At 66.3% G+C, this 56,683-nt stretch carries 54 protein-coding genes (1 of these 54 cut by a window edge); 13 read left to right on the top strand and 41 right to left on the bottom strand.

Features of this window, described 5'->3' with window-relative positions:
* From Q0O97_RS05725 to Q0O97_RS05710, 4 genes are all read right to left on the bottom strand, one after another.
* On the bottom strand, nt 1-901 hold the beginning of the coding sequence (locus tag Q0O97_RS05725) for a MupA/Atu3671 family FMN-dependent luciferase-like monooxygenase (protein ID WP_294926112.1). Its footprint begins 3,779 nt before the window's first position; only the first 901 of its 4,680 coding nucleotides appear in the window; its start codon is at nt 899-901; its stop codon lies off the left edge, out of view.
* Complete coding sequence (locus Q0O97_RS05720) at nt 898-1,896, bottom strand: glycosyltransferase family 2 protein (RefSeq protein WP_294926110.1); 999 nt, start codon at nt 1,894-1,896, stop codon at nt 898-900. Before Q0O97_RS05720 ends, Q0O97_RS05725 begins: the two co-directional genes overlap by 4 nt.
* Nucleotides 1,893-8,177: a type I polyketide synthase gene (locus tag Q0O97_RS05715; RefSeq protein ID WP_294926108.1), complete on the bottom strand. Its 6,285-nt coding sequence runs from the start codon at nt 8,175-8,177 to the stop codon at nt 1,893-1,895. Before Q0O97_RS05715 ends, Q0O97_RS05720 begins: the two co-directional genes overlap by 4 nt.
* A gap of 101 nt (nt 8,178-8,278) precedes the next feature.
* On the bottom strand, nt 8,279-9,694 hold the full coding sequence (locus Q0O97_RS05710; RefSeq protein WP_294926106.1) for a hypothetical protein: 1,416 nt from the start codon (nt 9,692-9,694) through the stop codon (nt 8,279-8,281).
* 119 nt (nt 9,695-9,813) lie between these two features.
* On the opposite strand from Q0O97_RS05710, the gene Q0O97_RS05705 reads away from it, so the two are divergent.
* Nucleotides 9,814-10,584, top strand: coding sequence for a WecB/TagA/CpsF family glycosyltransferase (locus Q0O97_RS05705; RefSeq protein ID WP_294926104.1), 771 nt, complete (start codon nt 9,814-9,816; stop codon nt 10,582-10,584).
* On the opposite strand, the gene Q0O97_RS05700 is transcribed toward Q0O97_RS05705, so the two are convergent.
* The gene (locus tag Q0O97_RS05700; RefSeq protein WP_294926102.1) at nt 10,517-11,773 is read right to left on the bottom strand and encodes a glycosyltransferase; all 1,257 of its coding nucleotides are present in this window, start codon (nt 11,771-11,773) and stop codon (nt 10,517-10,519) included. The two genes, Q0O97_RS05705 and Q0O97_RS05700, sit on opposite strands and share 68 nt — an antisense overlap.
* Before the next feature lie 245 nt (nt 11,774-12,018).
* Between Q0O97_RS05700 and mutS the strand changes: the two genes are divergently transcribed.
* Both mutS and Q0O97_RS05690 read left to right on the top strand, forming a co-directional pair.
* On the top strand, nt 12,019-14,667 hold the full coding sequence (gene mutS, locus Q0O97_RS05695) for a DNA mismatch repair protein MutS (protein WP_294926101.1): 2,649 nt from the start codon (nt 12,019-12,021) through the stop codon (nt 14,665-14,667).
* Nucleotides 14,667-15,080 carry an NUDIX hydrolase gene (locus Q0O97_RS05690; RefSeq protein WP_294926100.1) on the top strand — a complete coding sequence of 138 codons (414 nt, stop codon included), beginning with the start codon at nt 14,667-14,669 and terminating at the stop codon, nt 15,078-15,080. The genes mutS and Q0O97_RS05690 overlap by 1 nt, the downstream gene beginning before the upstream one ends.
* Nucleotides 15,081-15,728: 648 nt before the next feature.
* Here Q0O97_RS05690 and Q0O97_RS05685 read toward each other — a convergent pair.
* Both Q0O97_RS05685 and Q0O97_RS05680 read right to left on the bottom strand, forming a co-directional pair.
* The gene (locus Q0O97_RS05685; RefSeq protein WP_294926098.1) at nt 15,729-17,630 is read right to left on the bottom strand and encodes a M10 family metallopeptidase C-terminal domain-containing protein; all 1,902 of its coding nucleotides are present in this window, start codon (nt 17,628-17,630) and stop codon (nt 15,729-15,731) included.
* Nucleotides 17,627-17,956, bottom strand: coding sequence for a hypothetical protein (locus Q0O97_RS05680; protein WP_294926096.1), 330 nt, complete (start codon nt 17,954-17,956; stop codon nt 17,627-17,629). The genes Q0O97_RS05685 and Q0O97_RS05680 overlap by 4 nt, the downstream gene beginning before the upstream one ends.
* Nucleotides 17,957-18,313: 357 nt before the next feature.
* On the opposite strand from Q0O97_RS05680, the gene Q0O97_RS05675 reads away from it, so the two are divergent.
* Together Q0O97_RS05675 and Q0O97_RS05670 are read left to right on the top strand one after the other, a co-directional pair.
* Nucleotides 18,314-18,619 carry an STAS domain-containing protein gene (locus tag Q0O97_RS05675; RefSeq protein WP_294926094.1) on the top strand — a complete coding sequence of 102 codons (306 nt, stop codon included), beginning with the start codon at nt 18,314-18,316 and terminating at the stop codon, nt 18,617-18,619.
* Complete coding sequence (locus tag Q0O97_RS05670; RefSeq protein WP_294926092.1) at nt 18,616-19,125, top strand: ATP-binding protein; 510 nt, start codon at nt 18,616-18,618, stop codon at nt 19,123-19,125. Before Q0O97_RS05675 ends, Q0O97_RS05670 begins: the two co-directional genes overlap by 4 nt.
* Nucleotides 19,126-19,132: 7 nt before the next feature.
* Here Q0O97_RS05670 and hspQ read toward each other — a convergent pair whose 3' ends face one another.
* The 4 genes from hspQ to Q0O97_RS05650 form a co-directional block, all read right to left on the bottom strand.
* Nucleotides 19,133-19,465: a heat shock protein HspQ gene (gene hspQ / locus Q0O97_RS05665; protein ID WP_294926090.1), complete on the bottom strand. Its 333-nt coding sequence runs from the start codon at nt 19,463-19,465 to the stop codon at nt 19,133-19,135.
* A gap of 79 nt (nt 19,466-19,544) precedes the next feature.
* Nucleotides 19,545-20,303: a metallophosphoesterase gene (locus tag Q0O97_RS05660; protein ID WP_294926088.1), complete on the bottom strand. Its 759-nt coding sequence runs from the start codon at nt 20,301-20,303 to the stop codon at nt 19,545-19,547.
* Between the two features lie 47 nt (nt 20,304-20,350).
* On the bottom strand, nt 20,351-21,940 hold the full coding sequence (gene serA, locus Q0O97_RS05655; RefSeq protein ID WP_294926086.1) for a phosphoglycerate dehydrogenase: 1,590 nt from the start codon (nt 21,938-21,940) through the stop codon (nt 20,351-20,353).
* A gap of 154 nt (nt 21,941-22,094) precedes the next feature.
* A complete protein-coding gene (locus Q0O97_RS05650; RefSeq protein ID WP_294926084.1) occupies nt 22,095-23,240 on the bottom strand; it encodes a phosphoserine transaminase in 1,146 nt (381 codons plus the stop codon).
* A 183-nt stretch (nt 23,241-23,423) separates the two neighbouring features.
* Between Q0O97_RS05650 and serB the strand changes: the two genes are divergently transcribed.
* From serB to Q0O97_RS05635, 3 genes are read left to right on the top strand one after another with little or no spacing between them, the layout of a single operon-like run.
* Nucleotides 23,424-24,299, top strand: coding sequence for a phosphoserine phosphatase SerB (serB, locus tag Q0O97_RS05645; protein ID WP_294926082.1), 876 nt, complete (start codon nt 23,424-23,426; stop codon nt 24,297-24,299).
* A 60-nt stretch (nt 24,300-24,359) separates the two neighbouring features.
* On the top strand, nt 24,360-25,052 hold the full coding sequence (locus Q0O97_RS05640; RefSeq protein ID WP_294926080.1) for a CDP-alcohol phosphatidyltransferase family protein: 693 nt from the start codon (nt 24,360-24,362) through the stop codon (nt 25,050-25,052).
* Nucleotides 25,053-25,073: 21 nt separating this feature from the next.
* Nucleotides 25,074-26,537, top strand: a complete 1,464-nt coding sequence (locus Q0O97_RS05635; protein WP_294926078.1) for an ABC transporter substrate-binding protein — start codon at nt 25,074-25,076, stop codon at nt 26,535-26,537.
* Nucleotides 26,538-26,540: 3 nt separating this feature from the next.
* Here Q0O97_RS05635 and Q0O97_RS05630 read toward each other — a convergent pair whose 3' ends face one another.
* The 3 genes from Q0O97_RS05630 to Q0O97_RS05620 all read right to left on the bottom strand — a co-directional run bounded on the left by Q0O97_RS05630 (nt 26,541) and on the right by Q0O97_RS05620 (nt 29,916).
* Nucleotides 26,541-27,482 (bottom strand): lytic transglycosylase domain-containing protein, encoded by a 942-nt coding sequence (locus Q0O97_RS05630; RefSeq protein WP_294926076.1) that lies wholly within the window; start codon nt 27,480-27,482, stop codon nt 26,541-26,543.
* A 111-nt stretch (nt 27,483-27,593) separates the two neighbouring features.
* Nucleotides 27,594-28,376, bottom strand: coding sequence for a L,D-transpeptidase (locus Q0O97_RS05625; RefSeq protein WP_294926074.1), 783 nt, complete (start codon nt 28,374-28,376; stop codon nt 27,594-27,596).
* Nucleotides 28,377-28,611: 235 nt separating this feature from the next.
* A complete protein-coding gene (locus Q0O97_RS05620; protein ID WP_294926072.1) occupies nt 28,612-29,916 on the bottom strand; it encodes a D-amino acid dehydrogenase in 1,305 nt (434 codons plus the stop codon).
* A gap of 263 nt (nt 29,917-30,179) precedes the next feature.
* Between Q0O97_RS05620 and Q0O97_RS05615 the strand changes: the two genes are divergently transcribed.
* The 5 genes from Q0O97_RS05615 (at nt 30,180) to Q0O97_RS05595 (ending at nt 36,287) form a co-directional block, all read left to right on the top strand.
* Entirely contained in the window at nt 30,180-31,808 is a 1,629-nt protein-coding gene (locus Q0O97_RS05615) for an MFS transporter (protein WP_294926070.1), read from the top strand.
* 31 nt (nt 31,809-31,839) lie between these two features.
* Complete coding sequence (locus Q0O97_RS05610) at nt 31,840-32,781, top strand: ABC transporter permease (protein WP_294926068.1); 942 nt, start codon at nt 31,840-31,842, stop codon at nt 32,779-32,781.
* On the top strand, nt 32,778-33,590 hold the full coding sequence (locus Q0O97_RS05605) for an ABC transporter permease (RefSeq protein ID WP_294926066.1): 813 nt from the start codon (nt 32,778-32,780) through the stop codon (nt 33,588-33,590). Before Q0O97_RS05610 ends, Q0O97_RS05605 begins: the two co-directional genes overlap by 4 nt.
* Complete coding sequence (locus Q0O97_RS05600; RefSeq protein ID WP_294926064.1) at nt 33,587-35,140, top strand: ABC transporter ATP-binding protein; 1,554 nt, start codon at nt 33,587-33,589, stop codon at nt 35,138-35,140. The genes Q0O97_RS05605 and Q0O97_RS05600 overlap by 4 nt, the downstream gene beginning before the upstream one ends.
* A gap of 286 nt (nt 35,141-35,426) precedes the next feature.
* The gene (locus Q0O97_RS05595) at nt 35,427-36,287 is read left to right on the top strand and encodes a D-amino-acid transaminase (protein ID WP_294926062.1); all 861 of its coding nucleotides are present in this window, start codon (nt 35,427-35,429) and stop codon (nt 36,285-36,287) included.
* Between the two features lie 54 nt (nt 36,288-36,341).
* Here the strand turns inward: Q0O97_RS05595 and Q0O97_RS05590 are convergent, their stop codons facing one another.
* From Q0O97_RS05590 to rplX, 27 genes are all read right to left on the bottom strand, one after another.
* Nucleotides 36,342-37,241 carry a calcium-binding protein gene (locus Q0O97_RS05590; protein ID WP_294926060.1) on the bottom strand — a complete coding sequence of 300 codons (900 nt, stop codon included), beginning with the start codon at nt 37,239-37,241 and terminating at the stop codon, nt 36,342-36,344.
* Between the two features lie 82 nt (nt 37,242-37,323).
* Nucleotides 37,324-38,088 (bottom strand): amino acid ABC transporter ATP-binding protein, encoded by a 765-nt coding sequence (locus Q0O97_RS05585; protein ID WP_294926058.1) that lies wholly within the window; start codon nt 38,086-38,088, stop codon nt 37,324-37,326.
* A gap of 16 nt (nt 38,089-38,104) precedes the next feature.
* A complete protein-coding gene (locus Q0O97_RS05580; protein WP_294926056.1) occupies nt 38,105-39,565 on the bottom strand; it encodes an amino acid ABC transporter permease in 1,461 nt (486 codons plus the stop codon).
* Nucleotide 39,566: 1 nt separating this feature from the next.
* Entirely contained in the window at nt 39,567-40,820 is a 1,254-nt protein-coding gene (locus Q0O97_RS05575) for an ABC transporter permease subunit (protein ID WP_294926054.1), read from the bottom strand.
* 111 nt (nt 40,821-40,931) lie between these two features.
* Entirely contained in the window at nt 40,932-41,957 is a 1,026-nt protein-coding gene (locus Q0O97_RS05570) for an amino acid ABC transporter substrate-binding protein (RefSeq protein ID WP_294926052.1), read from the bottom strand.
* Between the two features lie 110 nt (nt 41,958-42,067).
* A complete protein-coding gene (locus Q0O97_RS05565; protein WP_294926050.1) occupies nt 42,068-42,793 on the bottom strand; it encodes an ATP12 family protein in 726 nt (241 codons plus the stop codon).
* A complete protein-coding gene (locus Q0O97_RS05560) occupies nt 42,786-43,445 on the bottom strand; it encodes an HAD-IA family hydrolase (protein ID WP_294926048.1) in 660 nt (219 codons plus the stop codon). Before Q0O97_RS05560 ends, Q0O97_RS05565 begins: the two co-directional genes overlap by 8 nt.
* The gene (locus Q0O97_RS05555) at nt 43,445-44,491 is read right to left on the bottom strand and encodes an RluA family pseudouridine synthase (RefSeq protein ID WP_294926046.1); all 1,047 of its coding nucleotides are present in this window, start codon (nt 44,489-44,491) and stop codon (nt 43,445-43,447) included. Before Q0O97_RS05555 ends, Q0O97_RS05560 begins: the two co-directional genes overlap by 1 nt.
* On the bottom strand, nt 44,488-44,859 hold the full coding sequence (gene crcB, locus Q0O97_RS05550) for a fluoride efflux transporter CrcB (RefSeq protein ID WP_294926043.1): 372 nt from the start codon (nt 44,857-44,859) through the stop codon (nt 44,488-44,490). Before crcB ends, Q0O97_RS05555 begins: the two co-directional genes overlap by 4 nt.
* Nucleotides 44,856-46,184 carry a replication-associated recombination protein A gene (locus tag Q0O97_RS05545; protein WP_294926041.1) on the bottom strand — a complete coding sequence of 443 codons (1,329 nt, stop codon included), beginning with the start codon at nt 46,182-46,184 and terminating at the stop codon, nt 44,856-44,858. The genes crcB and Q0O97_RS05545 overlap by 4 nt, the downstream gene beginning before the upstream one ends.
* A 62-nt stretch (nt 46,185-46,246) precedes the next feature.
* A complete protein-coding gene (locus Q0O97_RS05540) occupies nt 46,247-46,837 on the bottom strand; it encodes an acyl-homoserine-lactone synthase (protein ID WP_294926039.1) in 591 nt (196 codons plus the stop codon).
* Nucleotides 46,838-46,894: 57 nt separating this feature from the next.
* Nucleotides 46,895-47,506: an autoinducer binding domain-containing protein gene (locus tag Q0O97_RS05535; protein ID WP_294926037.1), complete on the bottom strand. Its 612-nt coding sequence runs from the start codon at nt 47,504-47,506 to the stop codon at nt 46,895-46,897.
* A 278-nt stretch (nt 47,507-47,784) separates the two neighbouring features.
* Nucleotides 47,785-48,204, bottom strand: coding sequence for a 50S ribosomal protein L17 (gene rplQ / locus Q0O97_RS05530; protein ID WP_294926035.1), 420 nt, complete (start codon nt 48,202-48,204; stop codon nt 47,785-47,787).
* Nucleotides 48,205-48,316: 112 nt separating this feature from the next.
* Nucleotides 48,317-49,333, bottom strand: a complete 1,017-nt coding sequence (locus Q0O97_RS05525) for a DNA-directed RNA polymerase subunit alpha (protein WP_294926033.1) — start codon at nt 49,331-49,333, stop codon at nt 48,317-48,319.
* 115 nt (nt 49,334-49,448) lie between these two features.
* Complete coding sequence (gene rpsK, locus Q0O97_RS05520) at nt 49,449-49,838, bottom strand: 30S ribosomal protein S11 (protein WP_020951858.1); 390 nt, start codon at nt 49,836-49,838, stop codon at nt 49,449-49,451.
* Nucleotides 49,839-49,850: 12 nt separating this feature from the next.
* The gene (rpsM, locus tag Q0O97_RS05515; protein WP_294926029.1) at nt 49,851-50,219 is read right to left on the bottom strand and encodes a 30S ribosomal protein S13; all 369 of its coding nucleotides are present in this window, start codon (nt 50,217-50,219) and stop codon (nt 49,851-49,853) included.
* A gap of 154 nt (nt 50,220-50,373) precedes the next feature.
* The gene (locus Q0O97_RS05510; RefSeq protein WP_294926027.1) at nt 50,374-51,039 is read right to left on the bottom strand and encodes an adenylate kinase; all 666 of its coding nucleotides are present in this window, start codon (nt 51,037-51,039) and stop codon (nt 50,374-50,376) included.
* A gap of 23 nt (nt 51,040-51,062) precedes the next feature.
* Entirely contained in the window at nt 51,063-52,436 is a 1,374-nt protein-coding gene (secY, locus tag Q0O97_RS05505; protein ID WP_294926026.1) for a preprotein translocase subunit SecY, read from the bottom strand.
* Nucleotides 52,437-52,539: 103 nt separating this feature from the next.
* Nucleotides 52,540-53,028, bottom strand: a complete 489-nt coding sequence (gene rplO / locus Q0O97_RS05500; RefSeq protein WP_294926024.1) for a 50S ribosomal protein L15 — start codon at nt 53,026-53,028, stop codon at nt 52,540-52,542.
* A 254-nt stretch (nt 53,029-53,282) separates the two neighbouring features.
* Entirely contained in the window at nt 53,283-53,471 is a 189-nt protein-coding gene (gene rpmD, locus Q0O97_RS05495) for a 50S ribosomal protein L30 (RefSeq protein WP_294926022.1), read from the bottom strand.
* A gap of 11 nt (nt 53,472-53,482) precedes the next feature.
* The gene (rpsE, locus tag Q0O97_RS05490) at nt 53,483-54,049 is read right to left on the bottom strand and encodes a 30S ribosomal protein S5 (protein WP_294926021.1); all 567 of its coding nucleotides are present in this window, start codon (nt 54,047-54,049) and stop codon (nt 53,483-53,485) included.
* A 129-nt stretch (nt 54,050-54,178) separates the two neighbouring features.
* Nucleotides 54,179-54,538 (bottom strand): 50S ribosomal protein L18, encoded by a 360-nt coding sequence (rplR, locus tag Q0O97_RS05485; protein WP_294926019.1) that lies wholly within the window; start codon nt 54,536-54,538, stop codon nt 54,179-54,181.
* An 11-nt stretch (nt 54,539-54,549) separates the two neighbouring features.
* A complete protein-coding gene (rplF, locus tag Q0O97_RS05480; RefSeq protein WP_294926017.1) occupies nt 54,550-55,083 on the bottom strand; it encodes a 50S ribosomal protein L6 in 534 nt (177 codons plus the stop codon).
* A gap of 10 nt (nt 55,084-55,093) precedes the next feature.
* Entirely contained in the window at nt 55,094-55,492 is a 399-nt protein-coding gene (gene rpsH / locus Q0O97_RS05475; protein ID WP_294926015.1) for a 30S ribosomal protein S8, read from the bottom strand.
* Between the two features lie 9 nt (nt 55,493-55,501).
* The gene (gene rpsN / locus Q0O97_RS05470; RefSeq protein ID WP_294926013.1) at nt 55,502-55,807 is read right to left on the bottom strand and encodes a 30S ribosomal protein S14; all 306 of its coding nucleotides are present in this window, start codon (nt 55,805-55,807) and stop codon (nt 55,502-55,504) included.
* A gap of 18 nt (nt 55,808-55,825) precedes the next feature.
* The gene (gene rplE, locus Q0O97_RS05465; protein WP_294926011.1) at nt 55,826-56,386 is read right to left on the bottom strand and encodes a 50S ribosomal protein L5; all 561 of its coding nucleotides are present in this window, start codon (nt 56,384-56,386) and stop codon (nt 55,826-55,828) included.
* Nucleotides 56,386-56,683 (bottom strand): 50S ribosomal protein L24 (gene rplX, locus Q0O97_RS05460; protein ID WP_294926009.1); only part of this gene is annotated, 298 nt, incomplete at its 5' end. The genes rplE and rplX, both read right to left, overlap by 1 nt.

The following is a 56,683-nucleotide window of genomic DNA, read 5'->3' as shown; positions in this document are numbered from 1 at the left end:
CCATGGCGGTCCGCGTCAGATCGGCGCGTTGATCATCGCTCAGCACCGGCAGCGCACCGCCAAGCCCATCGGTGATCGCCTCGACCGCCAGCCGCACCGCGCCATCGGCGCAGGCGACCGTCACGCTGTCGCCGCCCTTCTGCAACACCTGCCCCGGCTGGCCCGCGCCCTCGGCAAACTCGGCCCGCAGGACGGGCAGGACAGCGCCGCAGGACAGCAGCAGCTTGGGTTCCGCCAGCGGGTTCCAGTAGCCGCCATGATCCAGCCCGCGCACCAGATCCAGGATCCGCCGCACCGGCTGCGCGAAATCCAGGACCGAGGCATTGTCGGGCCGCTTGTCCCGCGCCAGATAGGTCCGCTGCGAAAGGTCCTGCTTCTGGCGGATCGGCGCGCCGTTTTCCAGCATCTGCACGACGTCGGCGAAAGCCTCGGCCCCGCGCGCGAAACAGCGCGCGTTCAGCGTCAGCGCGTTGTCATCCGCCGCGATGGGAAAGTTGCGCTGTGCGAGGATGTCGCCCTCGTCCACGCCGCCCTCGATCATGTGCCAGGTGATGCCGTGATCGCCGGCGCCTTGGATGATCGCCCAGTTCGGCGCGTTCAGCCCGGCCATTCGGGGCAAGGGGCCGTCGTGGAAATTGATCGCGCCAAGACGCCCGCGCGCCAGCACCTCGGGGCGCAGGATCGACAGGTTCGCCACGCTGAACAGCCAGTCCGCCTGCGGCGCATCTGGCGGGGGGGCATCCTGATCCTCGACCCGCAGGCCCGCCTTTTCGGCCCATGCGCGCAGATCGGGGTTGCGCGTGACGATGGCCGCGATGTCATGGCCGCGCGCGATCAGGGTCTCGGCCGCGTGGCGCATCAGGGATTCGTTGCCGATAACGATGGCGGAAAACTGGGTCATGGCTTTACCTTTTCAACATGCTTGGGCCGCGCCTGCGGGCGCAGCGCGTGGCGGGCCAGCCGCCCCATATGGCCCTGCGGCATCTCGGGGTCGCGGCGTTGGATCAGGCAGCGCAGCCGCCACAACCCGCCGCCCGCCAGATGGGCCACGGATGCCAGCAAGGCCCCTGCCCTGCCGTGGTGCTTCTCGAAATAGCGGCGGCGCGAGTCATACCAGTAATCCGGCACGCGGTCCCACCTCTGCATCCCCGTGCTGGCCGAACCGATATGGGCGATCTCGCTTTCCCACACGTAATGGGTTTCCCAACCGGCCTTGGCAGCGCGGCGGCACAGGTCGGTTTCCTCGAAATAGAGAAAGAATCCCTCGTCGAACAGACCCACCTGATCCAGCACATCCATGCGGATCATCATCGACGCGCCCGCCGACCAGTCCACCCGAACCGAGCGATCCGGCTGCGGCAGCGCCACGATCCAGCGCCGCAACAGGCGCGAGACGGGGCCTGTTTTCACCGCCCCCTCGAATTCGCCGAGGATCGAGGGGAAACGGAACGCCGTCTGATGCGGCGCGCCGTCCATGCCGCGAATGCGCGAGCAGGCGATGCCCGTCTGTGGATGGGCGGCCAGATGATCGACCAGCGCCCGGATCGCGCCGGGCTGCGGGATCGCGTCCGAGTTCAGCAGATAGACCAGATCGGCCCGCCGCCCGTCGGGTGTGCCGCGACGGATGCCGAAATTGTTGCCCGCGCCGAAGCCGCCGTTATGGCCCGACCCGACGATGGCCAGCCGGTCGCCGTCCAGCCAGCCGCGCGCCTGCGCCTCGGCCCGCATCCGTTCCAGCGATCCGTCGCCGGAATCGTTATCGACCAGCGTGACGCCGCCCGCGATCCCCTCCATCTCGCGCAGGGCGCCCTCGACGGCCATGATCGACAACTCGGGCGTGCGGAAGTTCAGCACGATGGTGTGCAGGACGGGGGTATGCAGGACGGGGCTATTCATTCCGCAGCCCTTGCCTGTGCATCGCTATTGTCGGCCCCGCGCAGGATGTCGCGCAGGACCGAGGCAAGGCGGCGCACGTTCGGCTCCAGCACCATCGAATCGTGGTCGCCCGGCACCTCGACCACGCGCAGCCCCGGCATCCACGGGGTCCAGCCGTTGTCCTCGAACAGATATTCGCGCCCCGCCGTGACCCATTTCCCGCCCGAGACCTTGAAACGCCGGTCAAGCGGCGGGCGGAACATGGCGACCGGGCCATCCCAAGGGGCCAGCCGGACCTTGGGCAAGGCGCGGTAGAAGGCCGCCTCGATCTCGCGGTCGTGAAAGGCGCTGTCGCTTTCGACCACATTCGCGCGATCCTGCAAAGCCTTGCGGTAATCGCGCTTGGCCCGCAGCCAGTTGCCGACGAAGGCCGGGCCTTGCTCGCGCATTTCCGCCAGGCGGATCAGCAGCCTGTCCTGCCTGCTCAGCGCGGGCCGCATCGGCAGGGGGGTGTCCAGCATGACAAGCTGCGCGACCTCTTCCCCCGCCTCGTGCAACTGCCGCGCCATTTCCAGCGCGATCAGCCCGCCGCCGGAAAAGCCGCCCAGCAGATAGGGGCCATGCGGCTGGACCTGCCGGACCTCGGCCAGATAGTCGCGGGCGGCGTCAGCAAAATCCTCGTGCGGGGGGTCGTCGCCGAACAGGCCCCGCGCCTGAAGCCCGTAGAAGCGGCGGTCCGCGCCAAGGCGCTGCGCAAGCTGGCGCAGGTTCATCACGTTGCCGAACATGCCCGCGACCATGAAGAAGGGCGTCGCCTCGTCCCGCCCGCCCATATCGACGACGAAGCGCCGCGCCGGGGCATCGGCGCTGGAGACCAGCCGCACGGCCTGCGACGCCTCGGCCGCGCCACCGTCGCGGGGACCGATGCGCGCCTCGATCAGCGCGCCAAGCTGGGCGATGGTCGGCGCCTCGAACAGGGTCGAGATGGGCAAATCCAGCCCCATCGCCTTGCGCACGGCGGCAAACATCCTGACCGCGATCAGCGAATGCCCGCCAAGATCGAAGAAGCTGTCCGCCGCGCCGATCTGCGCGATGCCCAGCAGTTCCGACCAGATCCCGGCCAGTTCCGTCTGGATGCCGGGCGCCGGGGCGATGAAGTCGGCGTCAAGGTCGGGCCGCTCGAACCCGCCCTCGGTCGGGGTGACATCCTCGGTCCGGGCGGCCTCGGCCATCAGACCGGGCAGGTCCAGCGAGGACACGAAGACCTGCGCCAGCCCCGTCGCCATCGCGCGTTCCAGCATCGAGGGGCCAAGCGCCGCCGGAATCCCCTGGCTGATGTTGTGATGCAGCCGACGCTCGGCCGGGGTCAGGGGGCGTTCGCCGCCGTGGCGCGGGGCGCCCGCGAAACCGCCTTGCAGGCGGCGGATGGAAAAGCCCTTGATCTCGACCAGCACCTGCCCTTGCGGATCGGTCAGCGTCACGTCGAATTCCGCCATGCCCGAACCCGCCGTATTCGCCCCGGCGTTGCGGATATGGCTGACGACATGGCCGCCAAGCGGGCGGTGGATGGTGATGCGGCCATAGCTCATCGGTGCCCAGAGGTGGTCGGGACGCCAGCCCTCGATCAGTTCCATCGCCCAGCCGGTGGCAATGTCCAAAAGCGCCGGATGCAGAATATAGCCCTGATCCAGATCGGAACGGAAGGCCGCGTCCAGCGCCAGTTCCGCACAACCCTGTGTGCCGTCGATGCGCTGGCGGCGCAGCACCTGCCAGCGCGGGCCAAAGCGCATCTGGCTGTCCTGCGCCGATGGCAGCGCCTTGCCGCCGCCGTCCTGCTGCCATTCGCCAGGCACGGCAAGGGGGAAGCCCGCCGCGCCATCCGCCGGGGCGACAAGGGCAGAGACGTTCGGCGCGCCCTCGGGGTCGTCCAGGATGTCGATGCGCAGCCGCTCGCCCTCGCCCACGACCCGCACGGTGACCAGGGCCACGCCGCCCTCGGCCACCATCACGGGGCGCATGAACTCAAGGTCGTGGATCGCCAGCGGCAGGGGCAGGCCGGATTCCACGGCGGCCTCGGCGATCTGCTCGACCCAGCCGGTTCCGGGCATCAGCGCCTGGCCCTGCGCGGTGCGGTGGCCGCCGATGATCCAGTCGCCGATGCGCAAGAGCTTGCGGAACTGCCGCCCGCCCGGCAAAGGCAGCGCGTCGTCCAGCAGGGGCCGCGCGACGGGCGCCCCTTCGGCCTGCGCCTGCTGGTCCAGACCGGCGGCGCGGGCGGCCATGCCCGCATCGGCCCAGACCCCCCAGTTCACCGCCACCGTGCGCCCGAACCCCTTGGGGGCCGCGCGCGCCACCGCGTTCAGATATTCGTTGGCCGCGACGTAATCGACCTGACCCGCCGCGCCGATGATCGAACTGGTCGAGGAAAACAGCACCGTGGCCTGCGCCGGATGGTCGGCCAGCGCCTCGGCCAGCGCCTGCGTGCCCATCAGCTTGGGCGCCAGCACGTCCCAGGCGTCGTCGTCGGTCTTGGCCGCAATCAGCGCGTCGCGGGTGATCCCGGCGGCATGCAGCACGACATCGACCCCGCCGAAACGCGCGCGCGCCTGATCGACGGCGCGGCGCATGTCCTCGGGGCTGGTGACCTCGGCGCAAATCGGCAGGACCTCGGCCCCAAGCGATTCCAGATCGGTCACGGCGGCGATCACGCGCGGGCTGTCCACGGCGTCGCGGGTGATCAGCGCCAGCTTCGCGCCGCCGCGCCGCGCCAGGTCGCGCGCGATGGTCTGGCCGATGCCCCCGAAGCCGCCGGTGATCAGGCAGACCTGCCCCGGCGCGATCGCAGGCGCATTAAGGTCGGGCAGCGCGACCTGGCGCACCGCCTGTTCCAGCCGCCGCCCGTCGCGCCAGGCGATGGTGGCATCAGTGGCGGGGGCCAGCGATTCCTCGAAAAGCTGCGCGGCAAGGCGGTCCAGCGCGGCATCGGCGCGACGGCCCTGCGGCATGCGGATATCGACCAGCCGCGCGGTCATCCGCGATTCATGGGGCAGCACGCGGACCGGGCCAAGCGCGGTCGCCTTTTCGGGATGGGCGGCGGGTTCGCCCGCGACGCTCAGCGCGTCATTGGTGAAGGCGACCAGATCGGGGGCGGCGTCGGGCAATTCGCTGCCAAGCGCCTGCGCCAGGTGCAGCAGGCTGAAAAAGCCCCGCTCCATCCGCGTGTTGAGCAGGCTTGAACCGGGCCGGATGCGGTCCTGATCCGTGACCGACCACAGATGCAGGATGCGTTCGGGCGCCATGTCCTGCGCGGCAAGGGCGGCCAGCAGCATCTCATACCCCTCGCGGTCGGATTCGGGGGGCAGGGTAAAGCCGCACTCGCCCAGATCGGCAAAGCGGTCGCCGGGCTGGACGGTCGCGACCGGCTGGCCCGCCGCGCGCAGATGCCCGACCAGCCGCTGACCCAGCCCCTCATCATCCAGAAAGACCAGATGGCGGCGGCTGGAATCGGTCACGGGCTGGCCATCCGCCCCGATCTCGACCCCCGAGGCGGCCTGCCGCCACGCCACCCGCCAACCCCAGGCGGCGGGGTCGTCGATGCGCGACAACTCATCCGCGCCCTCGACCATCGCCTGGGGGGTGGCGCGCTCGATGAAATAGCGTTTGCGCTGGAATTGATAGCCCGGCAGCGGCAGGCGGCGGCGCCGGACGCCGCCCCAGATCTGGTCCCAGTCGATCTCGACGCCCGCCGCCCAGACCCGCGCCAGCGCCAGCATGAAATAAACGTCGTCGCCCACCGCATGGTCGCGGTGGCGCAGGGTCGAGACGACCTGATGCGCCCCCACATCCGGGTGCGCCTGCGCCATGACCTTCATCGCGCGGCCCGGCCCGACCTCAAGGAAAACGTGATCGCCCTGACGCGCCAGATGGTCGATGCCGTCGGCGAAGCGCACGGTGCCGCGCAGGTGGCCAACCCAATAATCGGGGTCGGTCGCCTGCGCCTCGGTCAGGGGCAGGCCGGTGCGGTTCGAGATGATCGGGATCTGCGGCGCGTTCAGCGCGATCCGCGCAAGATAGTCGCGGAACCGGCCAAGGATCGGATCCAGCAGCCGCGAATGGGCGGCGATGGCGATGGCGATGCGCTGCACCTCGATCCCGCGCGCGGCCATGCGGGCCGCGAAATCCTCCAGCTTGTCGTTGGGGCCGGACACGACCGAAAGCCCCGGCGCATTGACCGCCGCCAGATCCAGATCACCCAGGTCGCCGGCAAAATCATCGGGGTCCAGTTCGACGCTGACCATGCCGCCCGCAGGCACGCTGTCCATCAACTGCCCACGCAGGTGGACAAGGCCGATGCAGTCCTGAAACGACATCACCCCCGCGATGCAGGCGGCGGTGTTTTCGCCCATCGAATGGCCGATCAGCGCGGCGGGACGCACGCCCCAGCCCATCCACAACTGCGCCAGCGCATATTCAGTGATCATCAGCAAGGGCAGTTGCAGCGAAGGCGTCAGCAACTGCCTGTCCGCCGCCTCGCGATCCGCATCCGCGGGCAGCCAGAGGGCGCGGATGTCCTGCCCGCTCAGCTTCGCCAGATGGGCAAGGCCCCGGTCCATCCAGTCGCGAAAGACCGGCTCGGTCGCGTAAAGGTCGCGCGCCATGCCCGCATATTGCGCACCGCCGCCGGGCAGCATGAAGACCACGCCCGCGCCCTCGCCCACCGGCTGATGGTCGAAGACAAGCTGCGGGTCGGGACTGTCCAGCAGCCGCGCGGCCTGATCGGCGTCGCGGGCCACCAGCACGCGGCGGCGGTCGAAGCGGCGGCGGCCCTGCGTCAACGTCCATGACAGATCGGCCATGTCCACGCCGGGATTGGCCTCAAGCCATTCGGCCAGCGCCGCGCTATTGGCGTCCAGCGCCGCCTTGGTCCGGCCCGAGACGGTGACGATATGGAAGGGCCAGTCCGATTCGGGCAGCGCGGCGGGTGCGGGCGGCTGTTCCAGCACGACATGCGCGTTCGTGCCACCCACACCCAGCGAGTTCACCCCCGCCCGCCGCAGTCCCGGCCAGTCGGTCAGCCGGTCGGCGACCCGGAACGGCCCGCCCGCAAAGTCGATGGCGGGGTTGGGACGCTCATATCCCAGACTGGGCGGGATGCGCCCGTGATGGACGGCCAGCGCGGTCTTGATCAGGCTGGCCCCGCCCGCCGCCGTATCCAGATGGCCGATATTGGTCTTGACCGAGCCGATGTAGCACGGCCCCTTGCGCGCACCGTCCTGCACGCGCGCGAAACCCTGGTTCAGCGCGGCGACCTCGATCGGGTCGCCAAGGGCGGTGCCGGTGCCGTGACATTCGACATAGCCGATGCTGTCCGAACTCACGCCCGACATTGCCAGCGCCTCGGCCACGGCCTGCGCCTGACCTTCGACGCTGGGGGCCAGATAGCCCGCCTTGGCCGCGCCGTCGTTGTTGACCGCGCCGCCCTTGATCACCGCCCAGATATGGTCGCCGTCCGCCAGCGCATCCGACAGCCGCCGCAGCACCACCACCGCCGCGCCGGACCCGAATACCGTGCCCTGCGCGCGATGGTCGAAGGCGTGGCAATGGCCGTCGGGGGAAAGGATCTCGTTTTCCTTGTAGAGATAGCCCAGCCCGTGCGGCATCTCGATGGTGACGCCGCCCGCCAGCGCCATGTCGCAATCGCCCGCCAGCAGCGCCTGGCAGGCCGTATGAATCGCCACCAGCGAGGTCGAACAGGCGGTCTGCACGTTCACGCTTGGCCCGGTCAGGTCAAAGACATGGCTGGCGCGGGTGGACAGGAAATCCTTGTCGTTGCCGGTATGGCGCAGCAGGAAATGCCCCACGCCATCGACCAGATCGCGGTTCGAACAGACGTTCCAGTAGAAATAGCTGCCCATGCCGCAACCGGCCCAGACCCCGATGGGACCGTCGAAGCCTTCGGGCGTATGGGCGGCGTTTTCCAGCGCGTGCCAGCAGGTTTCCAGGAACTTGCGGTGCTGCGGGTCCATGATCGCCGCTTCCTTGGGCGAGAGGCCGAAGAACTCCGCATCGAACCCGTCGTATTCCGCCAGAACCGCCGCCGAGGGGACATAGTTCGGATCGCGCATCCGCGCCCGCGATTCGCCCGCGGCCAGCAGGTCGTCGGGCGACAGGCGGCGGATCGATTCGACGCCCGCGCACAGGTTTTCCCAATATTGCGTGACATCCGCCGCGCCGGGAAGCTGGGCGGCCATGCCCACGATGGCGATATCGGTCGCTTCGGCCTTGGGCAGGTCAAATGTCATAATACGATCCTCGCTAACAAACCGGCGCCTGCCGTGATGCGCCCGGACAATATCAGGCGGCGGCGACTTTTCGCTTATATATTACATCAGGGAACTAGACCCTATAGTATCGCTTTCAATCCTGTCTTTTTAGGCAGCACGCGCGCCACGGCGGCAGGGGTTTGCGCGAAATAACTGCCGTCGCGCATCCGCACGGCGGCCCCCGACACGATCCCGGCCATCAGCCAGGTCAGGGGCGTGATGGTGGCATTGGGCACCAGGTCCAGCATGTTCAGCGACAGCATCAGCGCCATCGCGGCCAGCAGCAGGCCGTCCGGGCCGGTCTCGTCGCGGCCTTTGGGCCAGGCGCGCCACAGCATGATCAGGGGCAACAGCAGCAGGCCGAACGCGGCGGCATAGCCGGTGATGCCATATTGGCCCAGCACCCTGATCCATTCGCCGTCCACGATGGTCAGGTGGCGCCCCGATTCGGGGTCCACGATCAACTGGCGGCCCCAGGCGCCCCAGCCGAACCACGGGCGTTCCAGGGCGCGGTCCAGCAAGATCACCTCGTTGTTCAGGCGGAACTCGAACGACCCGCCCCGCTCGGCCTCGGCGCTGGAGATCAGCCCGGCAAGCTCGTCGATGGGCACCCAGGGCAAGGCCCGCGCCACGGGATAAAGAAAGACCGCAATCCCCACCACCAGCGCGAAAAGCACGATCATGCGCGGCCGCATCAGCCACAGGATCGGCGCGGCGATGAACAGGTGCATCAGCCCGCCCAGCGATTTGCACAGCACAAGGATGACCGTCAGATAGGCGGCGATGCCCCTTGCGCGCGGCGTTCCCTCGACGCGCAGCAGGGCGATGGCGGACAAGAGCGCGGTCAGCGTCAGGAAGGCGACCCACAGCGGATGGGTCAGGAACACGATGGGGCGGAAGCCGCCGTAGCGCATGGTCTGGTCGAAGGCATGCTGGAAAAAGCCATAGATCCAGACGTTGAGCTGCGGGCTGAGCCGGATCTCGATCAGCATCAGCACCGAATAGGCCAGGACCCCCGCGACCAGCGCGCGCGCCATCACCCGCGGCCCGCGCGTATCGGACAACAGCCAGAACCCCAGCAGGAAGGGCATCAGGTAGAAGGTGGTGCCGATCGCCTCGCCCACGCCCTGGATCATGCCGATGCCGGGCCGGACCACGATGCCGTCGAACAGCGCATCGGGGTTGGTGACGGCGGTGGCGATGGGCGTCAGGACCAGCACGACCGTCAGGAAAAGCAGCGCCGGGGGGATGGGCGGCATGGGCGATTCGCCCTCTTTCGGGCCGGTCAGGCAGGCGAAGAGGACCGCCGCCATCGCCGGAAGGGTCTCTTTGCCGATGTCCGGCAGGCCCGGCAGGTCGATGCCCACGACCGGGGGCAGGACCAGATAGCCGCCCAGGACCGACCAGACGGCGGCCTCGGGGCGGGGCATGCGGTTGAACAGGACCGCCACGGCCAGCGGCCAGCACAAGAGCGCGATCAGGGCAAGCGCGGTCATGCCGCCACCCCCTTGCCGCCTTGTCGCCGTCCGGCAGAAACCATGATTCCAGATCCAAGATTGCATTCGGGCCGCAATCGACCCATCCTCGCGCCGGGATAGCCGGGCAGAGGGGCAAGATGCAATTCCGCTTTCCAGACGAGGTTACCGTCGGCATCAACATGAAGGACGCGGTCAGCCTGCTGGACGCCGTCCGCCAGCGCCTTGCGCAAGGCCGGGGCTTCGCCATCGCGACGCTGAACGTCGATCATCTGCAAAGGCTTGGGCAGGACGGCGCCTTCGCCCGCGCCTATGCGGGTCATGACCTGATCTGCGCCGACGGCAATCCGGTGGTGTGGCTGTCGAAGCTGGCCCGCCAGCCGGTGTCGCTGGTGCCCGGATCGGATCTGGTCGTGCCCTTGATGGAACTGGCGGCCTCGGGCGGCTACCCGGTCGCGCTGATCGGCAGCAACGACGATTCGCTGGAAAAGGCGGCGGCGCGGCTGCGCGAACTGGTGCCGGGTTTGCAGGTCGCGCTGACCCATGCGCCGGGTTTCCCCTTCGACCCCCAAGGACCCGAGGCGGATGAGGTGATCGCCGCGATCCGCCGGTCGGGCGCGCGGCTGTGCCTGCTGGCGCTTGGCGCGCCGCGCCAGGAACGATTCGCCATCCGCGCAAGGGACGGGCTGGACGGGGTCGGCTTCGCCTCGATCGGGGCGGGGCTGGACTTTCTGTCCGGCCACCAGAAACGCGCGCCCCGGCTGGTGCGCCGCGTGCGGATGGAATGGTTCTGGCGCATGATGTCCAACCCCCGGCGGTTGGCGGGGCGCTATGCCAGGGGCTTCACGATCCTGCCCGGCCATGCGGTCGAAGCCATTCGCCAGGGACGAAACGCTCGTCGCGGGTCCTGAGGAAAACCTCGCGCAGATGTTCGGCCCGCAGGCGGAACTCGGTTTCGAAATCGTGGCGGCGGGCGTAATCCAGCGCCGACTGCGCGGCCTCGGCAATCCGGTCGCGGTCGCGGTCCAGCAACATGATCCGGTGCGCCATCGCACCGATGTCGCGCTGCGGCACGGTCCAGCCGCCCGCGCTATCGCGGATCAGCGGGGCCAGCATGGCATTGTCGAAGCCCAGGACCGGCAGGCCGCAGCCCATCGCCTCAAGGAAGATGTCCGACGGCTCGGCCAGGGTGCGGCAACTGACCAGCAGGTCGGCGCGCTCGCGCAGCAGGGGAACCAGCGCGCCCGCGAAATCCAGCGGCCCCGCCAGTTCGACGCAATCCTGCAAGCCAAGCTGCGCGACCTGGTGGCGCATCGCGGGCAGCAGCGCGCCGCCGCCCTCGATCACCAGCGTAAAGGACAATCCCGCATCGCGCAGCGCCGCCGCCAGCGGCACCAGCCGCCGCGCGCCCAGGCCCGCCTCCAACCGGCCCGAATGGACCAGCCGCAGCGGCCCGCCCTGCGCCAGCGCCGCCCGCCGCCGTGCCATGCCGGCACCCGTCGCCAGCATCTGCGGCCCCAGGCGATTGTCCAGAAAACGGATCGAATTGCCGTTCAGCCCGCGGTATTCCTGCGACACCGGATAGCCGTTCATCTGCACCCCGTCCGCATCGCGCAGCGCGCGCTTGCGGCGGCGTTCGTCGCGCAGGTTGCTGCCGATTCCCCACAGGCGGCGCAGCAGCCCGCGCGCGCCCATCTGCGCCTGCAACCGGCTGTCCAGCGTCCGGTCCACGCCCAGAACCACGCCCAGCCCCCTGCGCCGCGCCGCATCGACCAGTGGCAGGTGATCGAGCGCATCGGCGGCGGCCATGACGACGCCGGGCTGGGACTCGAGCGCCTCTTCCAGCGGGATGTGGGGCGGCAGCAGGCGCACCGAAAAGGCCAGCCTGTCGGGGTGATAGGAACGGGTCCGGGGCCGTTCGGCGCCGCCCCCGTCGCGCAACACGGCGACCACCGGGCCGGGCCAGTTCTGCGCATGCAAGGTCATGCCCGCCACGAAGCGTTCATCCATCCGCAACATGCCATCGGGCGTGCGCGACGCCTGCAAGGGCGCAAACAACGTCAACAGGGGCTGCGGCCCCGCAACTGCGTCAAAACTCATTACGCCACGTCCTGAAAGGCCCGAAAGGGTCAGGTGGGGAAAGCGGGCAGGCAGCAAGGAATGCGCGCGGGCGAATACCCCTTGCGAGCCGCAGGATAACATATGACACCCCCTGCCTAGCGCGCCCCGGCCCGCCTGTCCAGTTGACCGGATCGGCAAGCGGCACCATGTCGCAAGCGTCAAGGGCGGTTCCAAAGCGGCGCGGCTGCGTCTAGAACAGATCGGCCACAGATCACAGACGCAAGATGCCCGCACAGCCCAGCCCCCAGCCCACCCCGATGATGGCCCAGTTCCTGGCGATCCGCGAAGCGAACCCCGGCGCGCTGCTGTTCTACCGCATGGGCGATTTCTACGAGATGTTCTTTGACGACGCGGTTCAGGCCGCCGCCGCGCTGGACATCGCGCTGACGAAACGCGGCACCCATCAGGGTGAGCCGATCCCGATGTGCGGCGTCCCGGTCCATGCCGCCGAAAGCTACCTGCTGACGCTGATCCGCAAGGGCTTTCGCGTCGCCATCGCCGAACAGATGGAGGACCCCGCCGAAGCAAAGAAGCGCGGATCGAAATCCGTCGTCGCCCGCGACGTGGTGCGGCTGGTCACGCCCGGCACCCTGACCGAGGAATCGCTGCTGGAAGCGCGCCGCCACAACTTCCTTGCCAGCTTCGCCAGCGTGCGCGGCGAATCGGCGCTGGCCTGGGTGGACATCTCGACCGGGGCATTCAGGGTGACGCCCTGCCCGCTGCCGCGCCTCGGGCCGGAACTGGCCCGCCACGCACCCCGCGAACTGCTGGCGGTCGAAGGCTGCGGGCTGGACGAAATGGCCCGCGAAAACGGCGCGGCGCTGACCGAACTGCCCGCAGGCAGCTTCGACAGCACCGCGGGGCAGCGGCGCCTGTGCGGGCTGTTCGGCGTGGAAACGCTGGACGGTTTCGGCAGCTTTTCCCGTGCCGAACTGGCAGCGATGGGGGCGATCGCCGATTACCTGGAACTGACCCAGAAGGGCCGCCTGCCCCTGCTGCGCCACCCCGTGCGCGAGGCCGCCGGCGGCGCGATGCAGATCGACGCCGCCACCCGGCGCAACCTGGAACTGACGCAAGCGCTATCGGGCGGGCGCGACGGCTCGCTGCTGGCCGCGATCGACCGCACGGTGACCGCCGGGGGGGCGCGGCTTCTGGACCGGCGCATCTCTGCGCCCTCGCGCGACCTGGCGGAAATCCACGCCCGCCACGACGCCGTCGCCCTGCTGGCCGATGCGCCCCGCCTGACCGCCGCGCTGCGCGAGGCATTGGCGCGCGTGCCCGACATGGACCGCGCCCTGTCCCGGCTGGCGCTGGATCGCGGCGGACCGCGCGACCTGGCCGCGATCCGCGCGGGGCTGACGCAAGGCGCGGTGATCGCCCGGATGCTGCCTGCGGACTCCGGCCAGCTTCTGTCCGATGCCGCCCGCGACCTGCACGGGCACGAGACGCTGATCGACCTGCTGGACGACGCGCTGGTGGCCGAGCCACCCCTGCTGACCCGCGACGGCGGCTTTACCGCCCCCGGCCATGACGAGGAACTGGACGAGACCCGCCGCCTGCGCGACGAAGGGCGCGGGGTCATTGCCGGGATGCAGGCGGACTATATCCGCGACACCGGCATTTCCTCGTTGAAGATCAAGCACAACAACGTCCTGGGCTACTTCATCGAAACCACCGCCACCCATGCCGAAAGGATGCTGGCGCCGCCCCTGAACGAGCGCTTCATCCACCGCCAGACCACCGCCAACCAGATCCGCTTCACCACCGTCGAGCTGTCGGAACTGGAGACCCGCATCCTCAACGCCCGCGACCGCGCGCTGGAAATCGAGCGCGCCATCTTCGCCAGCCTGACCCGCGAGGTGCTGGAGCGCGCCGGTCCCATCGGTCAAGCCGCCCGCGCGCTGGCCGAGATCGACCTGCAAGCCGCATTCGCCGATCTGGCCACGGGCGAGGGCTGGACCCGCCCGCAGATGGACGGCAGCCGCGCCTTCCAGATCACCGGCGGCCGCCACCCGGTCGTCGAGCGCGCGCTGAAACGCAAGGGCGGCGCCTTCGTCGCCAACGACTGCGCCCTGACCTCGGGCGAAACCCCGGCGATCTGGCTGCTGACCGGGCCGAACATGGCGGGCAAATCGACCTTCCTGCGCCAGAACGCGCTGATCGCCGTGCTGGCGCAGGCGGGCGCCTTCGTGCCCGCGAAATCCGCCCATATCGGCCTCGTCAGCCAGTTGTTCAGCCGCGTCGGCGCGGCGGACGACCTGGCGCGGGGGCGGTCCACCTTCATGGTCGAGATGGTCGAGACCGCCGCGATCCTCAACCAGGCCGATGGACATGCCCTTGTGATCCTTGACGAAATCGGACGCGGCACCGCGACATGGGACGGGCTGTCGATCGCCTGGGCGGTGATGGAACATCTGCACGCCACCAACCGCTGCCGCGCGCTTTTCGCCACCCACTACCATGAAATGACCGCCCTTTCCGCCCGCCTGCCGGGCATCGAGAACGCCACCGTCACTGTCCGCGAATGGGAAGGCGAGGTGATCTTCCTGCACGAGGTCCGCAAGGGCGCGGCGGATCGGTCCTATGGCGTGCAGGTCGCGCGGCTGGCGGGCCTGCCCGGATCGGTCGTCGAGCGCGCGCGAGAGATCCTGCACGCGCTGGAATCGGGCGAACGCGAAGGCGCGGCCCGTCCCGCTGCCCTGCTGGACGACCTGCCGCTGTTTCGCGCGGCACCGCCCGCACCGGCTGCGGCCCTGGCCAGGTCCTCGGCGGTCGAGGATCGGCTGCGCGACATCTCACCCGACAGCCTGTCCCCGCGCGAGGCGCTGTCGCTGCTTTATGAATTGAAGGATTTGCAGCAGGACAGCCGCTGATGACCCCGATCCCCGCCGTTCTGGCCGTCGTGATCCGCGACGGCAAGGCGCTGCTGGTCCAGCGCGCCAACCCGCCCGATGCAGGGTTATGGGGCTTTCCCGGCGGCAAGATCGAGCGGGGCGAGGCCCTAATGGCCGCCGCCGAACGCGAGTTGCGCGAAGAAACCGGCATCCTAGCGACAGCCCGCCATGTGCTGGAAGTGCTGGACGCCCTGGACACCGCGCCCGATGGCAGTTTGCGCCACCATTTCATCCTGATCGCCGTCCTCTGCCACTGGCAGGCGGGCGAGCCATTGGCCAGCGACGACGCGCTGGATGCCCGCTGGATCAGGCTGGACCAGATGGAATCCTCTCTGCCGCTAAGCAGGGACGTGCTGCGCATCGCGCAGCTTGCGGTGCGCGGGGCCGACTGAAAGATATTCGCGAAATACGGCTGATTATCAATAACTTGAGGTTGGCAGGCGACATCCGACACGCAGCCTTTCACCGCCCGGTTCGCCGCCAACCGGGACCTGGGTTCGGCGGTGCTGCCGCTTGTCATGTTCCGGGCGCTCATCCTCTCTTCCCGCGGCAACCGATCCGCAGAGTCACAGCCAGAGTTGCCAAGCGACCCCAGGAATGCCCAAAAGCAATGACCCGCATCATCTTTGCGATTCAGGGGCGTGGCGGGCCGCAAGATATTTCCAGCAAGAGCGGATGCCGGACCGTGAAAAACGGCGGAAATACAACGCTCCAACGCCCGAGCGAAAGACTGCAAGGCAGCGGGCCGGGCATGTCCGTCGGCGACTGCGCATCCCGTCCCGCCGGCTGGACAATCCGGCAGACGCCGATCCCGAAAGGCAACCAAAGCCGACCCGCACGCGGCCAAGGCAGCCCCCATGAGCAACGCCGCCTTGCGCGCGGCACAGCCGTGCCCAAAGCCGCGAGGCAGGGCAGCACCTCTGGCCCAACCGCGAAAAGAAAAACGTCGCCTCGACGAGGTTCCCTTGCGGACGGCCTTCGCCTGCCGGGATCGAGGGGTTTCCAGGGCAGCTTGCCCAAAACCCGCCACGGCAAATTCGTCAGAAGAACTGCAAATCATTCGACAGCGCCGCGATATTGGAAAATCCCGCCAGTTTCAGGCTGTTGCCATCGCCGAAGTCGAACAGGATCGAGCCGTCCTTGACCAGGGCATAGCTCAGCGCCTTGTCCACGGATTGAGCAAAGGACAGGTGCGCACCGCCCCAAAGGTCGCGCGCCAGCAGGATGGTGTCGATATCGTCCTGAAAATCCTCGATCACGTCATGGCCGAATTCAAAGAGGAAGGTATCGGCATCCGGTCCTCCGCGCAGGGTATCGTCGCCTGCCCCGCCCCGCAGCGTGTCGTTGCCGCGCCCGCCGGCCAGAAGGTTATCACCCGCATTCCCGATCAGCCGGTTATCGTGCAGGTTGCCCCAGGCATTCACATCGCCAGCCCCTGTCAGAACGATGTTTTCCAGGTTCGGATCGCCCAAGGCATAGGTGAAAGCGACCTCGACAGTATCATTTCCGCCGCCCGCAACTTCGACAATCCTGTCGTGACGGTCAATGACATAGGTGTCGTTTCCGGGGCCGCCGATCAGCAGATCCGCCCCCACGCCGCCCCGAAGCAGGTCATCGCCCGGACCGCCGTGGATCGTGTCGTTGCCCGGCCCGCCCCCGATAGTATCATTGCCCCGTCCGCCGAAAAGTTCGTTTGCCCCGCTGTTGCCCTGCACGAGATTGTCCAGTTCATTGCCCCAGCCGCGCGTATTCGCGCGGCCTTCCAGGATCAGGTTTTCCAGATTGGCACCAAGGGCATAGTTCGCATCAAGGATGCGAACGGTATCGATACCACCATCCGCACGTTCGACGATCGTATCCTTGCGGTCGACGACATAGACGTCGTTGCCCCGTCCACCGACCAGCCGATCGGCGCCCGGCCCACCTTCCAGCCGGTCATTGCCAAGCCCGCCGTGAATCGTATCGTCGCCCGCCCCGCCATAGAGGACATTGGCGGCCCGATTGCCCCAGATCAGGTCGTTGCCGCGGCCCGCGACATATTCCTCGATCATCGTGTCGTCGGCGATCACGATATTGCCGCGCAACCCATAGGCGCTGGACGCCGCACCGGGCGCCAGGTTGATGTCCTGATCGGTCCCGTCCGATCGCAGCACCAGCCGGTCGCGGCCGCCGTGATCCTGGATCGTGAAGGTGATCTTCGTGCGCGCCGCGTGATCGTTCAACAGCTCTGCAACCAGTTGGTAATTGCCACCCGCATTCGTCACCTCGCCATAGGTGGTGGCGCCCATGCGTAGCTGCGCCGGACCGTAGAGGTCGCGAATCGCGATCAGGTCGGCGGCCATCGGCGTGACGGCAAAGGCGAAACTGGCGTCCAGCCAGGTGTTGTTGTCCTGGCTGAAATAGGACATCAGCGACGCCTGCCAGCTATCGTTCAGGTAATGGTTATGCGTGCCGTAAAAACCCCATTGGTTATAGTTGCCCGGATGGCCCAGCCCCAGGGCATGGCCGATTTCATGCAGATAGGTCTGGTAGGAGTAGCTGGCAAACCCCTCACCATAGGTTTGCAGCCAGTCCGGGCCGATGTTGACGTGCGAACTGCGGATGGTGCTGCCCCAGACCTCGCTGGTGGACCAGCCGCCCCTGTCCCAGTCGTCCAGGGTAAGATGCGCATTCGCAACATGATGATAGGCGATGTCGAACCGCAGCCCGCTGGCCTGTTCCCACGCGCCGAAAGCCGCCGCCGCCAGCTTGCGTCCCGCCGCCGTCAGCCCCGAGATGTCCGCGATCAGCGTGCCCCCGGTTGCGACGTCGAAGGACCGCCGGCCCATGCCGTTATCATTCCAGAAACCATCGGTCAGGTAAGCCGCGATCTGCGCGTTCGTATAAACAGGCAGGTTGCCGCCATAGGCCCTGAATTCCGGATCATGCGCATGTCGGGTCATGTCGGTCCCCTTCCGCCCGGTGATGCAAGGCCGGCTTCTTCGACCAGGCGCCGGGCCGCCGGATACAGCATCGCCGCTGGTAGGCCCTGGCGATCCATGACCGAGATCTGGACCGTCGGAGTCCGACGCATCGGCCCGTCGCCATGAACGGCCAGATACGCCGTCAGGGCGTTCGGGTTCGGCATCCGCGCTTCAAGCACCAGGCGCAGCGCGGCGCTGCGGGTCAGCACATGGCCGTCCGCGCCCAGACTGTCGCGCAACGCCGCGCATAGCGCGCCCACGGGCGCCCGGCCGTCTTGCGGACAGTCGAGGCTGACATCAGCCATCGGCAAGATTCCTGCGCAAAGTCATGTCGCGGCGCATCCCACTGTAAATACCGCCCCAAAGGCGCGTGTCATTCCCCCGACCCCGGCCATTCGCCGGGACAATCCACCTTTACCGCCAATAGCCTAATAAAAGGATAACGCCCATTCCCGGCTTGTCTCAAGATCAATTAAAATGCTGTCTATTATTCGGGCAGCCCGCCCCTGGAAAACACCCGAATTCCCCGATTTCGCGCCTGGCCTGCCGGAAAGGCCAAGTTGCCATAACGATTTGGTAACCTCTCTTTGCTATCAGGACGGAAGGCGAGGAAACACCGGACGCGCAACATGAAACTCAGCATCGACCGACAAGATCAGCAGGTGACCGCCACACTCGGGGAAACGCGGCTGGATGCGGCCATCGCGACCGCGTTTAAGGACAGGTTGCGCGATATCATCCACGAAGCGCCGGGGCTGGTCGTGCTGGACCTGCGACATGTCACCTTCATGGACAGTTCGGGCCTGGGGGCCGTGATTTCGGTGCTGAAATCCCTGCCCGCCGATCGCCGGTTGCAACTGAACAACCCGACCCCGAACGTGCGGCGCGTCTTTCGGCTGACCCATATGGACAAGGTCTTTACCATCGTCCCCCCGCTGGAACCCGAGGCAGAGGGGGCATCGCCATGACTCGACACGCCCCTGCCACCCGGCAAGGGCGGCAGCCCGCGCCCGGCCCCGATCCGATGTTTTATCGAAGCTTTCACAGCGACCACGCCACGACCCGCGTGGTGCTGGCCCAACTGAGAACAAGCCTCCTGCCCCATGCCGGTGAAGATGCGTTGGCCCGGCTGGAACTGGCGCTGGCCGAGGTCCTGAACAATATCGGCGAACATGGCCGGGCGGCACCGGCCGGCCGCTTGCCCAGGGTCCATCTTTGCGTCATCTGCCAAGGCGACGGGCTGGTCTGCGCCGTCACCGACGACGGGGCGCCGCTGCCCCGGTCCTGCCTGACGCAAGGGGGCGGGACACCGCGCGGCATCATATCGCGCGACAACCTGCCCGAAGGGGGATTCGGCTGGCCCCTGATCCGCAGCCTGACCCGCTCGATCAGCCATTTTCGTCAGGACAAGCGCAATTTCCTGACCTTTGTCGTCCCGCGCATGCAGGGTGGGCAGCAAAGGGAATGCGCATGAACCGCCGTCAGTTCAGGCAGAATTGCAATGGATAACGTCCGTCCTCAAACTCTCCGAACATCTCGACGACCTCGGGATGTTCCAGCGGCTCGCCCGAGGGGTCGGGCACCAGATTCTGCTCGGACACATAGGCAACGTAATAGGTCGCCTCGGTTTCCGCATAAAGATGGTAGAAGGGTTGGTTGCGGGCGGGACGGGCCTCTTCTGGAATGGATTCATACCATTCCTCGGTATTCGCGAATTCGGGATCCACATCGAAAACCACCCCGCGGAACGGATGTTCCCGGTGGCGGACGATCTGGCCCAGATTGTATTTCGCAGTTTTCAAGGTCGCCTGCATGTCTCTCGATTCCCGGTCGGGCATGGGATACTGCCCGCCCGCCGCCTTGTCCACCCGTCCGGGCACCCGACGCCCGCCATCAGGGCGCAGAATGCGGGGAAATCCCGGGTTCGGGCGCAATCGGCCGCAGGGGAACCACCCCGTTTTCCCCGACCAACCCGACCCCTTCGGCCGCGATTCGGACGGCGCTGAGTTGCCGCCCGAACACGGCGCCGGTATCGATATTCAGCCGGTTGCCATGATGTTCGACCTGTCGCACCGGCGTGTGCCCATGCACCACCAGAACCCCGTGATCGCGCCGGTCGTCCAGAAAGGGCTGGCGTATCCACAGCATGTCCTGTTCGGTCTGCGCCGCGATATCGACACCCGGCCTGATGCCCGCATGGACGAACAGCGCCAGCGGATGCCGCCAGAACGCGGGCAGTCCCGCCAGCCAGTCCACATGCTCGACCGGGATCGCGCCAAGCGCCGCACGATGCAACGCCGCGCCGCGCAGGCCGGGATCGACGCCATAGCTGCGCAGGGTCGCCGCGGCGCCGATCCCCTCATGTGTCGCCCAATGCCGGCGCGTGTTCAGCGCCGGATCCATCCATTCGGGTTCCGCCAGGAAGCGCGGCAGGAAGCGGTCATGGTTACCCTTCAGCACCACCCAGTTGCGCCCCTGCGCCTGCCCCTGCATCAAATATTCGACCACGCCGCGCGAATCCGGCCCCCGGTCGATCAGGTCGCCCAGATGAACGATCAGCGCATCCTCGCCCGACAGCGCGGCGATGCGCCGGTGCAGCGCCCGCAGCTTGTCCAACTCGCCGTGAATGTCGCCGATGGCATGGACGGTCATGATCCCCCCTTGGGCAGCCCGGCCCGCAAACGGGCCGGGACGACCGCTCAGATCTCGAAGCTCATCGGCTTGACTTGCAGGAACTTGCCGGTGCCCTTCAGCGCGCCGACGACCTCGGGCGAGGCCGCCCCATCCAGATACAGCAACGCGATCGCGTCATCGCCCTGGCTGCTGCGGCCAAGCGTGAAGTTCGCGATGTTCACGCCCAGCTCACCCAGCGTCATGCCAAGCGCACCGATCACACCGGGCACGTCCTTGTTGCGGGTATACAGCATATGCTCGCCGATTTCGGCATCGACGTTGATCCCGCGAATCTGGATGAAACGCGGCTTTCCGTCGCTGAAGACCGTCCCCGCGATCGAGCGTTCACGTTCCTCGGTCACGACCGTGACCTTGATATAGCCGTCGAAGATTCCCTGCTTGTCCTGGTGGGTCGTGGCAAGCTGGATCCCCCGCTCCTTCGCGGCAACGGGGGCCGAGACCATATTCATGTCGGGGTTCGACACCTTCATCATCCCCGCAATGACCGCCGCGTTCAGCGCATTCAGGTTCATCGAGGCCGCAACGCCGTCGTAAAGGATGTTGATCGCCTTGATCGGCTCATCCGTCATCTGACCGACGAAGCTGCCCAGATGACTGGCCAGCTTGATCCACGGTCCCATGACCGCAGCCTCTTCCGCCGTGACCGAGGGCATGTTCAGCGCATTCTGCACCGCCCCGGTCAGCAGGTAATCCGACATCTGCTCGGCCACCTGCAAGGCGACATTCTCCTGCGCCTCGCTGGTCGAGGCGCCCAGATGCGGCGTCACGACGACATTGGGCAGGCCGAACAGCGGCGATTCGGTGGCCGGCTCGGTCGCGAAAACGTCGAAACCCGCCCCGGCGACGCGGCCATCCTGCAATGCCTCGGCCAGCGCCTCCTCATCGACCAGCCCGCCGCGCGCACAATTGATGATGCGGACGCCCGGCTTCAGTTTCGCGATGGCCTCGCGCGACAGGATATTGCGGGTCTTGTCGGTCAGCGGAACGTGGAAGGTGACGAAATCCGCACGGCCCAACAGCTCGTCCAGGTCGACCTTGGTCACGCCCAGCTCGCGCGCACGATCCTCCGACAGGAAGGGATCATAGGCCAGAACCTTCATCCTCAGCCCCAGCGCACGGTCGATCACGATCGAGCCGATATTCCCCGCACCGACGACCCCCAGAACCTTGTTGAACAGTTCGACCCCCATGAAACGGCTCTTCTCCCATTTCCCTTCATGGGTCGAAACGCTCGCCTCGGGCAATTGCCGCGCCACCGCGAACATCATCGCAATCGCATGTTCGGCGGTGGTGACCGAGTTCCCGAAGGGCGTGTTCATCACGATCACCCCCTTTTTCGAGGCCGCCGGAATATCGACATTGTCCACCCCGATCCCCGCGCGTCCGATCACCTTCAGATTGGCCGCGCCAGCCAGCAGCTTCTCGGTCACCTTGGTGGCCGAGCGAATCGCCAGACCGTCATACTGACCGATGATCTCGGCCAGCCTTTCCTTGTCCTTGCCGACATCCGGCAGATAATCGACCTCGACGCCGCGATCGCGAAAGATCTGGACGGCGGTTTCCGAAAGCTTGTCCGAAACAAGAACCTTGGGCATGTTCTCTATCCTCTGGATATGCGGGACCCTGCGGGCGCACCCGTCATCCCTTTTCTTCATCACTCAAATACCCCGGGGGGTTGCCGGCGGTGCGCCACTGGTTCAAGAACCAGCCGGCGACGGGCAGCGCCCCCGGCCTGCGTCGGGACGAAATTCAACCCTGCGCCGCGATCTCGGCGTCAAAGGCCCATTCGATCCACGGCATCAGCGCCTCGACATCCGCCGTCTCGACCGTCGCGCCGCACCAGATGCGCAGCCCGGCGGGCGCGTCGCGATAGGCGCCGGCGTCCAGCGCCACGCCCTCTTTCTCCAGCCGTTTGGCGACGGCCTTGGCGAAAACCGCACCGTCCTTGATGCGGGCGTCGGTAAAGCGCAGGCAGACGCTGGTGGTCGAAGCCGTCGCCGGGTCCACCGCCAGATCGGCGATCCAGTCCCTGTCCGCGATGAAATCGCGCACCGCGCGGGCATTGGCATTGCTGCGCGCGATCAGGCCGGGCAGCCCGCCAAGCAACTTCGCCCATTTCAGCGCGACGATATAATCCTCGACGCACAGCATCGAGGGCGTGTTGATCGTCTCGCCCCTGAAAATCCCCTCGTTCAGCTTGCCGCCCTTGGTCATGCGGAAGATCTTGGGCAGAGGCCATGCGGGGGTATGGCTCTCCAGCCGCTCGACGGCGCGCGGCGACAGGATCAGCACGCCATGCGCACCCTCGCCGCCCAGCACCTTCTGCCAGGAAAATGTCACCGCATCCAGCTTGTCCCAAGGCAGATCCATCGCAAAGGCCGCGCTGGTCGCGTCGCAGATGGTCAGCCCCTGCCGGTCCGCCGGGATCGCATCGCCATTCGGCACCCGCACGCCGCTGGTGGTGCCGTTCCAGGTGAAAACCACGTCGCTGTCGAAATCGACCTGCGCGAAATCGACGATCTCGCCGTAAGGCGCCTTGCGCACGGTCGCGTCGATCTTCAACTGCTTGACGACATCGGTGACCCAGCCTTCGCCAAAGCTTTCCCAGGCCAGCATCTCGACCGGGCGGGCGCCAAGGGCGGACCACAAAAACATCTCGACCGCGCCGGTGTCGGAGGCGGGAACGATGCCGATGCGGTAATCCGCAGGCACGTCCAGAATTTCGCGGGTCAGGTCGATCGCCTCGGCCAGCTTGCTCTTGCCCAGCGCGGAACGATGCGAGCGGCCAAGCGGCGCGTCAGCAAGCATGTTCAGATCGTAACCGGGGATCTTGGCGCAGGGGCCAGAGGAAAAACGCGGATTGGCCGGCCGCGTGGCCGGTGCTTGTGCAGTCATGTTACTACCCTTCCAGGTAAAAGCCTCGCGTTGGGGCGAGGTGTCCCGCCGACGGGACTAAACCCGCCCCGCCCGCCTTGCAAGCGTTTTTTTCCACGCGCGAAAACACCACCCTGCGGATTGCGGCCCTGCCCCGCTTTGGCTAGTAGCTGGCCCGACCCCATCCCTCGACCCGAGGTCCTCATGCAGACCATCACGCTTCTTGCCGCCCCCACCCGCGCCGACCTTTCGCCCGCGCTTGTCGAAGGGCTGCGCGCTCGCTGGAACGGGGGCCATTCGATCTGGCTGGCCGAGGGCGCGGCCGCCGAATTCCCGGTCGCCGATACGCCGGCAAACTTCTGGGACGAATGGCAGGGCTTGCAGGAACAGGGCTTCGACATGGCGGTCCAGCCCACGGCCGGCCGCCGCAAGGCGATCCTGCTGGCCGACATGGATTCGACCATGATCGAGCAGGAATGCATCGACGAACTGGCCGATTTCGCGGGCGTGGGCGCGCGCGTGGCCGATATCACCGCCCGCGCCATGAACGGAGAGCTGAACTTCCACGAAGCCCTGACCGAGCGTGTCGCCCTGCTGGCCGGGCTGGCCGAAACCGCCATCACACAGGTTCTGGACAGCCGCATCACCCTTGCACCGGGCGGGCGCGAACTGGTCGCCACGATGCGCGCGCAGGGTGCCTATACCGCCTTGGTTTCCGGCGGTTTTCTGGACTTCACCGGCCCCGTCGCCAAGGCGCTCGGCTTCGACGAACACCGCGCCAACACGCTGCTGGCGGATGGCGGCGTGCTGACCGGCCATGTCGGCCTGCCGATCCTGGGGCGCGAGGCCAAGGTCCAGGCCCTGCACGAAATCAGCGCCGCGCGGGGCCTGACGCCTGCCGACGCGCTCGCGGTGGGCGACGGGGCCAACGACCTGGGGATGCTGCAACTTGCCGGGGCGGGGGTCGCGCTGCATGCCAAGCCCGCCGTTGCCGCCCAGGTCGATCTGCGCATCAATCACGGCGATCTGACCGCGCTTTTGTATCTTCAGGGTTACGGGCGTGACGAATTCGTGACATGAGCGCCCCCTGAAACCCGCCCAACCTTGTGATTATCACGATTTGGTGACAAAACGCCCCTGATGACCCCACGCCTGAAAGCCCTTGCCGTTCATCTGCTGACCGCCACCGGCGCGGTTCTTTCCATGCTGGCCATGCTGGCCGCGGTGCGCGAGGAATGGTCGCAGATGTTTCTCTGGCTGCTGATCGCGCTGATCGTGGACGGCGTGGACGGCCCGCTGGCGCGGCTTTACGGGGTCAAGAAATACTGGCCGACCTATGACGGCGTGATGATGGACATGATCGTCGACTACCTGACTTATGTGTTCATCCCCGCCTTCGCGCTGTTCCAGTCGGGACTTTTGCCCGGCTGGACGGGCTGGCTGGCGATCATCGCCATCGTCTATGGCTCGGTCCTGTATTTCTCGGATACGCGCATGAAGACGCGGGATTTTTCCTTCGCGGGCTTTCCGGGTTGCTGGAACATGGTCGTCGTGGTCCTGTTCGCCCTGCAACCGCCCGAATGGTTCAGCCTGCTGGTGGTCGTGGTACTGACCTATGCCATGTTCACCAATATCAAGTTCATCCACCCGGTGCGCACGAAGCGCTGGCGGGCGATCTCGCTTCCGGTCACGGCGGGCTGGATCTTCTTCGCGGGTTGGGCGACCTTCATCGACTTCCATCCCGAAAGCTGGGCACGTTGGGGGCTGGTTCTGACCTCGCTCTGGCTGATCGGCGCGGGGGTCGCGCAGCAAATGACCGAAAAGCGGGGCTGACCGCGCCCGAAAGGGGGAAACATGATCGCACGCCTTGGCCTGAGCGCCGCTTTCGCCCTGATCGCCGGGATGGCGCTGGCACGGGACGACATCACCATCGGCATGGTGCTGGAACCGCCGAACCTCGACCCGACCTCGGGCGCGGCGGCGGCGGTGGACGAGATCGTCTATGCCAATATCTTCGAGGGGCTGACCCGCATCGGACCCGACGGCACCGTCCAGCCCGCCCTGGCCGAGCGGTGGGATATCCTGGACGAAGGCCGCAGCTACGTCTTTCACCTGCGCAGGGACATCGCCTTTCACGACGGCAGCCCCTTCGATGCGGATGACGTGGTCTTTACCCTGAACCGCGCCCGCGCCGAGGACAGCACCAGCGCACAGAAACAGCTTTTCGCGGGAATCGAAACGGTCGAGTCCGACGGCCCCCACACCGTCCGCATCACCCTTTCGGCCCCGGACGGCGGCTTTCCCTTCAACATGGCCTGGGGCGATGCCGTGATCGTCAGCGCGGACAGCATCGACCAGATCGCCACCCATCCCATCGGCACCGGCCCTTACCGATTCGAGCGGTGGCGGCAAGGCGACCGGGTGGAACTGCGCGCTTTCGACGGTTATTGGGGTGAGCCGCCGCAGATCCGCGAGGCGACCTTCCGCTTCATTCCCGATCCCGGCGCCGCCTTTGCCGCGGTCATGGCGCAGGACGTGGATGCCTTCCCGAACTTTCCGGCGGTCGAGACCCTGCCGCAACTGGAAACCGACCCGCGCTTTCGCGTCATCATCGGCACGACCGAGGGCGAGACGATCCTTGCCATGAACAACCGCCGCCCGCCGCTGGACGATATCCGCATGCGCCGGGCCATCGCCCATGCCGTCGACCGGCAAGAGGTGATCGACGGCGCCATGTTCGGCTACGGCACCCCCATCGGCACGCATTTCGCGCCCCACCACCCCGATTATCTGGACCTGACCGGCCTGTCGGCCCACGACCCGCAAACCACCCGCGACCTGCTGGCCGAGACCGGCGCGGATGTCACGCTGCGCCTTGCCCTGCCGCCCCCGCCCTATGCCCGCCGGGGGGGCGAGATCATCGCCGCGCAACTGCGCGCCGTCGGCATCCAGACCCGGATCGTCAACATGGAATGGGCGCAATGGCTGGAAACCGTCTTCAACGGCGGCGATTTCGACCTGACCATCATCAGCCATGTCGAGCCGATGGACATCGACATCTATGCCCGCGACGATTACTATTTCGGCTATGCCCGGCCCGAATTCGTGGCGCTGATGGATGACCTGCGCGGGGCGGTGGACGCGGATGCGCGCAGCGGGTTGCTGCATCAGGCGCAAGAGATGATCGCCCGCGACTACGTCAACGTCTGGCTGTTCCAGCTTGCGAAAACCGGCGTCGCCGATGCGCGTCTGGAAGGGCTGTGGGAAAACGCGCCGATGCCCGCCAACGACCTGTCGGCGGTGCGCTGGACCCGGTAACGCTCAGTTTCTCAGCACCAGGCAGCGCCCGCCCAGGTTGCGCAGCCGGTTGCAGAAGGTCAGCGCCTCGCGCCGGGTTTCATAGCCGACCTGCGCGGTATAGACGCGCCGCGCGTTGCCGTTCAGGCGGCGCTGGACGAAATCGACCCGCTTGCTGCCAAGGATCGGGCGCAACTGCCGGTTCAGGCGGCTGACCTGCTGCGCCGCCCCCGACTGGCTGGGATGCGAAGCCACGATGACCCCCCAGGGCCATGCCCTTTGCGGGGTCTGGAACTCGCGGATGCGGCGGTTCGCGGCCAGGGTGATGCAGGCGGGCAGGAACTCGGCCTTGGGGTCCAGCCGCAGGTCCAGCTTGTCGGCGGCGGGCGGGTTCTCGCGCCAATCCTCGGCGGTATGGCCGGTGATGGCCTGAACGTAGTCCAGCGTCTCCCACGGCAGGCGGCCGCCGTTCTCGCGAAAGCGCGCGGCGCGGTTCTCGCCGCCGTTATAGGCCACCGCCGCCATGCCGATATTGCCGAAACCGTCGGTCAGTTGCCGCAGGTAGCGGGCCGAGGCCTCGATGGATTTCGCCGGGTTGAAGGGGTCGTCCAGGCCCACGATCTGCGCCGTGCCGGGCATGAATTGCGCAATCCCCAGCGCGCCCGCCGGGCTGATCGCGCCCGGCTCGAACAGGCTTTCCTTCCACAGCAGCCGCGCCAGGAAATGCGGGTCGATCCCGTGGCTGGCCGAGGCGCTTTCGATCATCCGGCACACATCCGGCACATAGCTGTCCAGCGAAATGCAGGACACACCGTCCGCCGTGCAGCGCCGCCGGTCGTCATCGGCGGCGCGGGCTGGCTTGGCGGGTGGCGCGGGGATGGCGGCTATCGCCGGCTCGGCCTCAAGGGCGGACACCTGAATGGGCGCGATCAGCAGGGCCAGCAGGACCGCAAGGAAACGACGCATCGAAACACACCCGGCAACGGAAAACTCTGCCCGCTGGGTAGCAAGGAAACGCGCCATTGAAAAGCGAAACGCCCCGCGGCGGGCGGGGCGTTGCAACGATCGGGGCGCGGATCAGCGGCGGGCGACGGGGGCGTCGTAGGCCACGGCCTGCATCTGCATCGCCTGCATTTCGGCGGGCGAGACAAGGTAGCCGTCCGGCGTCTCGACCAGCGGGCCTTCGTAGCGGCGGCTTTCCTCGGGCGTGCGGACGCGGACCTGGGTGCCGCGCGGGGTGTTTTCAAACAGGTCGATGATGTCCTGGTTGAACAGGCGGATACATCCTGCCGAGGTCGCCTTGCCGATCGAACTGGGGTCCATCGTGCCGTGGATGCGATACATCGTATCCTGGCTGCCCTGATACAGATACAGCGCGCGCGAACCCAGCGGGTTGTTGATGCCGCCCGCGACGCCGCCCGCGACATCGCCGTAAAGTTCCGGCTCGGTGCGGACCATGTTCGCGGTGGGCGTCCAGGAGGGCCACGCCGCCTTGCGGTTGATGGTGGCCGAGCCGCTGAAGCCGGTCCCGGCCTTGCCGACGGCGATGCCGTAGCGCATCGCCTCGCCGTTCTCCAGCACGTGATAGAGGAAGCGCGCATAGGGATCGACGACGATGGTGCCGGGGGTTTCGGGGCCGTTGAAGGGCACGCGCTGGCGCATGTTCCGCTCGGTCAGGTAGGCGGGGCGCACGGCGGGGATCTGGATGGGCTGGCCGCCCGGTCCCTGGTCGATCCGCGCCTGGTAGATCGAGGGCGTCACGCGGGGCGACTGGATCGAGTTGTCCGGTGCGGACGGCGTGCTGGAACAGGCCGCGACCAGCCCCAGCGCAACAAGCCACATGAGCGGAGCTTTACGCATACGTCTTCTTCCTTCTGGCGCGACCGCGCCGGAAGGGCGGTCGGGAAACGGGTTTCGGGTCACGAACGGCAACGCAAAGCGCGCGGCGCAGGATCTCGATTCGTGCCACTTGATTAACCGTCAGTTAACCCGACCGGCGCCCGAGCGCGACAGCCAAACCGATCCCGGCCTGTAACAAAACTGTTTTCTATAGCGTTTCCGCAACAAAATCGCGCGATCACGGGCAGGGACGGCCTCAGGCCCGCGACGGCTGCGCCATGCCTGCCGCCACCGGGCCGCGCCGGTCGCGAAGATAGCGCGCATAGGCCAGGTCATCGGCCTGGATATCCGGCTTGCGGCCCGAGATCAGGTCGGCCAGCACCCGCCCCGACCCTGCCGCCATCGTCCAGCCCAGCGTGCCGTGGCCGCTGTTCAGGAAAAGGTTCGGCAGATGCGTCGCGCCAAGGATCGGGGTGCCGTCCGGCGTCATCGGGCGCAACCCGCACCAGAATTCCGCCTTGGCCGTATCGCCCGCCCCGCCGAAGAGGTCGTTGACCGACAGCGCCAGCGTCTCGCGCCGCCGGGGGTTCAGCGACATGTCGAAACCGGCGATCTCGGCCAGCCCGCCGACGCGGATGCGGTCGCCCAGACGGGTGATCGCGATCTTGTAGGTCTCGTCCATGACGGTCGAGACCGGCGCGCGCGATTCGTCCCGGATCGGGATGGTCAGCGAATAGCCCTTCAGCGGATAGATCGGCAGCTTCAGCCCCAGGTGGCGCACCAGCATCGGTGAATGCGGGCCAAGCGCCAGCACATAGCGGTCGGCGGCGACCGGCCCCTGATCGGTGCGGATGCCGGTGACGCGCCCGCCCTCGGTCTCGATGGCGCGGATATCGACGCCCCAGCGGAAGGTGACGCCCGCCGCCTCTGCCATCGCGGCAAGATTGTTGGTGAACTTGAAGCAATCGCCGGTCTCGTCCCCCGGCAGGCGCAGCCCGCCCGCGATCAGATGGGCCGAGCCTGCCAGCCCCGGCTCGGCGGCGACGCAACCGGCGCGGTCCAGCACCTCGAAGGGCACGCCGTCGGCTTGCAGCACGGCAATGTCCTTGGCGGCGGCATCGACCTGCTTTTGGCTGCGGAACACCTGCAAGGTGCCCTGCATGCGTTCGTCATAGCCGATGCCGGTCTGGGAACGCAGCTCGCGCAGGCAGTCGCGGCTGTATTCGGCCAGCCGCACCATCCGGCTCTTGTTCAGCGCATAGGCGGCCGAGGTGCAGTTCTTCAGCATCTGCGCCACCCATTTGGCGCGCTGCATGTCGAAACGCGGTTGCAGCACAAGCGGCGCGTGGCGCTGGAACATCCACCGGATCGCCTTTTGCGGCACCCCCGGCGCGGCCCAGGGCGATGAATAGCCGGGGCTGACCTCGCCCGCATTGGCATGGCTGGTTTCCAGCGCGGGACCGGACTGGCGGTCCAGCACGGTGACCTCATGCCCCGCCTTCGCCAGATACCAGGCCGAGGTGACGCCGATCACGCCGGCCCCAAGGATGACGACTTTCATGGACGCGGCCTCCCCCCGCAGATCGTTTCGGGGCAAGGATAGCAGCGCGGGCGGAAAGGAAATCCCGAACTGCGCCGTCCATTACGGATTTTTCGCATTATTATTCGATATTATTCCATTAATCCGGTGAAACATCCCGTAAACATGCCATCCGGCACAAGATTACCGCGCGGCGCAGCGAATCGCCCAACCGGGCGGCAGAGATTGCGGTCCCCCGTCCTGATGCTAAGTTGGGGCCAATCACGCCAATGGGAACGCCGCAAGTGTCCAACAGCAAAAGCCCCTTCGCCCCGTTTCGCCACAGGGATTTCCGCAAGTTGTGGGCTGCGACGCTGGTTTCCAACTTCGGCGGGCTGGTGCAGGCGGTGGGCGCGGCATGGCTGATGACGCAACTGACCGACTCGGCCACGCTGATCGCGCTGGTGCAGGCATCGAACACGCTGCCGATCATGCTGTTCGCGCTGGCCTCGGGGGCGCTGGCGGACAATTTCGACCGGCGTGTGCTGCTGATCGGGGCGCAGGTCTTCATGGCGGTCGTGTCGCTGCTGCTGGCGGTGGTGGCCTGGACGGATGGGCTGACGCCGTGGCTGCTGTTGTGCTTTACCTTCCTGATCGGGACCGGGCAGGCGCTTTACAACCCACCCTGGCAGGCCAGCATGGGCGATCTGGTCCCGCGCGAGGACCTGCCCGGCGCGGTCACGCTGAACTCGGTCGGGTTCAACCTGATGCGCAGCATCGGCCCGGCGGCGGGCGGCATCATCACCGCCGCATGGGGCGCGGCGACGGCCTTTACGGTGAACGCGCTCAGCTATGTTCCGCTGCTGGCCGCGCTGTTCATGTGGAAACCCAGGACCCCCCGGATGCAGACCCGGCCCGAGCCTTTCGTCTCGGCCGTCGGGTCGGGGCTGCGCTATGTCGTGCTGTCGCCCAACCTGATGCGGGTGCTGGCGCGGGGCGGGCTGTTCGGCTTTTCCGCCGTCTCGATCCTTGCGCTGCTGCCGCTGGTCGCCAAATCGCATGAGGGCGGAGGCTCGCTGCTGTTCGGCCTGCTGCTGGGCTGCTACGGGTTGGGCGCGATCATGGGCGCCGTCGCGAACCCCTATATCCGCGAGCGGATGCCGAACGAGATGATCGTGCGCATCTCGTTCGGCAGCTTTGCGCTGGCGGCGCTGGCACTGTCGCAGACGCAAAGCGTCGTGCTGCACGCGCTGGCGATTCTGCCCGCGGGCGCGGGGTGGGTGATGGCGCTGTCGCTGTTCAACGTCTCGGTCCAGCTATCGACGCCGCGTTGGGTGGTGGCGCGGGCGCTGGCGCTTTACCAGACCTCGGTCTTCGGCGGCATGGCGGCGGGATCGTGGGCATGGGGCGCGGTGGCGCAGGCGCATGGCATCGACGCGGCGCTGGCAACGGCGGCGGTGCCGCTGGTCATCGGCGCGCTGCTTGGCCGCTGGCTGACGATCCCGGAATTCGGCACGCTGAACCTGGACCCGGTCAACCGCTTCAAGGAACCGCAGTTGCGGCTGGACCTGCGCGGGCGGTCGGGGCCGATCATGGTCATGGTCGATTACGAGATCGACCAGAAGGACGTGCCGCGCTTCCTGGACCTGATGGTGCGGCGGCGCAACATCCGCCGCCGCGACGGCGCAAGGGGATGGGCGCTGCTGCGCGATCTGGAAAACCCCTCGATGTGGTCGGAAAGCTATCACATCGCCACATGGGACGATTACGTCCGCCACAACATGCGGCGCACCAAGAACGACGCCACCGTGACCGAGGAACTGCGCGCCCTGCATCGCGGCGACAGCCCGCCCAAGATCCACCGCATGATCGAGCGTCATACCGTCTCGCGTCAGGACGACCTGCCCCTGATCGGCAAGCTGGAGATCCCGTGAACCGGGCGCCCCCAACCCCGGCATCCGCGTCATGAGCGGCTGGCTGCTGCGCCGGCTGGTCTCGCTGGTGGCCAGCCTGCTGGTCGCCTCGGTCCTGATCTTCCTGGTGGTCGGGATGGTCCCCGGCGACCCGGCCAGCTACATACTGGGCACCGGCGCGCGCCCCGAGACGCTGGCCGCCCTGCGCGCCCAGATGGGGCTGGACGACCCCCTGCCCCTGCGTTACGCGAATTGGCTGGCGGGCATCCTGCGCGGCGATTTCGGCACCAGCCTGACCTACAAGACCCCCGTCGCGCAGATGATGGGCGAACGCCTGCAGGTCTCGCTGCCCCTTGCCCTGATGGCGCTTGCGCTGGCCGTGGCGGTCGCGCTGCCCATCGGCATCCTTGCCGCGGGCAGGCAGGGCAGGCCCGCCGACACCGCCGTCATGGGCGTCACGCAACTGGGTATCGCGCTGCCCAATTTCTGGTTTGCCATGCTGCTGGTGCTGGTCTTTGCGATCCGGCTGCGCTGGCTGCCCTCGGGCGGATTTCCGGGCTGGAGCGATCCGCTGGCGGCAGTCCGGTCGCTGATCCTGCCCGCCGTCGCGCTGGCGCTGCCGCAAGCGGCGATCCTCGCGCGGGTGCTGCGCTCGGCCCTGATCGAGACATTGGGGCAGGACTATATCCGCTCGGCCCGCGCCAAGGGGCTGACGCGCGGCGCGGCGCTGCGCCGCCATGCGCTGCGCAATGCCATGATCCCGGTGCTGACGATCCTGGGGATGCAGTTTTCCTTTCTGCTGGCAGGCGCGATCATCATCGAGAACGTCTTCTACCTGCCCGGCCTTGGCCGCATGATCTTTCAGGCGATCACGCAGCGCGACCTGGTCGTGGTGCAATCGGCGGTGCTGGTGATGGTCGCGGCGGTGATCGTGGTGACCTTCCTGGTCGACCTGGCCTATGCCGCCGTGGACCCGAGGCTGCGCCGGACATGAGATGGACCCTGACCATCGGAGCGATCCTTTGCGCGACCGCCACCGGCGCGGCGCTGCTGTCGCTGTTCTGGACGCCCCATGACGTGACGCAGATGGCCATCGCGGACCGGCTGCTGCCGCCCTCGGGTGCGCATTGGCTGGGCACCGACCATTACGGGCGCAACCTCATGTCGATGGTGATGGCGGGCGCGCAGGTTTCCATCGCGGTGGCGCTGGTCGCGGTGGCGATCGGCGTGGGCGCAGGCGTGCCGCTGGGGCTGATCGCGGCAGCGCGCAGGGGGTCGTGGCTGGACGACGCCATCATGCGCGGCAACGATCTGATCTTTGCCTTTCCCAGCCTTGTCATCGCCATCCTGATCACCGCGACGCGGGGACCTTCGGCGCTGAACGCGATCATCGCCATCGGGATCTTCAACATCCCCGTATTCGCCCGCGTCACGCGCGGCGCGGCGATGCCCTTGTGGACGCTGGACTATATCCGCGCGGCGCGGGTGGCGGGCAAGGGCGCGGCGCGGATCAGCGTCGAGCATATCCTGCCCAACTGCGCGAACCTGCTGATCGTGCAGGCGACGATCCAGTTCAGCCTGGGCATCCTGGCCGAGGCCGGGCTGGCCTATGTCGGCCTTGGCGCGCAGCCGCCCACGCCAAGCTGGGGACGGATGCTGGCCGATGCGCAGACGATGGTGGCGCAGGCCCCGCATGTGGCCATCGTGCCGGGGCTGGCCATCGTGCTGACGGTGATGGGGCTGAACCTGCTGGGCGACGGGCTGCGCGACGCGCTGGACCCGCGCACCGGGGGGCGGGCATGATCGCGCTGCGCGGGCTTGGCGTCGGGATCGGGGGGCGGGCGGTGCTGCACGGCATCGACCTGGACCTGCCCTTCGGCGGCATCACCGGGCTGGTGGGCGAAAGCGGGTCGGGCAAGTCGATGCTGGCGCTGGCGCTGATGGGGCTGCTGCCGCGGGGCGCGCAGACCCAGGGGCAGGCGCTGCTCGAGGGGCGCGACCTGCTGGCGCTCTCCGACCGGCAGCTAAGCCGCATCCGGGGCCGCCGCATCGGCATGATCTTCCAGGAACCGATGACCGCGCTCAACCCCCTGCACCCCATCGGCAAGCAGGTGGCCGAGACGCTGCGCATCCACCACGGCCTGTCCCGCCGCGCCGCGCTGGAACGCGCCCGCGAAAGGCTGGACCGGGTCGGCCTGCCCGCGCCGCGCTTTCCCGCCGGGCTTTATCCACATCAACTGTCGGGCGGGCAGCGCCAGCGGGTGGCCATCGCGATGGCCATCGCCGCGCGCCCCGATCTGCTGATCGCGGACGAACCGACGACCGCGCTGGACGTAACCACGCAGGCCCGCATCCTGGACCTGCTGCAATCGCTGGTGCGGGACGAAGGCATGGGCCTGTTGCTGATCACCCACGACCTTGCCGTGGTCGCGGGGCTGGCCGATCGCACCGCCGTCATGCAGGACGGCCGCATCGTCGAGCAGGCCGCGACGCCCCGCCTGTTCCGCGCGCCCGCCCATCCCTATACGCGCCGGCTTTTCGCCGCCTCGCGCCACCAGCCGCCGCGCGTGGACACGGACCCGCAGGCCGTGCCGCTGTTGCAGGTCACGGATGCCCTGCGCGAACACCGCCTGCCCCGCCCGCTGCGCGCGGTGGATGGCGTCAGCCTGACCATCGCACGGGGCGAATCGCTTGGGCTGGTCGGCCCGTCGGGCTGCGGCAAATCCACCCTGACCCGCGCGATCCTGGGGCTGGACCCCTTGCAGGGCGGGCGCGTCCTGCTGTCGGGGTCCGAGGTCCGGGCGGACCGGCCCGACCCCCGCTTGCGCGCACAGATGCAGGTGGTGTTCCAGGACCCCTTTTCCAGCTTCGACCCGCGCTGGCGGATCGAGCGGCTGGTCGCCGAGCCGTTCCACCTGACCGGGCGTCCCGCCGACTGGCGCGCCCGCGTCGCGCAGGCGCTGGCCGAGGTCGGCATCGACCCCGCGCTAGCCCGCCGCCATATCCACCAGTTTTCAGGCGGCCAGCGCCAGCGCATCGCCATCGCCCGTGCGCTGATCACGCGGCCCCGGCTGATCGTGCTGGACGAGGCTGTCAGCGCGCTGGACGTGCAGGTGCGCGCGCAGGTGCTGGACCTGCTGGCGCGGCTGCGGCGCGATCACGGGCTGGCCTATCTGTTCATCAGCCATGACCTGTCGGTCGTCCGGCAGGTCACCGACCGCATCGCGATCATGGACAGGGGCCGCATCGTCGAGACCGGGCCGACGCCCGACGTCATGGCCGCGCCCGCCCATCCGGTGACGCGGGACCTGATCGCGGCGATCCCGCGGATCCCGGACGATTGGCTGGCCTGAAAATATACAGGCCCTGCGCGAACGCAGGGCCTGTCCCCTCCCTCTTTGGGCAACGGCGCCTCCCCGCGCGGTCACCCCGGTATCTCGAATGCCTGAAATGCAGCCAGTGCTGCACGACTTGCGGCCAGTTGTGCATGACGAATCACCTTTCTGTCAACTGGTCCACTGTCGCATACCGTCACATTTCGCCGGATTCGGGCCGTGGCGGCGGCACAAAGCGGTTGCACCGCCGCGCCACGGGCGTAAACCCGAAGACAACACACGGTCAGGCAAACAGGAGCTTTCGATGTCCCGCACAGTCTATCTTGACGGCCAGTATCTGCCCGAGGCCGAGGCGAAGGTCTCGATCTTCGACCGTGGCTTCGTCATGGCCGACGGGGTCTATGAGGTCACCAGCGTCCTTGACGGCAAGCTGCTGGACTTCGCCGGGCACATGCGGCGGCTGACGCGCTCGCTGAACGAATTGGGCATGGACAATCCGCTGAGCGAGCAGGACTATCTGGACGCCCACCGCAAGCTGCTGGAATTGAACGGGATCACCGACGGGCTGGTCTACCTGCAAGTGACGCGCGGCAATGCGGGCGATCGCGACTTTGCCTTTCCGCCCGAGGGCACGCCGCAGACGGTGGTGATGTTCACGCAGGCCAAGCCCGGCCTTGCCGAGAACCCGCAAGCGCAGACCGGGCTGCGCGTGATCTCGGCCCCCGACCTGCGCTGGCATCGCCGCGACATCAAGACGGTGCAGCTTCTCTATCCCTCGCTGCTGAAGATGGAGGCCAAGGCAAGGGGCGCCGACGACGCCTGGCTGGTCGAGGACGGCTTCGTGACCGAGGGCACCTCGAACAACACCTATATCGTCAAGGACGGCACGCTGATCACCCGCGATCTGAGCAACGACATCCTGCACGGGATCACCCGCACCGCCCTGCTGCGCCTTGCCAGCGAGGCCCAGATCAAGGTCGAGGAACGCCCCTTCACCCTTGCCGAGGCGCAGGCGGCGGATGAGGCGCTCATCACCTCGGCCTCGGCCTTCGTGCTGCCGGTGGTCGAGATCGACGGCGCGCAGGTCGGCAACGGCCAGCCCGGTCCCATCGCAACCCGCCTGCGCGAGATCTATCTGGAAGAATCGCGCAAGACGGCGATCTAGAAAGCGAAAGGCCCCGCCTGACCGGGCGGGGCCGTCGCAGCCATCGGCGGCAGATCATGCCACCCAGGGCGGGGTGTGCAATTCATCCTGCGTCAGGAATTCGATCCCCGGCACGTCTTCGCTGCGCACGTCGCGCAGCAGCGCGATGTTCTGGCCGTCGATCATGACGCGCACGTCCTCGCCGTCCTGCACCAGCTCCAGCTCGGGGTCGTCCGAATAGCCTTCGGGCAGGGCGATTTCCAGACGGTCGCCCCGGCCCCAGACCACTTCCGCAGGACCCGAGGCATCGGCGCGCAGCACATAGACATCGTTGCCGTCCTGGCCATCGACCAGATCGTAGCCCCCGGCATAGATCGTGTCGTTGCCCTCGCCGCCATAAAGTTCGTCGCGGTCGTCGGGGTCGGAATCGTCGGGCGACCAGATAAGGTCGTCACCGCGCCCGCCGTGAACCGTGACCACGCCGCCGTTGTCATAGATTTCGTCATGCCCGCTGGCGCCGTCGTCGCGGCGGAATGCATCGTCGGGATTGTCGTCGCCGTAAACTTCGTGCCGCCCGCCGTTGGTGATGATCACGTCGTCGCCGCTGCCGCCGATGATGGTGTCGTTGCCCTCATCCGCGCCGGGATCGTATTCACCGTAAAGGTCGTCATCCGCGCCCAGATAGACCAGGTCGTCGCCGGGATTGGCGATGACGGTATCATTGCCCCGGCCGCCCCAGATCATGTCGTCGCCCGCGCCGCCGTCGATCACGTCGTCACCGTCCAGCCCGGTGATGGCGTCGTCGCCCTCGGTGCCGGTCATGGTATCGTCACCGTCGGTGCCTTCGTCCAGTTGGCGCTCGCCCATGTCGAAGCCATCATGATCGGGCGGCTGCGCATCGTCATTGTCCGACATCAGCGCGCCAAGCCCCGCCAGCCCGGCAAGCCCCAGCATCACGAACAGCATCTGACCCATATCGCATTCTCCGGTGTCGATTTCGCGGGCAGGATAGACCGGGGGCACCGGCGGCGGCAACCCGTCGATTCAGTGCCCCCGGTCAGTGCCCGAGTATCTGGCTGAGGAACAGTTTCGTGCGTTCGCTCTGCGGGTTGTTGAAGAACTCGGTCGGCGTGTTCTGCTCGACGATCTGGCCCTGGTCCATGAAGATCACGCGATGCGCCACGGCCTGCGCAAAGCCCATCTCATGGGTGACGCAGATCATGGTCATGCCGTCCTCGGCAAGCTGGATCATGGTGTCCAGAACCTCCTTGATCATCTCGGGGTCCAGCGCGCTGGTGGGTTCGTCGAACAGCATGATCTTGGGCTGCATGCAAAGCGAGCGCGCGATGGCCACCCGCTGCTGCTGGCCGCCCGAAAGCTGGCCGGGATATTTCAGCGCCTGTTCGGGGATGCGGACCTTTTCAAGGAAATGCATCGCGATCTCCTCGGCCTCGCGTCTGGGGGTCTTGCGCACCCAGATGGGTGCCAGCGTGCAGTTTTCCAGCACGGTCAGGTGCGGGAACAGGTTGAAGTGCTGAAACACCATGCCGACGTCGGAACGCACCTTGTCGATGTTCTTGAGGTCGTTGGTCAGTTCGACCCCGTCGACGACGATCCGGCCGGTCTGGTGTTCCTCGAGCCGGTTGATGCAGCGGATCATGGTCGACTTGCCCGACCCCGAAGGCCCGGCGACGACGATCCTTTCGCCCCGCGTCACGTTCAGGTCGATGTCGCGCAGCACGTGGAAGGTGCCGAACCACTTGTTCATCTTGTAGATCTCGATCGCATAGCCGCTGTCGATATCCGGTTGGGTCGGGTTCATGTGGGCCATGTTCACCTCAGCGATGGTCGCGCTTCAGCCGCCGTTCGAGATACATCGAGTATCGCGACATGCTGAAGCAGAGGACAAAGAAAATCGTGCCGGTAAAGACGTAAGGCTCCCAATAGGCGCCTTTCCATTCGAAGCTGGCGCGCACCGTGTCGGCCATCGCCTTGAGCGGGTCGAAAAGCCCCACGAAGGTCACCAGCGTCGTGTCCTTGAACACCCCGATGAAGGTCGAGACGATCCCCGGAATGGAAATCTTCAGCGCCTGGGGCAGCACGATCAGCCGCTGCGCCTTCCAGTAGTCCAGCCCAAGGGCGCCGGCGGCCTCGTATTGGCCGCGCGGCAGGGCGGCCAGCCCGCCCCGGATCACCTCGGCCATATAGGCCGAGGCGAACAGCGTCACCATGATGATGACCCGCAGGATGATGTCGAAACTGGTCCCCGGCGGCAGGAAATAGTTCAGAAGCAGCGAGGCGACGAAAAGCAGCGTGATCAGCGGCACGCCCCGGATGAACTCGATGAACATCACGGCCATCATCCTGACCACCGGCATGTCGGACCGCCGCGCCAGCGCAAGGATGATGCCAAGCGGCAGCGACATGGTGATGGCCGCGACGCCGATGGTGATCGACAGCACGAAACCCCCGAAGCGCGTCGAGGCGACCGGGGGCAGCGACACCGCCAGCACCGATTGCATCATTGCCGCAAAAGGCGCGGCCAGCAACCACCACCACAGCACCGTGCCCAGGACCGCCACCGCAAAGCCGATCATGCCGGTCACGCCCACGCGCGCCGCCAGCCGCCATGCGGCAAAGCCCACGCCGAAACCCGCCAGCACGCCGATTTCGTTCCACAGGCTGCCGCCCCACAGCAGCCACACCCCCAGGAAGGGATAAAGCAGCGTCAGCCCCAGCGACCAGTTGCGCGCGGTGTCGTTGACACCCGCCCAGGCCAGCATTGTCAGGGCGATCAGCGCCAGCGGGGTATTGCCCGCCCCCAGCAGCATGCAGCAGACAAAGGTCGCGACCACCGCGACCCCAGCCACGATCTGGCGAAGCAGGCGGCTTTCGGAAAAAAGCACGGGTCCCAGCGCGAAGAACAGCAACCCGAAGGCCAGCGTCGGGCGCCAGTATTCGGCGCGCGGATAGAAGCCGAACAGGAACTGGTTCCAGCGTTCCCGGATCACCGCGAAACAGGCGCCGGTTGCGCCCTGGCCGTGACGCTCGGCGACGATCTGGCGGCATTCGGATATGCTCGACGCATTCCAGACCGCATGGCTCAGCCACGGCCAGACGACCGCGACCACCCCCCACAGCATGGCCAGCCCCAGCACCGTCAGCGCCACGTTCAGCGGGCCGGAAAACAGGTTCCTGCGCAGCCACAGGATCGCGCCCGATTGCGTCGCCGGCGGGGGTTCGGGCGGCAGCATCGTGTCGCGGACGAAGGGGGTGGTCTGGGCGTGGGTCTCGCTCATCTCAACGCTCCTTCAGCTTGACGCGGCTGTTGTAGAGGTTCATCCCCGCCGAGATCAGCAGGCTTAGCGCCAGATAGACGCCCATCATCAGGACCATGCATTCCAGCTCGCGTCCGGTCTGGTTCAGCGTCGTGCCGCCAAGGGTGCCGCGCAGGTCCATGAAGCCCACCGCGATGGCAAGCGAGCTGTTCTTGGTCAGGTTCAGGTATTGCGAGATCAGCGGCGGGATGATCACCCGCAGCGCCTGCGGCAACACGACCAGCGACATCACGCGGCGCGGACGCAGACCCAATGCGGCGGCGGCCTCGGACTGGCCCTGGCTGACGGACAGGATGCCCGCGCGCACGATCTCGGCGATGAAGGCGCCGGTGTAGAAGGACAGCGCGATCCACAACACGACGAAGGAATTGTCCAGGTTGATCCCGTCGGCGAAGTTGAACCCGCGCAGCGTCGGCGGCACCAGGTGCAGCCCGAAGAACCAGACCAGCGCCAGCACCGGAACGACGAAGACGCCGATCTGCGCCCACCACGTCCGGGGACGGCGGCCCGTGGCGTCCTGCACCCGCGTGGCCCAGCCGGAAATGGCGCGGCGCGCGAAGAATGCGGCCAGCAGCACCGCCGCAAAGACCAGCACCGCGATATTGATCCCCTGCCGCCCCAGCGTCAGGACGCCGGGATTGTTCGTCATCGCCAGCGACGGGATCGCGGTATAGCGGTTGGTCGGCGCGATGGTGTCGAACAGCAGCATCGAGGCGGCGGGATCCTCGCCCCGATAGGCGTTCGGCGGGGGCAGGATCTCGCTGAAGGACGCCAGCACGATCAGGATCCACAGCAGCAGGGGGACGTTGCGGAAAACCTCGACATAGACGGTCATCAGCCGCGCGATCAACCAGTTCGACGACAGCCGCAGCACCCCGACCAGAACGCCGATGACGGTGGCCGCGATGCAGCCCAGGATCGACACCTGCAACGTGTTCAGCAGGCCGATCACCGTCGCCCGCAGATGCGTGTCGTCCGAATTGTAGGGGATCAACTGCTGCGGAATGTCGTAGCCCGCGCGCCGGAACAGGAAATCGAAGCTGAAGGTCTTGCCCATGATGGCAAGGTTGTGGACCGTGTTCCTGACCAGCCACGCCGCGACCAGCATGACCAGGATGAACACGACCGCCTGTATCGTCAGCGAGCGATAGCGCCGATCGTAGACAAGCATCGACAGTCGGAACGGCGGATCGACCGCGCCCGGATAAGAAACCATGATTTTCCCCTGTCTGCCCGGCCCTGCGGCTTGGATGCCGCTTGCTTTGCGTCCGGGCTTATCCTTGGCGGATACGCGGGCCATGCCGCGTATCCGGTATTCGCCTTGCGATCAGCGGAAGGGCATCGCGTACATCAGGCCACCCTGCGTCCATTGGGCGTTCAGCCCGCGCGCAAGGCCGATCGGGGTCTGTTCGCCGATGGTGGCGGCGAAGATCTCGCCATAGTTTCCGCCCGCCTTGATCGCGCGCAAGGCCCATTCGTCGTCCAGCCCGATCATCGCGCCAAGGCTGTCGCTGCTGCCCAGAAGCCGCTGCACCTCGGGGTTGTTCGAGGACCGGGCCAATTCGTCGATATTGGCCGAGGTGACGCCGTATTCCTCGGCCGCGATCAGCGCGTAAAGCGTCCAGCGCACGATATCGCCCCAGTTGCTGTCCCCGTGGCGGACGGCGGGGCCAAGCGGTTCCTTGGACACGATCTCGGGCAGGATGATGTGGTTTTCCGGGTCGGCAAAGGCGGCGCGGGTGGCGGCCAGCCCCGATGCGTCGGTGGTATAGGCATCGCAGGCACCGGCCAGATATTGCTGCTCGCCCTCGGCATTGCTGTCGATGTTGACCGGCTGATAGTTCATGTTGTTGGCGCGGAAGTAATCGGCCAGGTTCAGCTCGGTCGTGGTGCCGGTCTGGATGCAGATCGTCGCCCCGTCCAGTTCCTTGGCCGAGGAAACGCCCAGATCCTTGCGGACCATGAAGCCCTGCCCGTCGTAATAGTTGATGCCGATGAAATCCAGCCGCAGGTCGGTGTCGCGCTGGAAGGTCCAGGTCGAGTTGCGCGCCAGCAGGTCCACCTCGCCCGAAGACAGCGCCGTGAACCGCGTCTGCCCGGTGGTGGGCACATAGTTCACCTTGCCGGGATCACCCAGGACCGCCGCCGCGACGGCCTTGCAAAAGGCCACGTCGAAGCCGGTCCAGTTCCCATTCGCGTCGGGCGCGGCGAAACCGACCAGGCCCGTGTTGACGCCACAGTTCAGGACGTCGCGGGACTGCACCTCTTGCAAGGTGTCGCCCTCTGCCGCCAGGACGGTCCCGGCGGACAGCGCCGCCACCACCGTGGTTCCGAAGAATACCGATCTTTTCATGGACTTCCTCTCTGTCTTTGACGGCCTATCCACGCGGATCGCCGAATTACGAACCTTTTGCAGGTTTCTGCAAAAAAGCATGACGGAGTTTGACCGCAAGCGTCAAGGAATTATGCGCTTTCCGCAGCGTCTTGCGACAATGCCCAGAAACGGGCAGCATCCTGCAAAGCCTGGGCACGGGTGGCGGCGGCGGCCTCGGCCTCATCGTCGCGGCCCCATTGGCGGGCCTGGAAATCCTCGTCCAGGCGCGACAGGCGATGGGCCTCGGCCGCGTCCAGCCTGCCGTGCAGCACCGCCAGCCCCAGGATGATCGAGCCGGGCAGCGCGATCAGGTCATGCGCCGCGGTCAGGCCGAAATCGTCCAGCACGGCCAGGTGGCTGCGCAGGTTCAGCAGGCTCTGCGGCGGTTGGGCGACGGGGATGACGCCCTCGGTGATGCGCAGGGGCGCGGCAAGCCGGGTGGCGGCCCAGTCGATCAGCGGATCCCACGCCTGCGCCTGCATTTCCGCCAGCGATTGCGGCTGATCGGCGCGATAGCACAGCAGGTCCGTAGCGCCGTATTCGGCCAGCATGTCGGCCACCGCGTCGAACTGGACACGCACCTTTTCGATGGCCGAGTTGGCATAGCGCGTCATCGGCATCGCGCCGGGGTCGATCACCTCGCCGCTGTCGCGCCATTCCTGCGCGATGGCCTGCGCCAGTGCGCGGGTGGGCAGGGTCAGGGCCTGCTTGCCGGGCGTGCGCAGGACGCGGGCATCCAGCCAGACCTGCCAGCCGCCTTCGCCGTCCCGGACAAGGACGTCCTTCCAGGACCGCCGCGCCTTCCACTCACTCATCCAGCCACTCCTGCAAATGACGGGTCAGGGCGGGGTAATCCGCCGCGATGATCCGCGCGCCGCCCTGCGCCAGCCTTTCGCGCGGATGATAGCCCCAGCCCACCCCGAAAGAGGCAACCCCGGCGGAAACCCCCATGCGCATGTCGAATTCCGTATCGCCCACCATCACGGCGGCAGGCGCGTCCACCCCGGCCTCGGACAGCGCGGCCAGAAGCATCGCGGGATGGGGCTTGGAGGGATGGTGATCGGCGGTCTGCAAGCTGATGAAACGATGGTGCCAGCCATGCGCCTCGATCAGCGCATCAAGGCCCCGGCGGCTTTTGCCGGTGGCGATGGCCAGCAACACATCGTCGCGCCCCGACAGCGCGTCGAGACAATCCAGCGCCCCTTCGTAAAGCGGCGATTCCTGTTGCTGGCGCAGATGGAAGAACGCGGCGCGGTAACCCTCGACCACCTGGCGATGGACCTCGGGCGCGGCCTGCGGCAGCAGCGTGGCGACGGCGACCGGCAGCGAAAGCCCGACGATGGCCAGCACCTGGGCGGGCGAAAGGGGGGCAAGGCCCGCCTGCTCGAACCCCGCGTTCATGGCGGCGACGATCACCCTCTGGCTATCGACCAGCGTGCCGTCCACGTCGAAAACGACCAGTTTCATCATGCCTCTTCAAACGGGTCCTGTGGGGCGTCCCGTTCGGACCAGCCCAGCGTTTTCCAGGTGCGGCGCATGTGATCGGGCAAGGGCGCGGTGACGGTGATCCCGCGCCTGGTGATCGGATGCTCGAACCGGATCAGGCGGGCGTGCAGGTGCAGCTTGCGGCTGATCTCTCCGCCAAGCTGCGCGCCCCAGCCGTCGCCAAGGTTTTCCTGACCCGAGCCGCCATATTTCCCGTCGCCGACAATGGGGTGGCCCAGTTCCGCCATATGCGCGCGAAGCTGGTGGGTGCGGCCCGTGACCGGCACCAGCCCGACCCATGAAACCCGCGTGCCAAGCGCCTCGATCACCGCGAAATCGCTATGTGCGCGCTTGGCCCCCTCGGTCGCCTGCACCTGCGAGGGGTGGACGCAGACCATCTTTTCCCCCTCGCCCATGCGGCCCCGGCCTGGCGCCTTGACCAGCCCGTATTTGATCGACCCCATGCGCGGGTTCGGCACCCCTGCCACGGCAGCCCAGTAGATCTTGCGGGTGGCGCGGTGGCGGAACGCCTCGGACAGCGCGCGCGCCACGCGGTCGGTGCGCGCCAGCAGCAGCACGCCCGAGGTGTCCTTGTCCAGCCGATGCACCAGCTTGGGCCGGTCCTTGTAGCCGAACATCAAGGCCCCGGTCAGCCCGTCCACATGCCGGTCCCCCTGCCCGCTGCCGCCCTGCGAGGGCAGGCCGGGCGGCTTGTTCAGCGCAATGATATGGTCGTCCTTCCACAGAACGGCGGCCTGGATCATCTGCTGGTCGGTCTGGCTGACGGGTTTGGCGCGCGCGGGCGCAGGCGCGGGGGCCGCGTCGGGCAGGGGCGGGATGCGCAGTTCGTGGCCCGCCTCGATCCGGGTGCTGGCCTTGACCCGCCCGCCATCGACGCGCAACTGGCCGGTGCGGCACAGCTTTTCAACCGCCCCCTGCGTCAGTTGCGGAAAACGCTTCTTCAGCCAGCGGTCAAGGCGCTGGCCGCCGTCATCCGCACCGATCCTGATCGTCTGAACGCCGCTCATGCGAAGTAAATCCTTCCGATTGCCAGACCCGCGATGATCGCCAGCAAGGACAGCAGGACCGAGCCGAAGACATAGGCAAGGGCCAGCCCGGCCTCGCCCCGCTCCCACAAGGTCAGGGTGTCGAGCGAGAAGGCAGAGAATGTCGTGAAGCCGCCCAATATCCCCGTCAGCAGGAGGGGCGCAAGATGCTGATTGCCCCGCAATGCCAGGATCGCGGCCAGAAGGCCCATCAGGAACGACCCCGCGACATTCACGGCCAGCGTGCCCAGCGGCAAACCCGTCATCCGCGCCGCCGCCAGCGTGACACCGTAACGCGCCGCCGAACCGATGGCCCCGCCAAGCGCGACTTGCAGGAAGGCAAGGATCATTTCGCCTGTTCCCCGCGTCTTTTCCGGCGCAGCCCGGCGAACCATTCGACGCGCTTTTTCAACTCGCGCTCGAATCCGCGCTCGACAGGGGCGTAGAGGACGGGATGCTTCATGCCCTCAGGGAAGTAATCCTGTCCGCTGAATCCGTCCTCGGCGTCATGGTCATAGGCGTAGCCCGCGCCATAGCCCTGCTCCTTCATCAGCCCGGTGGGGGCGTTCAGGATATGGGCGGGCGGCATCTGGCTGCCGCTCTGCCGCGCCAGATCGCGCGCGGCCTTGTAGGCGGCATAGGTGGCGTTCGACTTGGGCGCCAGCGCCAGGTAGACCACGGCCTGCGCCAGCGCGAGTTCCCCCTCGGGGCTGCCAAGGCGTTCGTAAAGCGCCCATGCGTCAAGGCAATGGCGCTGCGCGGCGGGATCGGCCAGCCCGATATCCTCGACGGCCATGCGGGTGATGCGGCGGGCCAGATAGCGCGGATCCTCGCCCCCCTCCAGCATCCGCGCGAACCAGTAGAGCGCGGCGTCCGGGTCGCTGCCGCGCACCGATTTGTGCAGGGCGCTGATCAGGTTGTAATGCTCGTCCCCCGACTTGTCGTATTTCGCCGCGCGCCGCATCAGGCGCTTGGCCAGTTGATCGGGGTCCAGCTTGGCCGAAACCTTCCAGGCCATCACCTGCTCGATCAGGTTCAGCGCCGCGCGCCCGTCGCCGTCGGCCATCTCAAGCAGGCGATCGCGCGCCTCGGCTGTCAGGGCCAAGGGACGGCCCAGTTCCTTTTCGGCGCGCTGCGCCAGCAGCTCCAGCTCGGCCAGGGTCAGGCGTTCCAGCACCAGAACCTGCGCGCGCGACAGGAGTGCGGCGTTCAGTTCAAAGCTGGGGTTCTCGGTCGTGGCGCCGACCAGCACGATGGTGCCGTCCTCCATATGCGGCAGGAAACTGTCCTGCTGCGCCTTGTTGAAACGGTGGATCTCATCGACGAAAAGCAGCGTTCCCTGCCCCTGGTCGTGGCGGATGCGCGCCGCTTCGAACACCTTGCGCAACTCGGCCACGCCCGAAAAAATGGCCGAGATCTGGACGAAATGCCGGTCCGATTCACGCGCCAGCAGCCGGGCGATCGTCGTCTTGCCGACCCCCGGCGGACCCCACAGGATCAGCGAGGACAGGCTGCCCGCCGCCAGCATCGCCCCCAGGGGACCGTCGCGCCCCAGGATCCGGGCCTGACCGATGACATCGGACAGCCGCGCCGGTCGGATGCGATCCGCCAGCGGCCTTGGCGCGGCGCGGCCCGAAGGGGCTGCGGGTGGCGCGTTATCGAAAAGATCGGCCATGCGGGCGGCATGTTACGCCGCCCGCAGCCGGGGCGAAAGCCCCCTGCCGTGCCCGGCGCCCATCAATGCATCTTGGGCAGCAGGTTGATCGAAACGCATTGGAAATGGCCGTCGTCGATCCACATCACCCGCCCGATCGCCTGCGCATCCAGCCCCGAGGGCTTGAGCCAGCGCGGCCAGGTCGCGGCGACCAGCGCCACCAGCTTGCTCGCGCCAAGCGCACGGGCCGAGGCGGTCATTTCCGCAACCAGGTGCTTGTGGACGCTGCGCCGCTGCGATTGCGGAATCGTGTGATCCACGAACAGCCGGCTGGCTTCCCAGGTGCCCGGCTCGACCGGGGCCGGTCCGTCCAGCAGGTCCTGCGGGATCGAGCCGCCAAGCAGCCCGTCCTGCGCATCCTTGATCATGTAGGAATACATCCCGCAACGCGCCGTCGTCGGCGTCAGGCGAACCCCCGCCAGAACGCGGTCGAAATCGTGGATGGCGACCCACCGGCTCAGCGGCGTGTCGTATTGGTCGAACTCCATGTCTTCGGTTTGGGGCAGGTCCCAGTTCTTCTGGATGATGAAGCTCTGTTTGCGTGCCCGGAAAATATTGGCGAACAACTGGCCGTGATTGTGCAGGTTGGCGTAGGAAAGGGTGGTGGTTTGCATTTCTGTCTCCTGGGGTTTTGGGGGAAACCTCAGGTATATACGGACGCAGGCGCCGCCCTACAGAAGACGGTAATCCTTGGCCCGCTGAAGCGCCTCGGCCGTCGTGCGGGCCATCAACCTTTCCCGCGCCGAAATCAGCCGCGCCTTGAAGGCGCTTTCAGTGATCCCAAGTTTAGCAGCCGCTGCCGCATGACGATCCCCTTCCGCAATACACCGGAGGGCCTCTTTTTGAGCCTTGGTCAGGCTCTCGGGCGGTTCGGTTATGTCGTGAATCCGCCTTATCGTGGCCGAGATCACCTCGATCTCGTCATCCGTGAATTCCCGCTTGTCATGGGTGAAGCAGGCAATTGTGCGCGACTGCATCGGGCCGTGCGACACGACAAGCCCGTAGGTCAGGCCATGATCCGCAGCGTCCTGCAGGATCGAAAAAGGATCGGGTATCGGCAACACGCTCCAGCGGCAGGCGCCGGTCGTGGAAAACCCCCAGGCAATGGTGGGATCGCGCAGGGCATAGGCACGCTCGGAATAGCGTTGCGACCATTCCGCGGAATAGGTCTGGAACTGCATGAGCGGTGCAGCAAAACGGATATGCAGGCCGATGAAGTAGCCCGCCGGGCACATCTTCCTCAGCTTTTGCAGTGCTGCATTTATTTCTGCGCGTGAAGACATATCTCTTTATACAAATTGAGGCGGGCCGCAGCCCGGTGTAACCTGAGCAAGCATCAGTCTATGCGCAAAATCCTTAACAAGTCCATAATTGGCGGCAAGACTCATGGATGTGCCGTGCAGTTTATCCGCAACCTTGGGTTTCGCCGCATCGCAACAGGGCGGAATGCGGTCGAATGCCCGGAAAAAGCGGTGAACTCGCCATGTAATCGCGCCGAAAAGGAAAAGGCCCCGATGCAGATTCGCAACGGAGCCTGTTTTTCAGCCATGCGGCGGGAAGCTTATTCCCCGGCGGCCTCTTCGGCCTCAAGCCGTGCGCGGTCGGCGGCGCCCTTGGCGCTGGTGTCGCGATCGACCAGTTCGATGATCGCCATGGGCGCCATGTCGCCATAGCGGAAACCGGCCTTGAGAACGCGGACATAGCCGCCCTGGCGTTCCTTGTAGCGCGGGCCGAGGATTTCGAACAGGCGCGCGACATGCTGGTCCTGCTTCAACTGGGCCGCGGCCTGGCGGCGGGCGTGCAGATCGCCACGCTTGGCCAGCGTGATCAGCTTTTCGATGATCGGGCGCAGTTCCTTGGCCTTGGGCAGCGTGGTCTTGATCTGTTCGTGTTCGATCAGCGAACCGGCCATGTTGGCGAACATCGCCTTGCGGTGTTCGTGGGTCCGGTTCAGGCGGCGATAGCCATGAGAGTGACGCATGATATTCTCCTATAGACGTCTTTTGCTTTGTCCGGGCGGCCCTGCGTGGGGACCGCTCTCCTTGGGGTCGCAAGACCCGAATCGCCGGGGGCGCGGACGCCCCCGGCAAATATCAGAACTGGTCGTCGAAACGCTTGGCCAGGTCCTCGATGTTCTCGGGCGGCCAGTCGACGACATCCATGCCCAGGTGCAGGCCCATGCCCGACAGCACTTCCTTGATCTCATTCAAGGACTTGCGGCCGAAGTTCGGGGTGCGCAGCATCTCGGCCTCGGTCTTCTGGATCAGGTCGCCGATATAGACGATGTTGTCGTTCTTCAGGCAGTTGGCCGAACGGACCGACAGTTCCAGCTCATCGACCTTCTTCAGCAGGCGCGGGTCGAATTCCAGCCCGTCATCCGCATCCTGGCGGCCAGCCTGCTCGGGTTCGTCGAAGTTGACGAAGACCGAAAGCTGGTCTTGCAGGATGCGCGCGGCGAAGGCCACGGCATCCTCGGGCGTGATGCTGCCGTCGGTCTCGACCTTCATCGTCAGCTTGTCATAGTCCAGCACCTGGCCCTCGCGGGTGGGGGTGACTTCGTAGCTGACGCGCTTGACCGGCGAAAAGATCGCGTCGATCGGGATCAGCCCGATGGGCGCATCCTCGGGACGGTTCTTGTCGGCGGCGACATAGCCCTTGCCGTTCTGGACGGTCAGTTCCATGTGCAATTCGGCGCCGTCGTCCAGGTGACAGATGACGTGATCGCGGTTCAGGATCTGGATACCGGCGGTTTCGGTGATGTCACCGGCGCGCACCTCGCCCGGACCCTTCGCGTTCAGCGCCAGGCGCTTGGGCGTGTCGACGTCCATGCGCAGGGTGACGCCCTTCAGGTTCAGAACGATGTCGGTCACATCCTCGCGCACACCGGCGACGGATGAAAACTCGTGCAGAACGTTGTCGATCTGGACCGAGGTGATCGCGGCCCCCTGAAGCGACGACAGCAGGACGCGGCGCAGCGCGTTGCCAAGGGTCAGCCCGAAGCCGCGCTCAAGCGGTTCGGCAACGACGGTCGCCACGCGGGTCGCATCTGCGCCAGGCTTGACGTCAAGCTGGGTCGGCTTGATCAGTTCAGCCCAATTCTTGTGGATCATGCGTTTGCCTCCATACCAGTTTCCAGCCCATGTCCGACTGCCGGAAACGCCCGAGGTGAAAAGCGTAGAAGCGCCCCGCATCGTCGTGACGCGGGACGCGGGATTTCTGCCCGGATCAGACGCGGCGGCGTTTGGGCGGGCGGCAACCGTTATGGGCGATGGGGCTGACATCACGGATCGCGGTGATGTTGAAGCCGACCGCAGCCAGCGCACGCAGCGCCGATTCGCGGCCCGAGCCGGGACCCTGAACTTCGACCTCCAGCGTGCGGACGCCGTGTTCCTGCGCCTTGCGGCCCGCGTCTTCCGCAGCCATCTGGGCGGCGTAGGGCGTCGACTTGCGCGAACCCTTGAAGCCCATCGTGCCGGCCGACGACCACGAGATCGCGTTGCCCTGAACGTCCGAGATCAGGATCTTGGTGTTGTTGAACGAGCTGTTCACATGCGCCACGCCGGTGGCGATGTTCTTGCGTTCCTTGCGCTTGATGCGTGTCTTGTCGCGTGCCATTCCTCGGCCCCCTTATTTCTTCTTGCCGGCGATCGGCTTGGCCGGGCCCTTGCGGGTGCGGGCGTTGGTGTGGGTCCGCTGACCGCGCACGGGCAGGCCGCGGCGGTGGCGCAGGCCACGATAGGAACCCAGGTCCATCATGCGCTTGATGTTCATCTGCGTTTCACGGCGCAGATCACCTTCGACGGTCAGGTTGGCGTCGATGTATTCGCGAATTTGCAGGACTTCGGCATCCGACAGTTCGTTGACGCGACGGGTCGGTTCGATACCGACGGCCTCGACGATCTGATCGGCGAATTTCGAGCCGATTCCGTGGATATAGGTCAGTGCGATGGGGACACGCTTCCCCGTCGGAATGTTGACGCCAGCAATACGAGCCACGCGTTATCCTTTTCATGTTGCGGTTCCGTAGCCCCGGAACCCTTTTTCACAACCAAAGACCCGAAAGCCTTGCCTTCGGGCCTCAAGCAGCCACCCGCGCAGGCGGGTGATTCCCATACGAGATGAGCCGAGTTAAAGGAATTCCCCCACCCCGTCAACCCTTGCCGGGCAGAGCATCGAGAACCCCGGCCATCTGCCCCGCCACCTGGTCGATTTCGGCCAGGCCATGGACCGGATGCAGCACGCCCGCCGCATAATAATAGCCGATCAGCGGCGACGTCTTCTTGTAATATTCCAGCAGCCGCGTCCGCAGGCTGTCCTCATTGTCATCGGCGCGGCGGCGCAGATCGGTCGAGCCGCAGGCGTCGCAGACCCCCGCAACCTTGGTCGGGCGGGTCTTGTCGTGATAGACCTCGCCGCAGTTTCCGCAGGTGAAACGCCCGGTGATCCGCTCGACCAGGGCCTCATCGTCGACCTGCATCTCGATCACGGCGTCGATCTTCTGGCCAAGACCGGCCAGCAGGTCGCGCAGCGCATCGGCCTGCCCCAGGGTGCGCGGAAAACCGTCGAAGATGAAGCCCGCGCCGGTGCTGCCTTCAAGCCGTTCCCGAATCAGGCCGATGACGATCTCATCCGTGACCAACTGGCCCTTGTCCATGATCTCGGCCACGCGATTGCCCATCTCGGTCCCGGAACTGCGGGCGGCCCGCAGCATGTCCCCGGTCGAGAGCTGAACCAGCCCCCTTTCTTCTTCCAGGCGGCGCGATTGCGTTCCCTTGCCGGCACCCGGAGGCCCGAGGAGGATGATATTGATCGCCATGTTCACTCCCTCTTTATTTCACATCACCGTCTTGCAGGCGCGCGCTTGGGGCGCGGAGTGCCGTTCTTGCCGCGTTTGCCGCGAAGCTGGGACTTTTCGATCAGTCCCTCATACTGGTGGGCAAGCAGATGGCTTTGCACCTGGTTGATCGTATCCATGACCACGCTGACCACGATCAGGACCGAGGTGCCGCCGAAATAGAACGGAACGCCAAGCCGGTCGCGAACGATCTCGGGGAACAGGCAAACCGCCGCGAGATAGGCGGAACCAAGCACAAGCACCCGGTTCACCACGTAATCCAGGTATTCCTGCGTGCGGATGCCGGGCCGGATGCCGGGAACGAAACCGCCCTGGTTCTTCAGGTTGTCGGCGACGTCTTCGGTCTTGAAGGCCACGTTGTGGGTATAGAAATAGGCGAAGAAAATGATCATCCCCGCGAAGAACAGCAGGTAGAGCGGCTGCCCCGGCCCGAAATAGGCAAGGATCGTCGACATCACCGGCCCGGTTTCATTGCCCGAGAAAGTCGAGATCGTGATCGGCAGCAACAGCAGCGAGCTTGCGAAGATCGCCGGGATCACGCCCGAGGGGTTGACCTTGATCGGCAGGTGCGAGGACTGGCCGTCATAGACCTTCATCCCGACCTGGCGCCGCGGATACTGGATGCGGATCTTGCGCAGCGCCCGCTCCATGAAGACGACGAAGGTCACGACCGCGACCACCATGACAAGGACGCCGATGGTTTCCAGGCCCGAATTCTCGGTCACCCGGCCCTGGCTGAGGAATTGCGCAAGCTGCGCCGGGATCTCGGCCACGATGCCGACGAAGATGATCAGCGAAATGCCGTTGCCGATGCCGCGCGCCGTGATCTGTTCGCCCAGCCACATCAGGAACATGGTGCCGCCCACCAGCGTGATGACGACCGACGCCTGGAAGAACAGGCCGGGATCATGGGCCAGCCCCCCGGCCTCGAGGCTGCGGGCAAGGCCGTATGCCTGGAACAGCGCCAGCACGACGGTGCCGTAGCGGGTATATTGGTTGATCTTCTTGCGGCCCTGCTCACCCTCTTTCTTGAGTTGCTCAAGCGAGGGGATCATCGAGGCCATCAACTGCACGATGATCGAGGCCGAGATATAGGGCATGATGCCAAGCGCAAAGACGCCCATCCGCCCCAACGCGCCGCCGGTGAACATCGAGAGCATGCCCCCGATCCCCGATTGCGCCTGATTCATGAAGTTTCTCAGCGCTTCGCCATCGATGCCGGGAACCGGGATATAGGTTCCCAGGCGGTAGATGATCAAAAGCCCGAGCGTGAACCAGATTCGCTGGCGAAGTTCGGTCGCCCTGGTGAACGCCCCCCAAGAGAAGTTCGCGGCCATCTGTTCTGCGGCTGACGCCATTTCTTGCCCCATTCATGGCAGCGCCGCGGGTGGTTTCCCAAAACCCGCGGCGCGTGGAAAACTTGCAAGCTATCTATGGGGCCGAGCCGCCCCGATCAACAGCTTATTCCGCAGCGGCGTCTTCGGTCTGGACCGGACGGGTCAGGGTAACCTTGCCGCCGGCCTTCTCGACGGCCTCAATCGCGGCCTTCGAGGCCCCTGCGACCGTCAGGTTCAGCTTGGCCTTGACCTCGCCCTTCGCCAGCAGGCGAACGCCGTCCAGCTTGCGGCGGATGGCGCCCGAGGCGACCAGCGCATCCTCGGTCACTTCGGCCTTGGCGTCCAGCTTGCCCGCATCGACGAAGCCCTGAAGCTGGCCCAGGTTGATGACGGCGAATTTCAGGCGATTCGGCTTGCTGAAGCCACGCTTCGGCAGGCGCCGATACAGCGGCATCTGGCCGCCTTCGTAACCGTTCAGCGCGACGCCCGAACGCGAGGTCTGGCCCTTGATGCCGCGACCGCCCATCTTGCCCTTGCCCGAACCGGGACCGCGGCCGATGCGTTTCTTCTTGCGGTTGGCGCCTTCGTTGTCGCGAAGTTCATGCAGTTTCATATCGCTTCTCCTTGGCCGGAAACGTCCCGTGAAGCGAAAAGGGACGAACGCGGCATTTCTTGTCTGTTGATTCAACGCCCGAACGGCGTCGAAGGTCTTTAGCCCCAGGATCGCGCGCCGTCAACCGCCGCCGCCCCTGCCATCCTTTCCCCCGCGGCTGTTTCCAGGCTAGCCGCAACACCTTGACGAAAGGTTAAGCCCACGAAAAAACGCCCCGAAAAATCCGGGGCGTTTCATCTTTTCCTGGCGGCCTGTCAGCCGCGCTCTTCGATGATCGTCACAAGATGCGGGATCTTGTTGACCATGCCGCGAACGGCGGGCGTATCTTCCAGCTCGCGCGTGCGGTTCATCTTGTTCAGGCCCAGGCCCTTCAGCGTCTCACGCTGGACGGCGGGGCGGCGGATCGGCGAACCGATCTGCTTGACGACGATGGTTTTGGCCATTCCCACTCTCCTTACGCTTCAGCCGGCTTGTCGGCGGCACCTGCGGGCGCGGGCAGGATCTCGGCAACCTTCTTGCCGCGACGCTGCGCGACGCTGCGCGGGCTTGCCTCGGCCTTCAGGGCGTCGATCGTGGCGCGGATCATGTTGTAGGGGTTCTGCGTCCCCAGCGATTTCGCCACGACGTCCTGAACGCCCAGCATCTCGAACACGGCGCGCATCGGACCGCCGGCGATGATGCCGGTCCCCGGAACGGCGGTGCGCATCACCACGCGGCCCGCGCCGTGGCGGCCCTCGATGTCGTGATGCAGGGTGCGGCCATCGCGCAGCGGCACGCGGATCAGGCCGCGCTTGGCCTGCTCGGTCGCCTTGCGGATCGCCTCGGGCACTTCTTTCGCCTTGCCCTTGCCGAAGCCGACGCGGCCACGCTGATCGCCGACGACGACCAAGGCGGCAAAGCCGAAGCGCTTACCACCCTTGACGGTTTTCGACACGCGGTTGATCGCGACCAGGCGGTCGGCGAATTCGGGGTTTTCGTCGCGTTCTTCGCGGCGGCCCCGGCGGTTGTCACGTTCTGCCATCAGGCATTCCTTATCAAGCTGGCGCAATCGGCGCGCCGTTGAAACCAATCCAGGTGGGCCGCCCTGGCGGATGGCCCCCGGATCATCGGGACGGCGCGCCCTGTTGCCAAGGCGCGCCGCCCACAAACATCAGAACTTCAGCCCGCCTTCGCGCGCGGCATCCGCCAGGGCCTTGATCTTGCCGTGGAACAGGAAGCCGCCACGGTCGAAGACGACGTCTTCCACACCGGCCTTCTTCGCACGTTCGGCAATCGCGGCGCCGATCTTGGCGGCGGCCTCGACGTTGTTCTTGCCGACCACGCCCAGGTCCTTTTCCAGGCTGGAAGCCGAAGCCAGCGTCACGCCACGCAGATCGTCGATCACTTGAACGCTGATGTTCTTCGACGAGCGATGGACGGACAGGCGCGGACGACCATCCGAGGTCGCGCGCAGTTTGTTCCGAACGCGCAGGCGGCGCTTGAGGAACAGCTCTCTCTTGTTCAGTGCCATTTTTGCGCCCCTTACTTCTTCTTGCCTTCCTTGCGGAAGACTTCCTCACCCTTGTAGCGGATGCCCTTGCCCTTGTAAGGCTCGGGGCGGCGCCACTCGCGGATGTTCGCGGCCACCTGACCGACGACCTGCTGATCGATGCCTTCGACAACGATCTCGGTCTGTTTCGGCGCGGTGATCGTCACACCCTCGGGGGTTTCAAAGTCCACGTCGTGCGAATAGCCAAGTTGCAGCTTGAGGGTCTTGCCCTGCATCTGGGCGCGGTAACCGACGCCCTGGATTTCCAGCTCTTTCTTGAAGCCTTCGCTGACGCCCGTCACAAGGTTCGCGACCATCGAGCGGGTCAAGCCCCACTGCTGGCGCGCACGCTTGGACATGCCGCGCGGCGCGACGGCGACATTGCCGCCTTCCACCGACAGGGTGACATCATCGGTCGCAGTGAAGCTGCGGGTGCCCTTCGGCCCCTTCACCTCGATCACCTGGCCCTTGACTTCAGCGGTCACGCCCTTGGGCAGTTCGACCGGCTTCTTACCAATCCGAGACATACCGCCCTCCTTAGAACACGGTGCAGAGGACTTCGCCGCCAACATTGGCGTTGCGAGCCGCTGCATCCGACATCACGCCTTTCGGCGTCGAGACGATGGACACGCCAAGACCGTTGCGGACCTGGGGGATCTGCTTGACCGAGGCATAGACGCGACGGCCGGGCTTGGAGACACGGGCCAACTCGCGGATAACGGGCTGACCATCGAAGTATTTCAGGCTGATTTCCAGCTCGTTATGGCCGGTCGCGCCGGTCACTTCGTCGTAACCGCGGATATAGCCTTCGGATTTCAGCACATCCAGCACCCAGGCGCGCAGCTTGGAGGCGGGCGTGCGAACGGTCGATTTGCCACGCATCTGCGCGTTGCGGATGCGCGTCAGCATATCGCCGAGAGGATCGTTCATCGACATATTGCCCCCTTACCAGCTCGATTTGACCATGCCGGGAACCTGGCCGAACGAGCCAAGCTCGCGCAGCATGATCCGCGACAGTTTCAGTTTACGGTAATACGCATGCGGACGCCCGGTCAGTTGGCACCGGTTGTGCAGGCGGGTGGGCGAGGAATTGCGCGGCAGTTCAGCCAGTTTCAGGCTGGCCTTGAAGCGCTCTTCCATCGGCTGGGACTGATCGTGAATGATCTCTTGCAGCGCGGCGCGCTTGGCCGCGTATTTCTGGACGAGACGTTCGCGCTTCTTCTCGCGCTCGATCATGGATTTCTTAGCCATATCTTCTTTCCCCCGCGATCAGCTGTTGAACGGCATGTTGAAATGCTTCAACAGCGCTTTCGCTTCCGCGTCGGTCTTCGCGTTGGTGCAGATGATGATGTCCATCCCCAGAACTTCGTCGACCTTGTCGAAGTTGATTTCCGGGAACACGATATGCTCTTTCAGGCCCATGGCGTAGTTGCCGCGGCCGTCGAAAGAGGTGCCCTTGACGCCGCGGAAGTCGCGGACGCGGGGCAGCGCGATGTTGATCAGGCGATCGAGGAATTCATACATCCGGTCGCCGCGCAGGGTGACTTTCGCCCCAAGCGGCATTTCCTCGCGGACGCGGAAGCCTGCGATGGACTTCTTCGCCTTGGTAATGACAGCCTTCTGACCGGCGATCAGGGACAGCTCTTCGGCGCCCTGTTTCACCTTCTTGGTGTCCTTGACGGCCTCGCCGATGCCCATGTTCAGGACGATCTTGTCCAGACGCGGGATCTGCATGTCGTTCTTGTAGCCGAATTCTTCCTTCATGGCCGCCCGGATCGTTTCGCGGAACAGGGCCTTGAGGCGCGGCGTGTAATTTGCTTGGTCCAGCATCAGATCACATCCCCGGTCGTCTTGGCGTAACGCACCTTCTGGTCGCCTTCCATGCGGAAGCCGACGCGGGTGGCCTTGCCGTTCTTGTCCAGCAGCGCCAGGTTCGACAGGTCGATCGGCATCGCCTTCGGCAGGCGGCCGCCCTGGCTGTTCTGGGTCTGGCGCTGGTGACGGATCGCGATATTGATGCCGTCAACGATGGCCTTGCCCACCTTGGGCATGACGGCGGTGATTTCGCCTTCCTTGCCCTTGTCCTTGCCGGCCAGCACGACGACCTTGTCGCCCTTTTTCAGCTTG

The organism is uncultured Paracoccus sp. (assembly GCF_945915435.1).
In the GTDB taxonomy this organism is placed as follows: domain Bacteria; phylum Pseudomonadota; class Alphaproteobacteria; order Rhodobacterales; family Rhodobacteraceae; genus Paracoccus.
The sequence above is the reverse complement of the archived record's forward strand: the minus strand, read 5'-3'. Positions and strand labels throughout refer to the sequence as shown.

Coding starts and splice junctions, on each gene's coding strand:
- Q0O97_RS05720 (WP_294926110.1), bottom strand. CDS start 1,896: ATGAATAGCCCCGTCCTGCATACCCCCGTCCTGCACACCATCGTGCTG.
- Q0O97_RS05715 (WP_294926108.1), bottom strand. CDS start 8,177: ATGACATTTGACCTGCCCAAGGCCGAAGCGACCGATATCGCCATCGTG.
- Q0O97_RS05710 (WP_294926106.1), bottom strand. CDS start 9,694: ATGACCGCGCTTGCCCTGATCGCGCTCTTGTGCTGGCCGCTGGCCGTG.
- Q0O97_RS05705 (WP_294926104.1), top strand. CDS start 9,814: ATGCAATTCCGCTTTCCAGACGAGGTTACCGTCGGCATCAACATGAAG.
- Q0O97_RS05700 (WP_294926102.1), bottom strand. CDS start 11,773: ATGAGTTTTGACGCAGTTGCGGGGCCGCAGCCCCTGTTGACGTTGTTT.
- mutS (WP_294926101.1), top strand. CDS start 12,019: ATGCCCGCACAGCCCAGCCCCCAGCCCACCCCGATGATGGCCCAGTTC.
- Q0O97_RS05690 (WP_294926100.1), top strand. CDS start 14,667: ATGACCCCGATCCCCGCCGTTCTGGCCGTCGTGATCCGCGACGGCAAG.
- Q0O97_RS05685 (WP_294926098.1), bottom strand. CDS start 17,630: ATGACCCGACATGCGCATGATCCGGAATTCAGGGCCTATGGCGGCAAC.
- Q0O97_RS05680 (WP_294926096.1), bottom strand. CDS start 17,956: ATGGCTGATGTCAGCCTCGACTGTCCGCAAGACGGCCGGGCGCCCGTG.
- Q0O97_RS05670 (WP_294926092.1), top strand. CDS start 18,616: ATGACTCGACACGCCCCTGCCACCCGGCAAGGGCGGCAGCCCGCGCCC.
- hspQ (WP_294926090.1), bottom strand. CDS start 19,465: ATGCAGGCGACCTTGAAAACTGCGAAATACAATCTGGGCCAGATCGTC.
- Q0O97_RS05660 (WP_294926088.1), bottom strand. CDS start 20,303: ATGACCGTCCATGCCATCGGCGACATTCACGGCGAGTTGGACAAGCTG.
- serA (WP_294926086.1), bottom strand. CDS start 21,940: ATGCCCAAGGTTCTTGTTTCGGACAAGCTTTCGGAAACCGCCGTCCAG.
- Q0O97_RS05650 (WP_294926084.1), bottom strand. CDS start 23,240: ATGACTGCACAAGCACCGGCCACGCGGCCGGCCAATCCGCGTTTTTCC.
- serB (WP_294926082.1), top strand. CDS start 23,424: ATGCAGACCATCACGCTTCTTGCCGCCCCCACCCGCGCCGACCTTTCG.
- Q0O97_RS05640 (WP_294926080.1), top strand. CDS start 24,360: ATGACCCCACGCCTGAAAGCCCTTGCCGTTCATCTGCTGACCGCCACC.
- Q0O97_RS05635 (WP_294926078.1), top strand. CDS start 25,074: ATGATCGCACGCCTTGGCCTGAGCGCCGCTTTCGCCCTGATCGCCGGG.
- Q0O97_RS05630 (WP_294926076.1), bottom strand. CDS start 27,482: ATGCGTCGTTTCCTTGCGGTCCTGCTGGCCCTGCTGATCGCGCCCATT.
- Q0O97_RS05625 (WP_294926074.1), bottom strand. CDS start 28,376: ATGCGTAAAGCTCCGCTCATGTGGCTTGTTGCGCTGGGGCTGGTCGCG.
- Q0O97_RS05620 (WP_294926072.1), bottom strand. CDS start 29,916: ATGAAAGTCGTCATCCTTGGGGCCGGCGTGATCGGCGTCACCTCGGCC.
- Q0O97_RS05610 (WP_294926068.1), top strand. CDS start 31,840: ATGAGCGGCTGGCTGCTGCGCCGGCTGGTCTCGCTGGTGGCCAGCCTG.
- Q0O97_RS05605 (WP_294926066.1), top strand. CDS start 32,778: ATGAGATGGACCCTGACCATCGGAGCGATCCTTTGCGCGACCGCCACC.
- Q0O97_RS05600 (WP_294926064.1), top strand. CDS start 33,587: ATGATCGCGCTGCGCGGGCTTGGCGTCGGGATCGGGGGGCGGGCGGTG.
- Q0O97_RS05595 (WP_294926062.1), top strand. CDS start 35,427: ATGTCCCGCACAGTCTATCTTGACGGCCAGTATCTGCCCGAGGCCGAG.
- Q0O97_RS05590 (WP_294926060.1), bottom strand. CDS start 37,241: ATGGGTCAGATGCTGTTCGTGATGCTGGGGCTTGCCGGGCTGGCGGGG.
- Q0O97_RS05585 (WP_294926058.1), bottom strand. CDS start 38,088: ATGAACCCGACCCAACCGGATATCGACAGCGGCTATGCGATCGAGATC.
- Q0O97_RS05580 (WP_294926056.1), bottom strand. CDS start 39,565: ATGAGCGAGACCCACGCCCAGACCACCCCCTTCGTCCGCGACACGATG.
- Q0O97_RS05575 (WP_294926054.1), bottom strand. CDS start 40,820: ATGGTTTCTTATCCGGGCGCGGTCGATCCGCCGTTCCGACTGTCGATG.
- Q0O97_RS05570 (WP_294926052.1), bottom strand. CDS start 41,957: ATGAAAAGATCGGTATTCTTCGGAACCACGGTGGTGGCGGCGCTGTCC.
- Q0O97_RS05565 (WP_294926050.1), bottom strand. CDS start 42,793: ATGAGTGAGTGGAAGGCGCGGCGGTCCTGGAAGGACGTCCTTGTCCGG.
- Q0O97_RS05560 (WP_294926048.1), bottom strand. CDS start 43,445: ATGAAACTGGTCGTTTTCGACGTGGACGGCACGCTGGTCGATAGCCAG.
- Q0O97_RS05555 (WP_294926046.1), bottom strand. CDS start 44,491: ATGAGCGGCGTTCAGACGATCAGGATCGGTGCGGATGACGGCGGCCAG.
- crcB (WP_294926043.1), bottom strand. CDS start 44,859: ATGATCCTTGCCTTCCTGCAAGTCGCGCTTGGCGGGGCCATCGGTTCG.
- Q0O97_RS05545 (WP_294926041.1), bottom strand. CDS start 46,184: ATGGCCGATCTTTTCGATAACGCGCCACCCGCAGCCCCTTCGGGCCGC.
- Q0O97_RS05540 (WP_294926039.1), bottom strand. CDS start 46,837: ATGCAAACCACCACCCTTTCCTACGCCAACCTGCACAATCACGGCCAG.
- Q0O97_RS05535 (WP_294926037.1), bottom strand. CDS start 47,506: ATGTCTTCACGCGCAGAAATAAATGCAGCACTGCAAAAGCTGAGGAAG.
- rplQ (WP_294926035.1), bottom strand. CDS start 48,204: ATGCGTCACTCTCATGGCTATCGCCGCCTGAACCGGACCCACGAACAC.
- Q0O97_RS05525 (WP_294926033.1), bottom strand. CDS start 49,333: ATGATCCACAAGAATTGGGCTGAACTGATCAAGCCGACCCAGCTTGAC.
- rpsK (WP_020951858.1), bottom strand. CDS start 49,838: ATGGCACGCGACAAGACACGCATCAAGCGCAAGGAACGCAAGAACATC.
- Q0O97_RS05510 (WP_294926027.1), bottom strand. CDS start 51,039: ATGGCGATCAATATCATCCTCCTCGGGCCTCCGGGTGCCGGCAAGGGA.
- secY (WP_294926026.1), bottom strand. CDS start 52,436: ATGGCGTCAGCCGCAGAACAGATGGCCGCGAACTTCTCTTGGGGGGCG.
- rplO (WP_294926024.1), bottom strand. CDS start 53,028: ATGAAACTGCATGAACTTCGCGACAACGAAGGCGCCAACCGCAAGAAG.
- rpmD (WP_294926022.1), bottom strand. CDS start 53,471: ATGGCCAAAACCATCGTCGTCAAGCAGATCGGTTCGCCGATCCGCCGC.
- rpsE (WP_294926021.1), bottom strand. CDS start 54,049: ATGGCAGAACGTGACAACCGCCGGGGCCGCCGCGAAGAACGCGACGAA.
- rplR (WP_294926019.1), bottom strand. CDS start 54,538: ATGGCACTGAACAAGAGAGAGCTGTTCCTCAAGCGCCGCCTGCGCGTT.
- rplF (WP_294926017.1), bottom strand. CDS start 55,083: ATGTCTCGGATTGGTAAGAAGCCGGTCGAACTGCCCAAGGGCGTGACC.
- rpsH (WP_294926015.1), bottom strand. CDS start 55,492: ATGTCGATGAACGATCCTCTCGGCGATATGCTGACGCGCATCCGCAAC.
- rpsN (WP_294926013.1), bottom strand. CDS start 55,807: ATGGCTAAGAAATCCATGATCGAGCGCGAGAAGAAGCGCGAACGTCTC.
- rplE (WP_294926011.1), bottom strand. CDS start 56,386: ATGCTGGACCAAGCAAATTACACGCCGCGCCTCAAGGCCCTGTTCCGC.